This is a genomic window from Novosphingobium sp. BL-S-20 (assembly GCF_055521635.1).
Map to the genome: position 1 here is coordinate 3,045,131 of NZ_CM145494.1, position 57,671 is coordinate 3,102,801.

General features: G+C 63.7%; 45 protein-coding genes (2 of these 45 running past the window's edge). 28 read left to right on the plus strand and 17 right to left on the minus strand.

What is annotated here, in order from left to right; all coding sequences use genetic code 11:
- On the plus strand, positions 1 to 1,997 hold the 3' portion of the coding sequence (locus ACZ1II_RS22070) for a TonB-dependent receptor domain-containing protein (protein ID WP_465145693.1). Its footprint begins 937 nt before the window's first position; only the last 1,997 of its 2,934 coding nucleotides appear in the window; the start codon falls outside the window, past its left edge; its stop codon occupies positions 1,995 to 1,997.
- 90 nt (positions 1,998 to 2,087) lie between these two features.
- Here the strand turns inward: ACZ1II_RS22070 and ACZ1II_RS22075 are convergent, their stop codons facing one another.
- Positions 2,088 to 2,945: a LysR family transcriptional regulator gene (locus ACZ1II_RS22075; protein WP_465145694.1), complete on the minus strand. Its 858-nt coding sequence runs from the start codon at positions 2,943 to 2,945 to the stop codon at positions 2,088 to 2,090.
- A 125-nt stretch (positions 2,946 to 3,070) separates the two neighbouring features.
- On the opposite strand from ACZ1II_RS22075, the gene ACZ1II_RS22080 reads away from it, so the two are divergent.
- Genes ACZ1II_RS22080 through ACZ1II_RS22095 form a run of 4 tightly spaced genes read left to right on the plus strand, consistent with a single transcriptional unit; the run spans position 3,071 to position 7,461 of the window.
- Positions 3,071 to 4,672: a carboxyl transferase domain-containing protein gene (locus ACZ1II_RS22080; RefSeq protein WP_465145695.1), complete on the plus strand. Its 1,602-nt coding sequence runs from the start codon at positions 3,071 to 3,073 to the stop codon at positions 4,670 to 4,672.
- Between the two features lie 22 nt (positions 4,673 to 4,694).
- Positions 4,695 to 6,539, plus strand: coding sequence for an acetyl/propionyl/methylcrotonyl-CoA carboxylase subunit alpha (locus tag ACZ1II_RS22085; protein ID WP_465145696.1), 1,845 nt, complete (start codon positions 4,695 to 4,697; stop codon positions 6,537 to 6,539).
- Positions 6,536 to 7,006, plus strand: a complete 471-nt coding sequence (locus tag ACZ1II_RS22090) for an N-acetyltransferase family protein (protein ID WP_465145697.1) — start codon at positions 6,536 to 6,538, stop codon at positions 7,004 to 7,006. Before ACZ1II_RS22085 ends, ACZ1II_RS22090 begins: the two co-directional genes overlap by 4 nt.
- Before the next feature lie 2 nt (positions 7,007 to 7,008).
- Positions 7,009 to 7,461, plus strand: a complete 453-nt coding sequence (locus ACZ1II_RS22095) for a MaoC family dehydratase (RefSeq protein ID WP_465145698.1) — start codon at positions 7,009 to 7,011, stop codon at positions 7,459 to 7,461.
- Between the two features lie 68 nt (positions 7,462 to 7,529).
- On the opposite strand, the gene cydX is transcribed toward ACZ1II_RS22095, so the two are convergent.
- The 3 genes from cydX to ACZ1II_RS22110 are packed head-to-tail and all read right to left on the minus strand — an operon-like array spanning position 7,530 to position 10,402.
- Positions 7,530 to 7,646: a cytochrome bd-I oxidase subunit CydX gene (gene cydX, locus ACZ1II_RS22100; RefSeq protein WP_465145699.1), complete on the minus strand. Its 117-nt coding sequence runs from the start codon at positions 7,644 to 7,646 to the stop codon at positions 7,530 to 7,532.
- Between the two features lie 10 nt (positions 7,647 to 7,656).
- Positions 7,657 to 8,805 (minus strand): cytochrome d ubiquinol oxidase subunit II, encoded by a 1,149-nt coding sequence (gene cydB, locus ACZ1II_RS22105; RefSeq protein WP_465145700.1) that lies wholly within the window; start codon positions 8,803 to 8,805, stop codon positions 7,657 to 7,659.
- 13 nt (positions 8,806 to 8,818) lie between these two features.
- Positions 8,819 to 10,402, minus strand: coding sequence for a cytochrome ubiquinol oxidase subunit I (locus ACZ1II_RS22110; protein WP_465147364.1), 1,584 nt, complete (start codon positions 10,400 to 10,402; stop codon positions 8,819 to 8,821).
- Positions 10,403 to 10,564: 162 nt separating this feature from the next.
- Between ACZ1II_RS22110 and ACZ1II_RS22115 the strand changes: the two genes are divergently transcribed.
- Entirely contained in the window at positions 10,565 to 12,097 is a 1,533-nt protein-coding gene (locus ACZ1II_RS22115; protein WP_465145701.1) for an ABC transporter ATP-binding protein/permease, read from the plus strand.
- Positions 12,094 to 13,680, plus strand: a complete 1,587-nt coding sequence (locus ACZ1II_RS22120; protein ID WP_465145702.1) for an amino acid ABC transporter ATP-binding/permease protein — start codon at positions 12,094 to 12,096, stop codon at positions 13,678 to 13,680. The genes ACZ1II_RS22115 and ACZ1II_RS22120 overlap by 4 nt, the downstream gene beginning before the upstream one ends.
- Before the next feature lie 4 nt (positions 13,681 to 13,684).
- On the opposite strand, the gene ACZ1II_RS22125 is transcribed toward ACZ1II_RS22120, so the two are convergent.
- The 3 genes from ACZ1II_RS22125 to ACZ1II_RS22135 are packed head-to-tail and all read right to left on the minus strand — an operon-like array spanning position 13,685 to position 15,211.
- A complete protein-coding gene (locus ACZ1II_RS22125; protein WP_465145703.1) occupies positions 13,685 to 14,062 on the minus strand; it encodes an ArsR/SmtB family transcription factor in 378 nt (125 codons plus the stop codon).
- A 1-nt stretch (position 14,063) separates the two neighbouring features.
- Positions 14,064 to 14,735 (minus strand): peroxiredoxin, encoded by a 672-nt coding sequence (locus tag ACZ1II_RS22130; protein WP_465145704.1) that lies wholly within the window; start codon positions 14,733 to 14,735, stop codon positions 14,064 to 14,066.
- 47 nt (positions 14,736 to 14,782) lie between these two features.
- Positions 14,783 to 15,211 carry a thioredoxin domain-containing protein gene (locus ACZ1II_RS22135; RefSeq protein ID WP_465145705.1) on the minus strand — a complete coding sequence of 143 codons (429 nt, stop codon included), beginning with the start codon at positions 15,209 to 15,211 and terminating at the stop codon, positions 14,783 to 14,785.
- Between the two features lie 95 nt (positions 15,212 to 15,306).
- Here ACZ1II_RS22135 and ACZ1II_RS22140 point away from each other — a divergent pair, with 95 nt between their 5' ends.
- Positions 15,307 to 17,244 (plus strand): energy transducer TonB, encoded by a 1,938-nt coding sequence (locus ACZ1II_RS22140; protein WP_465145706.1) that lies wholly within the window; start codon positions 15,307 to 15,309, stop codon positions 17,242 to 17,244.
- Between the two features lie 66 nt (positions 17,245 to 17,310).
- Here the strand turns inward: ACZ1II_RS22140 and ACZ1II_RS22145 are convergent, their stop codons facing one another.
- Both ACZ1II_RS22145 and ACZ1II_RS22150 read right to left on the minus strand, forming a co-directional pair.
- A complete protein-coding gene (locus ACZ1II_RS22145; protein WP_465145707.1) occupies positions 17,311 to 18,096 on the minus strand; it encodes a hypothetical protein in 786 nt (261 codons plus the stop codon).
- A 109-nt stretch (positions 18,097 to 18,205) separates the two neighbouring features.
- Positions 18,206 to 19,465: a S8 family serine peptidase gene (locus tag ACZ1II_RS22150; RefSeq protein WP_465145708.1), complete on the minus strand. Its 1,260-nt coding sequence runs from the start codon at positions 19,463 to 19,465 to the stop codon at positions 18,206 to 18,208.
- An 83-nt stretch (positions 19,466 to 19,548) separates the two neighbouring features.
- Here ACZ1II_RS22150 and ACZ1II_RS22155 point away from each other — a divergent pair, with 83 nt between their 5' ends.
- The 3 genes from ACZ1II_RS22155 (at position 19,549) to ACZ1II_RS22165 (ending at position 22,435) form a co-directional block, all read left to right on the plus strand.
- Entirely contained in the window at positions 19,549 to 20,046 is a 498-nt protein-coding gene (locus ACZ1II_RS22155) for a sigma-70 family RNA polymerase sigma factor (RefSeq protein WP_465145709.1), read from the plus strand.
- Positions 20,043 to 20,840: an anti-sigma factor gene (locus tag ACZ1II_RS22160; protein ID WP_465145710.1), complete on the plus strand. Its 798-nt coding sequence runs from the start codon at positions 20,043 to 20,045 to the stop codon at positions 20,838 to 20,840. The genes ACZ1II_RS22155 and ACZ1II_RS22160 overlap by 4 nt, the downstream gene beginning before the upstream one ends.
- A 116-nt stretch (positions 20,841 to 20,956) precedes the next feature.
- Positions 20,957 to 22,435, plus strand: a complete 1,479-nt coding sequence (locus ACZ1II_RS22165; protein WP_465145711.1) for an LTA synthase family protein — start codon at positions 20,957 to 20,959, stop codon at positions 22,433 to 22,435.
- Positions 22,436 to 22,451: 16 nt separating this feature from the next.
- Here ACZ1II_RS22165 and ACZ1II_RS22170 read toward each other — a convergent pair whose 3' ends face one another.
- The gene (locus ACZ1II_RS22170) at positions 22,452 to 23,228 is read right to left on the minus strand and encodes an SDR family NAD(P)-dependent oxidoreductase (RefSeq protein WP_465145712.1); all 777 of its coding nucleotides are present in this window, start codon (positions 23,226 to 23,228) and stop codon (positions 22,452 to 22,454) included.
- Positions 23,229 to 23,311: 83 nt separating this feature from the next.
- On the opposite strand from ACZ1II_RS22170, the gene ACZ1II_RS22175 reads away from it, so the two are divergent.
- On the plus strand, positions 23,312 to 23,941 hold the full coding sequence (locus tag ACZ1II_RS22175) for a sterol desaturase family protein (RefSeq protein ID WP_465145713.1): 630 nt from the start codon (positions 23,312 to 23,314) through the stop codon (positions 23,939 to 23,941).
- Between the two features lie 97 nt (positions 23,942 to 24,038).
- A complete protein-coding gene (locus tag ACZ1II_RS22180) occupies positions 24,039 to 24,821 on the plus strand; it encodes an aspartyl/asparaginyl beta-hydroxylase domain-containing protein (protein WP_465145714.1) in 783 nt (260 codons plus the stop codon).
- A 90-nt stretch (positions 24,822 to 24,911) separates the two neighbouring features.
- Here the strand turns inward: ACZ1II_RS22180 and ACZ1II_RS22185 are convergent, their stop codons facing one another.
- The 4 genes from ACZ1II_RS22185 to ACZ1II_RS22200 are packed head-to-tail and all read right to left on the minus strand — an operon-like array spanning position 24,912 to position 28,046.
- Entirely contained in the window at positions 24,912 to 25,565 is a 654-nt protein-coding gene (locus ACZ1II_RS22185) for an NrsF family protein (RefSeq protein WP_465145715.1), read from the minus strand.
- Positions 25,558 to 26,124 carry a sigma-70 family RNA polymerase sigma factor gene (locus ACZ1II_RS22190; RefSeq protein ID WP_465145716.1) on the minus strand — a complete coding sequence of 189 codons (567 nt, stop codon included), beginning with the start codon at positions 26,122 to 26,124 and terminating at the stop codon, positions 25,558 to 25,560. The genes ACZ1II_RS22185 and ACZ1II_RS22190 overlap by 8 nt, the downstream gene beginning before the upstream one ends.
- Positions 26,125 to 26,175: 51 nt before the next feature.
- Positions 26,176 to 27,435, minus strand: a complete 1,260-nt coding sequence (locus ACZ1II_RS22195; RefSeq protein WP_465145717.1) for a protein-disulfide reductase DsbD family protein — start codon at positions 27,433 to 27,435, stop codon at positions 26,176 to 26,178.
- A 53-nt stretch (positions 27,436 to 27,488) separates the two neighbouring features.
- Entirely contained in the window at positions 27,489 to 28,046 is a 558-nt protein-coding gene (locus tag ACZ1II_RS22200) for a peroxiredoxin (RefSeq protein ID WP_465145718.1), read from the minus strand.
- Between the two features lie 384 nt (positions 28,047 to 28,430).
- Here ACZ1II_RS22200 and ACZ1II_RS22205 point away from each other — a divergent pair, with 384 nt between their 5' ends.
- From ACZ1II_RS22205 to ACZ1II_RS22270, 14 genes are all read left to right on the plus strand, one after another.
- Positions 28,431 to 30,155 carry a ShlB/FhaC/HecB family hemolysin secretion/activation protein gene (locus tag ACZ1II_RS22205; protein WP_465145719.1) on the plus strand — a complete coding sequence of 575 codons (1,725 nt, stop codon included), beginning with the start codon at positions 28,431 to 28,433 and terminating at the stop codon, positions 30,153 to 30,155.
- A 13-nt stretch (positions 30,156 to 30,168) separates the two neighbouring features.
- Positions 30,169 to 36,747, plus strand: coding sequence for an MBG domain-containing protein (locus ACZ1II_RS22210; protein WP_465145720.1), 6,579 nt, complete (start codon positions 30,169 to 30,171; stop codon positions 36,745 to 36,747).
- Between the two features lie 240 nt (positions 36,748 to 36,987).
- Complete coding sequence (locus tag ACZ1II_RS22215) at positions 36,988 to 37,989, plus strand: phytanoyl-CoA dioxygenase family protein (protein ID WP_465145721.1); 1,002 nt, start codon at positions 36,988 to 36,990, stop codon at positions 37,987 to 37,989.
- Between the two features lie 207 nt (positions 37,990 to 38,196).
- Positions 38,197 to 39,981: a diguanylate cyclase gene (locus ACZ1II_RS22220; RefSeq protein WP_465147365.1), complete on the plus strand. Its 1,785-nt coding sequence runs from the start codon at positions 38,197 to 38,199 to the stop codon at positions 39,979 to 39,981.
- Between the two features lie 95 nt (positions 39,982 to 40,076).
- Entirely contained in the window at positions 40,077 to 40,892 is an 816-nt protein-coding gene (locus ACZ1II_RS22225) for a helix-turn-helix domain-containing protein (protein ID WP_465145722.1), read from the plus strand.
- Positions 40,893 to 40,965: 73 nt separating this feature from the next.
- Positions 40,966 to 41,310 (plus strand): DUF2322 family protein, encoded by a 345-nt coding sequence (locus tag ACZ1II_RS22230; protein ID WP_465145723.1) that lies wholly within the window; start codon positions 40,966 to 40,968, stop codon positions 41,308 to 41,310.
- A gap of 246 nt (positions 41,311 to 41,556) precedes the next feature.
- The gene (locus ACZ1II_RS22235; RefSeq protein WP_465145724.1) at positions 41,557 to 43,317 is read left to right on the plus strand and encodes a DUF885 domain-containing protein; all 1,761 of its coding nucleotides are present in this window, start codon (positions 41,557 to 41,559) and stop codon (positions 43,315 to 43,317) included.
- A gap of 50 nt (positions 43,318 to 43,367) precedes the next feature.
- The gene (locus tag ACZ1II_RS22240) at positions 43,368 to 44,942 is read left to right on the plus strand and encodes a S10 family peptidase (RefSeq protein WP_465147366.1); all 1,575 of its coding nucleotides are present in this window, start codon (positions 43,368 to 43,370) and stop codon (positions 44,940 to 44,942) included.
- A 650-nt stretch (positions 44,943 to 45,592) separates the two neighbouring features.
- Positions 45,593 to 46,672: a GSCFA domain-containing protein gene (locus ACZ1II_RS22245; RefSeq protein WP_465145725.1), complete on the plus strand. Its 1,080-nt coding sequence runs from the start codon at positions 45,593 to 45,595 to the stop codon at positions 46,670 to 46,672.
- Between the two features lie 5 nt (positions 46,673 to 46,677).
- Entirely contained in the window at positions 46,678 to 47,526 is an 849-nt protein-coding gene (locus ACZ1II_RS22250; RefSeq protein WP_465145726.1) for a WcbI family polysaccharide biosynthesis putative acetyltransferase, read from the plus strand.
- 828 nt (positions 47,527 to 48,354) lie between these two features.
- Positions 48,355 to 49,554, plus strand: a complete 1,200-nt coding sequence (locus ACZ1II_RS22255) for a capsule biosynthesis protein (RefSeq protein WP_465145727.1) — start codon at positions 48,355 to 48,357, stop codon at positions 49,552 to 49,554.
- 375 nt (positions 49,555 to 49,929) lie between these two features.
- Complete coding sequence (locus ACZ1II_RS22260; protein WP_465145728.1) at positions 49,930 to 51,123, plus strand: KpsE/RkpR family capsule polysaccharide export protein; 1,194 nt, start codon at positions 49,930 to 49,932, stop codon at positions 51,121 to 51,123.
- A gap of 2 nt (positions 51,124 to 51,125) precedes the next feature.
- Positions 51,126 to 51,923 (plus strand): ABC transporter permease, encoded by a 798-nt coding sequence (locus ACZ1II_RS22265; RefSeq protein ID WP_465145729.1) that lies wholly within the window; start codon positions 51,126 to 51,128, stop codon positions 51,921 to 51,923.
- Positions 51,920 to 52,567: an ABC transporter ATP-binding protein gene (locus ACZ1II_RS22270; protein ID WP_465145730.1), complete on the plus strand. Its 648-nt coding sequence runs from the start codon at positions 51,920 to 51,922 to the stop codon at positions 52,565 to 52,567. The genes ACZ1II_RS22265 and ACZ1II_RS22270 overlap by 4 nt, the downstream gene beginning before the upstream one ends.
- A gap of 61 nt (positions 52,568 to 52,628) precedes the next feature.
- On the opposite strand, the gene ACZ1II_RS22275 is transcribed toward ACZ1II_RS22270, so the two are convergent.
- From ACZ1II_RS22275 to ACZ1II_RS22285, 3 genes are all read right to left on the minus strand, one after another.
- Positions 52,629 to 54,494, minus strand: a complete 1,866-nt coding sequence (locus ACZ1II_RS22275) for a class I SAM-dependent methyltransferase (protein WP_465145731.1) — start codon at positions 54,492 to 54,494, stop codon at positions 52,629 to 52,631.
- A 185-nt stretch (positions 54,495 to 54,679) separates the two neighbouring features.
- Positions 54,680 to 55,633: an NAD-dependent epimerase/dehydratase family protein gene (locus ACZ1II_RS22280; RefSeq protein ID WP_465145732.1), complete on the minus strand. Its 954-nt coding sequence runs from the start codon at positions 55,631 to 55,633 to the stop codon at positions 54,680 to 54,682.
- 31 nt (positions 55,634 to 55,664) lie between these two features.
- Complete coding sequence (locus ACZ1II_RS22285; protein ID WP_465145733.1) at positions 55,665 to 56,942, minus strand: hypothetical protein; 1,278 nt, start codon at positions 56,940 to 56,942, stop codon at positions 55,665 to 55,667.
- Positions 56,943 to 57,187: 245 nt separating this feature from the next.
- On the opposite strand from ACZ1II_RS22285, the gene ACZ1II_RS22290 reads away from it, so the two are divergent.
- On the plus strand, positions 57,188 to 57,671 hold the 5' end (the start) of the coding sequence (locus tag ACZ1II_RS22290; protein ID WP_465145734.1) for a glycosyltransferase. The gene runs 2,123 nt beyond the window's last position; 484 of the gene's 2,607 nt are visible here — the first part of the coding sequence; its start codon is at positions 57,188 to 57,190; its stop codon lies beyond the right edge, outside the window.

Sequence of the window (57,671 nt, forward strand, 5' to 3'; positions counted from 1 at the left end):
CGCCCGACAACTACTTCCAGCGTTCTGACGAGCGCATCACGGCGGGCGGTTTCGCGCACTACGAATTCAGCAAGGCGGCCGAACTCTACGGCAGCTTCATGTACATGCACGACCAGACCTTCTCTCAGGTCGCGCCGTCGGGCATCTGGTTCGGCACCGCCTTCGCGGTCTCGTGCAACAACCCGCTGGCCAGCGCCGCCCAGCTTCAGGCGATCTGCGGCTCGGCAGCAGGCACCGACACCACCGCGGACACCAATGTCGGCTACCGAACCGCCGTGGCCCCGCGCCGCGACAACCTGCGCTTCAACGACTACCGCTATTCGGCAGGTCTGCGCGGCGATCTCGGCAGCGGCTTCAGCTACGACGTCAACTACATGTACTCCCTGGTCAAGTTCAAGGAGACCTACCTCAACGACGTGAACCAGGTGAAGGCCGGCCGCGCGCTCAACGTCGTCGACGTCAACGGCGTGCCGACCTGCCGCTCGGTCATCGACGGCACCGATCCGAACTGCATCCCGATCAACGTCTTCCAGCCCAACGGCGTCACCGCCGAACAGGCCGCCTATCTGTTCCAGGACAGCAACACCGCCTCGCGCAACTCGCTGGGCGTGCTCTCCGGCTCGCTGACCGGCGACCTCGGCCAGCTCGGCGTGACCGTGCCCTGGGCCGACTCCGGCGTCGGCATCGCGCTGGGCCTCGAACGCCGCCGCGAGACGCTGAAGTTCACTGCCGACGAAGTCGCGCAGCAGAACGGCACCCTGCCTTCCGACGGCATCATCGCCGTGACCGAGGCCTTCGGCGAAATCGAGATTCCGCTGATCGAGAACAAGCCGTTCTTCCGCTCGCTGACGATCAACGGCGGCCTGCGCTATTCGTCCTACGACAACAAGCAGAATTCGACCGGCATCAAGTCGGGCTACAACGTGTGGACCTACAAGGGCGAAATCTCGTGGGCACCGGTCGACGACCTGCGTATCCGCGCCAGCTACAACCGCGCCATCCGCGCACCCAACGTGGCCGAACTCTTCGCCTCGCAGTCGGTCGGCAATGTCAACGGCACCGATCCCTGCGCCGGAGAAAACCCCAGCGCCTCGCTCGAAGTCTGCCAGCTCACCGGCGTGACCGCGGCCCAGTACGGCAGCATCCCGGAATGCCCGTCCGACCAGTGCTCCGGCCTTGGCGGCGGCAATATCGCGCTGAAGCCCGAAACCGCCGACACCTACACGATCGGTGCCGTCCTGACGCCGAAGGCGCTGCGCCGCTTCTCGCTGTCGGTCGATTACTACAACATCAAGGTGAAGGACTACATCGGCTCGATCGCGCCTTCGCTGATCATGGGCCAGTGCGCGACCACGGGTGATCCGTACTTCTGCAACCTGTTCGTCCGCGATCCGCGTTCGGGCCAGATCTTCGGCCAGACCTCGGGCTACATCATCTCGACGACGATGAACACGGGCTACCTCAAGACCTCGGGCATCGACGTCAACGCCGACTACACCTTCGATGTGGCCAACCTGGGCAGCATCAATCTGGGCCTCGTGGGCACCTACCTGATCGAACAGGTTTCCCAGCCGGTCCCCGGCGGCGGCTCGTATGACTGCAAGGGCCTCTACGGCTACACCTGCGGCCAGCCGACCCCCGAATGGCGCCATGTCGCGCGCCTTTCGTGGATGACGCCGACCGACACGACCGTCTCGCTGTCCTGGCGCCACATCGGCGGCACCAAGCTGTCGAGCCTGACCGACAACCCGCTGCTGGCGGCGGACAAGACGATCGTGAACCGCAAGATCGGTGCCTACAACTACTTCGACCTGTCGCTGACCCAGGCTATCGACAAGCGCTTCACCCTGCGCGCAGGCGTGAACAACATGTTCGACAAGGACCCGCCGGTTCTCGACTCGGGCCTGCTGCAGTCGTTCGGCAACGGCAACACCTATCCGGGCGTCTACGACGCGCTGGGCCGCACGATCTTCGTCGGCTTCACCGCCAACTTCTGATCCAGGAGGAACGGCGGCCTCTCTCACCCACCCTGGAGGTCGCAGTTCAGGAAAGCCCGTCCGGTCGCAAGACCGGGCGGGCTTTTCCATTCACGCGGGGGGATAGTGGCGCCGCAGGATGTCAAGGAAGGCGCTTTGCCGCGGGCCTGCGCCGTGAAGGAAGCCCACCTCGCGCACGAGTTCGAAATCGCGCACCGGAACGAAGCGCACCGAACCGTCCGCGAAGCCCTCCGGCATCATGCCGATGCCCGCGCCGCTGCGGATCACCGAGAGCACCCGCTCGTCGCTCGTCGTCTTGAGCACGAAACGCGGGCGGACGCCGCGCTGGGTGAAGAAGCGGTTGATCTCCGGCAGGGCCTCGCAGTGACGGCGTAGCACCATGCGGTCCTGCGCGAGTTGTTCGGCGAGAATCTCGCGTTCTGCGGCCAGCGGGTGATCGAGCGGCAGGACCATCATGTAGCGCTCGCGGGCGAGGACTTCGGGCTGGTAGCGCACGTGGTGGGGGCGAACGACGGTAAGGGCCACATCGATCCGCCCGCGCTCCAGCCGCTCGACCAGATCGCGCTCGCTGCCGTCGAGCAGTTCGAGCGCCTCGCCGGAACCCTCGGCGCCATGCTCGGCCAGAGCCCGGCCGATCAGCGTCGTCGGAATTGTATTCAGCACCCCCACGCGCAGCAGGCTCGGCTCGGCCGGTTCCGCCAGTTCGACCAGCGCGTGTTCGTATTCGGCGGCGATGCGGCGGGCGCGGACGAGGAAGCGGCTGCCAGCCGGGGTCAGGGCGACGCGCTGGCGATCCCTGTCGAACAACCGCGCGCCCAGTTCGCGTTCCAGCTTGGCGATTCCCGCCGAAAGCGTCGGCTGGGTGACGGCCACGCTGCGCGCCGCCCGGCTGAAATTGCCGGTTTCAGCCACGGCCAGGAAATAGCGCAAGAGATATTGATCGATCATAGATGATATCTATTACGAAGGGCGGAAACTTTCAATTTCCGCTGCGGCTTGGGCTTGTCTACATAGGCAGGACAAATCATCCGAACTTGGGAAGAGGCCGAAACGGCCGGACCGGAGAAACAAGCATGAGCGCACCAGTGCTCCAGACCAGCCTCAATCTCGACAGCCCCGAAGCGCAGGCGCGGGACCGGCACAACCGTGCGCTGGTTGCGGAATTGCACGCCAAGGTCGCCGCGGCGGCGCTCGGCGGGAATGCAAAATCGCGCGAACGCCATGTCGCGCGGGGCAAGCTCCTGCCGCGGGAACGTGTGGAACGGCTGCTCGATCCCGGCTCGCCCCTACTGGAACTGGGCCAGCTTGCCGCGAAAGGCCTCTACGAGGACGACATTCCCGGCGCGGGCCTGATTACCGCCATCGGCACCGTCTCCGGCCGCCAGTGCATGATCGTCTGCAACGATGCCACCGTGAAAGGCGGCACCTATTACCCGATCACCGTGAAGAAGCACGTCCGCGCCCAGGAGATCGCCCAGGAAAACAACCTGCCGTGCATCTACCTCGTCGACAGCGGCGGCGCCAACCTGCCGCATCAGGCCGAAGTCTTCCCGGACCGCGACCACTTCGGCCGCATCTTCTTCAACCAGGCGCAGATGTCGGCTAAGGGCATTCCGCAGGTCGCCTGCGTGATGGGAAGCTGCACCGCGGGCGGCGCCTATGTTCCGGCGATGAGCGACGAATCGGTGATCGTGAAGGAGCAGGGCACGATCTTCCTCGCCGGACCGCCGCTGGTGCAGGCGGCGACGGGTGAGGTGATCTCTGCCGAAGATCTGGGCGGCGGCGACCTCCACAGCCGCAAGTCGGGCGTGACCGATCACCTTGCCGACAACGACGAGCACGCGCTGACCATCGTGCGCGACATCGTCAGCCATCTCGGACCGCTGCATCGTCACGACCAGCCGCTGCGCGCGCCCCGTCCGCCCAAGTACGATCCCGAGGAACTCTACGCGATCGTGCCGGAGGACGTGCGTGCGCCCTACGACGTGCACGAAGTGATCGCCCGCATCGTCGACGGCAGCGAATTCCACGAGTTCAAGGCGCTCTACGGCAGCACTCTGGTCTGCGGTTTTGCGCATATCCACGGGCAGCCGGTGGCGATCCTCGCCAACAACGGCGTGCTGTTCTCCGAGAGTGCCCAGAAGGGCGCGCACTTCATCGAACTGGCCTGCCAGCGCCGCATTCCGCTGCTGTTCCTCCAGAACATCTCGGGCTTCATGGTCGGCGGCAAGTACGAGGCGGAGGGCATCGCCAAGCACGGCGCCAAGCTCGTCACCGCCGTCGCCACCGCCACGGTGCCGAAGATCACCGTGCTGATCGGCGGCTCGTTCGGCGCGGGCAACTACGGCATGTGCGGGCGCGCCTACGATCCGCGCTTCCTGTTCACCTGGCCCAATGCCCGCATCTCGGTGATGGGCGGCGAACAGGCCGCCTCGGTGCTGGCGACCGTCCACCGCGATGCCGCGAAGTGGTTGCCCGAGGAAGCCGAAGCCTTCAAGGCCCCGATCCGCCAGAAATACGAGGACGAGGGCAACCCCTACTACGCCACCGCGCACCTGTGGGACGACGGCGTGATCGACCCGGCGCAGACCCGCGACGTGCTGGGCCTTGCCCTCGCCGCCTGCCTCGAAGCGCCGATTCCGGAGGCGCCCCGCTTCGGGGTGTTCCGGATGTGAGCGGCGGCACGGGAGACAAGACATGATTCAATCGCTTCTGATCGCCAATCGCGGCGAGATCGCCTGCCGCGTCATCCGCACCGCCCGCCAGATGGGCATCCGTACCGTCGCGGTCTATTCCGACGCGGACGCCAATGCCCTGCATGTGCGCGAGGCGGACGAAGCGGTGCATATCGGCCCCTCGGCCGTGCGCGAGAGCTACCTCGTCGGCGAGAAGATCATCGCCGCCGCGAAGCAGACCGGCGCCGAGGCGATCCACCCCGGCTATGGCTTCCTGTCCGAGAACGCCGAGTTCGCGCAGGCGGTCATGGACGCGGGGCTGGTCTGGGTCGGGCCGAACCCGTCCTCGATCACCGCGATGGGCCTCAAGGACGCGGCCAAGACGCTGATGGCGGAAGCCGGGGTTCCGGTGACGCCCGGCTACATGGGCGCGAACCAGGAACCCGCTTTCCTCGCCGAAGAGGCCGCGAAGATCGGCTATCCGGTGCTCATCAAGGCTGTCGCCGGCGGCGGCGGCAAGGGCATGCGGCTGGTCGAGGCGCCGGAGGCTTTCGTCGATGCACTGGCATCGTGCAAGCGCGAGGCGGCGTCCTCGTTCGGCAACGACCATGTGCTGATCGAGAAGTACATCGCCAGCCCGCGCCACATCGAGGTGCAGGTCTTCGGCGACAGCCACGGCAACGTCGTCCATTTGTTCGAACGCGACTGCTCGCTCCAGCGCCGCCACCAGAAGGTGATCGAGGAAGCCCCCGCGCCCGGCATGGACGCCGCGACGCGCGAAGCGCTCTGCGCGGCGGCGGTGCGTGCGGCCAAGGCGGTCGATTACGTCGGCGCGGGTACCATCGAATTCATCGCCGATGGCTCGGGTCCGCTTTCGGCCGACCGCATCTGGTTCATGGAAATGAACACGCGCCTGCAGGTAGAGCATCCGGTGACCGAGGAGATCACCGGCGTCGATCTCGTCGAATGGCAGCTCCTCGTGGCGAGCGGTCGGCCATTGCCGAAGGCTCAGGAAGACCTCTCCATCGACGGCTGGGCGATGGAAGCGCGCCTCTATGCAGAGGACCCGGCCAAGGGCTTCCTGCCGAGCATCGGCAAGCTCGAACTGCTGGAATTTGGCGATACGGAAGGCGGCCGCATCGACACCGGCGTCTACGAAGGCGCGGAAGTCTCGCCGTTCTACGACCCGATGATCGCCAAGGTCATCGCCTGGGGTGAGGACCGCGACGAAGCGCGCGAGCGGCTGGGCGAGATGCTGGAGGACACCGCCGTCTGGCCGGTGCGCACCAATGCCTCGTTCCTCGTGAAGGCCCTGCAACATCCCGATTTCGCGGCGGGCAAGGTCGATACCGGCCTGATCGGCCGCGACGGCGAGGCGATGGCCGAAGCACCCAAGCCCTCGGACGAAGTGCTGGAGGCTGCCGCCAACTCGCTCGTGCCCATGACTCCGCTCGCCGGTTTCCGCCTCAATGCTGCACCGGCGCGGGCGGCATGGTTCTCGCTCGATGGCGAGAAGGTGGAGATCGCGCTGACGGGTGAAGGCAGCGAGGAACCCGATGAGGCCGTGCTCGTCACCGAGCAGGGACAGGCCTGGCTGCTCACCCCCTGGCGCCGCGACGGCGTGCATGGCGGCGCGGATGCCTCGGGTGCGATCCTTGCCCCGATGCCCGGCAAGGTGATCGCGGTGGAAGTCACCAAGGGACAGACCGTGACGAAAGGGCAGAAGCTGCTAACGCTCGAAGCCATGAAGATGGAACACACCCTCACCGCCCCGTTCGACGGCGTGGTGGTCGAACTCGAAGCCGTGGCCGGAGCGCAAGTCCAGGTCGAAGCGCTGCTCGCCCGAATCGAGGAAACTGCGGAATGAGCGGCGAACTGGTCATGCGTGACGCGCGCGAGGACGATCTTCCCGCCATCGTCGTCATGCTCGTGCAGGACCAGATCGGCGGTGCCGACGATGCCGGCCTGCCGCTCGATCCGGCCTATCTCGAAGCCTTTCGCGCGATCGACGCTTCACCGGATCAGTTGCTGATGGTCGCTGAGTTCGAGGGACGGATCGTCGGCACGATGCAACTTACTTTCATCCCCGGCCTGCTTATGCGCGGCGCCTGGCGCGGCCAGATCGAGGCGGTGCGGATCGACAGTTCGGTCCGCGGTCAGGGTCTCGGCTCGCGGATGATCGACTGGGCCGTCGAGCGCTGCCGCGAGCGGGGATGCAGGCTCGTGCAGCTGACCTCCAACCTCGCACGCACCGATGCGCACCGCTTCTACGAACGGCTGGGCTGGAGCAAGAGCCACGCCGGTTTCAAGCTCATGCTCGACAAGGGGAACTGACAATGCCGGGCCGCTTTTTCGAAGAATGGACGGTGGGCGACCGAATCACCCACCAGCCCAGCCGCACCGTCACCGAGACCGACAACCTGATGTTCTCGGCCATGACCCACAACATGCAGCCTCTGCACCTCGACGCGGAATTCGCGAAGAAGAGCGAGTTCGGGCAGATTCTGGTCAACTCCACTTTCACCTTCAGTCTCGCCGTGGGGCTGTCGATCGCGGATACGACGGTGGGCACACTCGTTGCCAACCTCGGCTTCGACAAAGTGGTGACACCCAAGCCGACCTTCATCGGCGACACGCTCACCTGCACGAGCGAAGTGGTCGAGATGCGCGAGAGCAAGTCGCGGCCCTCGCAGGGGATCGTGGTGTTCCGCCACGAACTGACCAACCAACGGGGCGAAGTGGCGCTTTCGTGCCTGCGCAGTGTGCTGCTGAAGAAGAACGCGGCCTGACCGCTCTACGACGCAAAAAGGGCAGGAGGCCGTGGCCCTCTGCCCTTTTTCATGCGCCGACCGTTCGGTCAGTCCAGCACAGTCTTTTCATCCGCCGGATCGGTGTGAAACTCGACCCACACGCCGTTGATGATGCCGAAGCCGACGGCCAGGCCGACGCCGAGAATCCATGAGAAGTACCACATTGTCGTTTCCTCAGTAGAAATCGGGGTTGAGGTTCACTTCGCGCGTCGTGATCCGCCCGAACATCACCTTGTAGGCCCAGGCCGTGTAGGCCAGCACGATCGGCAGCAGCAGCACCGTCACCAGCAGCATGATGAACAGCGTCGTATGGCTGGACGAGGCATTCCACACGAGCAGGCTGGAGCGCGCGTCGATCGAACTGGGCAGGATGAAGGGGAACATCGACAGGCCGACCGAGGCAATGATGCCGAGGTTCGCCATCGAGGACCCCGCGAAGACCAGCACGTCCTTGCGTCCGCGAATGCCGATCAGTGCCACCAGCGGTCCGGCAAGGCCGAGCAGCGGGGCGAGGATCATCCAGGGATGCGCGCCGTAGTTGGCCAGCCATGCCCCGGCCGCGTGAACCGTCTCGGTCATGCGCGGGTTGGACGGACCTGCCGCCTCCGCGACGCCGATCACCCGGTAGCCGATATCGCCCATCGCCAGCCAGACACCGCCCAGTGCATAGAGCACGAAAGCAACGAGTGCGGCGATCTGGCCGTAGCGCTGGGCACGGTCGCGCACCGGGCCGTCCTCCAGCTTGAGCGTCAGCCAGCCCGCGCCGTGCAGCACCAGCATCGCCACCGAGACGAGGCCGCCGAGCAGGGCGAAGGGGCTGAACAGGCCGAGCAGCGTGCCTTCGTAGAAGCTGCGCATATCGCTATCGAGCCGGAAGGGCACGCCCTGGAGGACATTGCCGACCGCCACGCCGAAGACCAGCGCCGGCACGAAGCCGCCGACGAACAGCGCCCAGTCCCAGCGCGAGCGCCAGGCGGGATCGGGCTTCTTTGAGCGGTACTTGAAGCCGACCGGACGCAGGATGAAGGCCGAGAGCACCAGGAACATCGCGAGGTAGAAGCCCGAGAAGCTCACGGCATAGACGAAAGGCCAGGCCGCGAAGATCGCGCCGCCGCCGAGGATGAACCAGACCTGGTTGCCTTCCCAGGTCGGGCCGATGGCGTTGATGACCATGCGGCGCTCGGCATCGGTGCGGCCCACGAAGGGCAGGAGCGAGGCCGAGCCGAGGTCGAAACCGTCGGTCAGGGCGAAGCCGATGAGCAGGACGCCCATCAGCGTCCACCAGATCAGCCGCATCGTTTCGTAGTCGAAGGGTATGGACATTGTGGCCTCCGTCTTACTCGGCCGGAATGGCGGTGAAGGTCGTGGCGGGCGCGCGCTCGGGCGTGGGTTCGCCGTCGCTGCCTTCGTAGACCTCGGGTCCGTGGCGGATGGTCGAGAGCATCAGCTTCACCTCGATCACCGCCATCACGCCGTAGAGCGCGGTGAAGCCGAAGATCGTCGCCCAGATCTGGGTCGTCGTCAGGCTCGATGCGCCGAGGAAGGTTGGCAGCACCCCGTCCACCGCCCAGGGCTGACGGCCCAGTTCGGCGACGAGCCAGCCGATCTCGATCGCCAGCCACGGCAGCGGCATGGCCAGAACGGCGGCGCGCAGGAACCACTTGCGGTCGAACCGGCGGCGGACCGAGAAGGCGAATGCGGTCGCGAAGAACAGGATGAAGAAGAAGCCCAGCCCCGCCATGATGCGGAACATGAAGAACAGCGCCGGTACGTTGGGCACGGTGCTCCAGGCCGCCTTGGCGATCGTCGCATCGTCGGCTTGGCGCGGGTCGGCGACGAAGCGCTTGAGCAGCAGGGCATAGCCGAGGTCGCTCTTGTGACGTTCCCAGGCCTCGCGCGCGGTCAGGTCGTTGCGGTTGACCTTGAGCTTTTCCACCGCGTCATAGGCGATCACGCCCTGACGGATGCGGTAGTCGGCACGCTCCACCAGCGGCACGATACCGGCCACTTCGCCCGAGAGGCTGCGCGTCGCGATCAGGCCCAGCACATAGGGCACCTTGATCTCGTAGGCGGTCTCATGCGCGGAGTTGGAGGGAATACCGAAGAGCGTCAGCCCGGCGGGCGCCTTTTCGGTTTCCCACATGCCTTCCATCGCCGCCAGCTTCATCTGCTGGTTGTCGGTGAGGGCATAGCCGCTCTCGTCCCCCAGCACGACGACCGAGAGCGAGGAAGCAAGGCCGAAAGCCGCCGCCACGGTGAAGCTGCGCTTGGCCAGCTCGATGTGGCGGCCGCGCAGCAGGTAGTAGCAGGACACGCCCAGCACGAAGACGCTGGCGCAGACATAGCCCGCGCTGACGGTGTGGACGAACTTGGCCTGGGCCACCGGGTTGAAGAGCACGTCCTTGAAGTTCGAGACTTCCATGCGCATCGTCTCGGGATTGAAGACAGCCCCAGTAGGATGCTGCATCCAGCCGTTGGCGATGAGAATCCACAGCGCCGAGAGGTTAGAGCCGACCGCGACCATGATCGTCGTCAGCAAGTGGCCGCGCTTGGAAAGGCGGTCCCAGCCGAAGAACATCAGGCCGACGAACGTGGCCTCGAGGAAGAAGGCCATGAGGCCCTCGATCGCCAGCGGAGCACCGAAGATGTCTCCCACGTAGTGCGAGTAATAGGCCCAATTCGTGCCGAACTCGAACTCCATGGTGAGGCCGGTGGCCACGCCGAGCACGAAATTGATTCCAAAGAGCTTGCCCCAGAACCGGGTCACGTCCCGCCAGATGGGACGGTCGGTTATGACATAAACACTTTCCGTAATTACTAGAATGAAGGAAAGGCCCAATGTCAGGGGAACGAAGAGAAAATGGTACAGTGCCGTCAAGGCGAACTGTAGCCGTGATAGTTCCACCACTGCCATGTCGATCATGTCGAATCCCGCTGTTTTTAGCGGCTTGAGGCAGTAAGAAAGCGATTGCCCCAAGCTGGTTGGTTTCGTAGGGTCGCGTTAGGCTTCGTTCGGAAAGCTGTCAAACTTTACTTACATGGTTTACTTAATTTGATCTATGTCAAATTTGCCCGCGTCCTGATGCCCGGCGCCTGGCTTGTCGATATTGCCGGTGCGGCACTCTTCTCGTGGGGGGTGGCGACGGGTGTCGGCGCGGTTGCGGAGGGCGGATCGTCTGCGCTTCCTGCGGCGTGGATTCTCTGCGGCGTGGTGCTGCGCGCACTTGCGACCTGCACGGTCGACCGGATCGCCGTGACGGCGGCGCAGGCAGCAAGTGCCGCGCGGCGGGCCGACTTGTGGCAGAGACTTCTGGGCGGACGGCTGGCGAGACTGATCTCCTCAGGCGAAAGCGCAAATCTGGCGCTGGACCATAACACGGCGATCGAGAATCGCGACGTCCGGTTTTCTCCCATCCGAATCAACGCCGTGGTCGGCCCGCTGGTGGTGGCCGCGATCGTCGTTCCGGCGAGCTGGGTGGCGGCGGCAATCATGCTGGGGACGCTGATACCCTTCACGCTCGGGATGATCCTGGCCGGAACCGCATCCCGCCGCGCTGCCGAGCGGCAACTCGCCGCGCTGGGTGCCCTGTCCGGCCTCTTCGTGGACCGCGTAACCCATCTGCCGCTGATCCGCCATTTCGGCGCCGAAGCGCGCATCGGGCGCCAGGTCCGCACCGCCACCGGGGAAGTGGCCCGCCGCACGGTTTCGGTGCTGCGCACGGCCTTCCTGTCCAACGCCGTGCTGGAATTCTTCTCGGCGCTCTCGATCGCGCTGGTGGCGGTCTACTGCGGCTTCTCGCTGCTCGGCTTGCTGCCGTTTCCGGCGCCCGAGAAGCTCACTCTGGTCCCGGCCTTCTTCGTGCTCGCCATGGCCCCGGAATTCTACCTGCCGATGCGCCGCCTCGCCGCCGCCTATCACGAGAAGCAGCTCGGTGAGGCAGCAGAGAAGGCGCTCGCCCCCTTCGAAGACGCGCCGACGCCGCCCAAGGCCCGGAAGGCCGCCGCCTTCGACGGTCTCCATGTCGAGAACCTCGCCCTCGCCTTCCCCGGCCTTTCGGTAGGCCCGCTCCATTTCGAACTCGAACCGGCGGACCTCGTGGCCCTGTCCGGCCCGACCGGCAGCGGCAAGACGAGCACGCTGGCCGCCATTGCCGGGCAACTCGTGCCGACGCTCGGCCACATCGCCATGCGCTCCGGCCTGCCGCTCGCGCCCGAGGCCGTGGCCTGGGCCGCGCAGCGTCCGCTGCTGGTGACGGGCACGCTCGGCCACAACCTCGCGCTCGCAGCACCGCAGGCCACCGAGGCCGAAGTACTCGCCGTCGCGGAGAAAGTGGGCCTCGGTGACGTGCTGGCGCGGCGCGGCGGCCTTGCCATGCCGGTCGACCACGCCGGTTCCGGCCTTTCGGGGGGCGAGCGGCGCCGCATCGGCCTTGCCCGTGCGATCCTTTCCGCCCGCCCGCTGATCCTCTGCGACGAGCCTACCGCCGACCTCGACGCGGCTTCTGCCGCCATGATCGTCGCCCTCCTCCGCGAACTCTCTGCCGAGCGCTGCATTCTCGTCGCCACCCACCACGCTGCCCTGATCCGCGCCGCCCGCCGGGAGATCGCGCTATGAATTCCGCCAAGCGCCCCCACCTTCTCGCCACCGCCGGTCTCGCCCGCCGCCGCCTGTTCTTCGCCAGCCTTTGCGCGGGCCTCGCCGCCGTAGCCGCAATGGGGCTGCTGGCCGTCTCCGGCTGGTTCCTGACCGCCGCCGCACTTGCCGGTTCCGCGGGTGTCGCCACTGCCATGGCCTTCAACTACCTGATCCCCAGCGCAGCAATCCGCCTGCTGGCGATCGTCCGCACCCTCTCGCGCTACGGCGAGCGCCTGCTCTCCCACAAAGTCGCGCTGGAGGGCATGGCCGACCTGCGCGGCACGCTGTTCGACAAGCTCGCCGCGCAGGACAGCCGCCATGCCCCCGACACTTCCCCCGGCGAAGCCAGCACCCGGCTGATCGACGACGTGGAAGCGCTGGAGGACCTGGTGATCCGCCAACCCGCGCGCCACGCGGCCATCGTCTCCGCACTGGTCAGCCTCGCGCTCGTCGCTTTCGGCGGCTGGGCGGCGCTGCTGTTCCTCGCGGCGATGATGGCGGGCCTGCCGATGCTGTTCCGCCGCCTCTCGGAGTGCCTGACCCGCGCGCCCGCCGAAGCCGCTGCCACGGCGCTGGGAGACCTGCGCATCCGCTACGTCGAACTCGCCGCTTCGCGCGCGGAGATCGCCGCCTATGGCCTCGCCGACCGCGCGCTCGCCGAACTCGAACCGATCGCCGCGCGCCTCGACAAGGCCCGCGCCGGGCTGTTCCGCGCCGAGGCGCTGCAAGGCGCGCTGCTTTCGGTCTACGGCGGCGTGGCAGTGGCAGGCGTCCTGCTGCTGGCGCGCGAATCGGCACCGATGGTGGCGCTGGCCATGCTGGCGACCGCCTCGGCGGTGGAGGCGATGGGCGGCCTGTCGCGCAGCCTGCTGCGCCGCGCTTCGCTCGAAGCAGGACTGCGGCGGATCGCCACGCTCAATGCGCTCTCTGCCGAACTTCAGGAACCCGTAACCGCGGCGGGTGCTCCGCTCACGCTCGGCGCGCGGCAGTTCCGGCCCGGTGCGCGCCTCGCGATCACCGGGGCGTCAGGCTCGGGCAAGACCCGCGTGCTGCTGGCGCTCGTAGGAATGCAGCTGCCGGTCGCCGAGATCGGCATCGACAACGAACCGCTCGAAGCGATCCCCGGCTGGCGCCTGAACAGCCAGTTCGCGCTCTCGCCGCAGGAGGCGCCGATGCTGATCGGCACCGTGGCCGACAACTTGCGCCTCGCGCGCCCCGGCGTGACCGAAGCGGAAATGTGGGACGCACTGGAAGTCGCCCAACTCAACCGGCGCATTCGCCGCAGCGAACAGGGCCTCGATACCCCGGTCAGCGAAGGCGGCGGCATTCTCTCGGGCGGCGAGCGCAAGCGGCTGTCGCTGGCCCGCGCCTTGCTGAGCGGGCGCCCCTGGCTGCTACTGGACGAACCCAGCGAAGGTCTGGATGCCGCCACCGAAGCCGCGCTCGTCGAAAGCCTCAAGCGCTGGCTCGACGACACCGGGAGCGGCCTCGTGCTGGTCTCGCACCGCAAGGCGCCCCTGGCGCTCTGCTCGGAAACGCTGGAAGTCTCCGAACTGCTCTGAGACGTCAGCGAAACACACGGGCGAAGCGCGCCGCGCCGCCCTGCGGTGTGGCCGCCTGACACGGCGCGGGAGCCTTGGCACCGCCCTCCGCCTCGCCGCCGAGCACGGTCAGGGCCTGCGCAATCTCCGCCATCCGCGCGCCGTCGACCTGATAGAACACCTGCTTGCCGTTACGCTGCGAGAGCACGAGTTCCGCCTTGCGCAGGATCGAAAGCTGCTGCGACAGCCCCGGCTGGCCGATGCCGGTCGCTTCCTCGATCTCCCCGACCGCCAGCGGACGCGCGCGGACCGCGTGGAGGATTTGCAGGCGCACCGGATGGCCCAGCGCCCTCAACAGCTCCGCCGTGGCTTCGAATTCGGCGGCGAGGTGGGATTGCGGCATGTCAGCCCTGCTCCTCGTCCGCCGCGCCAAGCGGGGCATGGAACCACCCCAGCGGATCATCGCAGGCCAGCGCCGCCTCGGCGGTCTCGTCCGGCTGGCGCAGCAGCGGCGCGCCGGGCTGCCAGTCCGCCGGAGCCAGCCCCGAGCCGCCGCGCACCGCGCGCAGGGCCGTCAGGATGCGCAGCAGTTCCGGGATCGAGCGGCCCACGGTCAGGGGATAGCTGTTGGTCGCCTGGATCACCCCGTCAGGATCGATGAAATAGGTCATCCGCACGGTCGCGCTGTCATGCGCGTCGCTGCCGACCATGCCGTAGGCCCGCGCGATCTCCATCGTCGGGTCCTCGATGATAGGGAACGGCACGGTGACGCCGATGCTGTCGCGGATCAGGCGTATCCACGCGAGGTGGGAATAGAGACTGTCCACCGAAAGCCCCACGAGCCGGCATCCCAGCGCCGCGAAATCATCGGCGGCGCGCGCGAGCGCCACGACCTCGCTGGTGCAGACCGGGGTGAAGTCCGCCGGATGGGAGAACAGGATCAGCCACTGCCCGCGATAATCGTCGAGATCGAACGCCCCCTGCGTGCTGCGGGCCACGAAGCGCGGCACCACGTCGCCAATCCGCAAGGGCTGCAAGGCCGCCACGCTTCCATACTCACCCTGATCGGTCGTCATCGCGCGACAGTTACAAGATTATTCGGATGCGTAAACTCTCGCTGCCTTCATTGTCCGCATGCAGAGGCCATCGCGCGCAGTTCCGCCTCGACGAGGCCCCGATTGCGCACGGCACATACCGCGCCGGTGCGATCGGTCATCACGGCATAGGGCAATCCGGTTCCCTTTCCAGCCGATGTCCGGCGCAGCAGATCCCATCCCTCCCGCTCGGACAGGGCCAGCTTCTGCCGGGCCGAAAAGCGACGTGTGAGTTCCAGGCCGCGTGCGCTCTCATCCAGCGAGACGACCAGCAGGCGACGAGGCCGGGCCGCCCGCTCCAGTTCCTCGAAACGCGCAAGTTCCGCGAGACAGGGCGCGCACCAGGCGGCAACGAAAAGCAGGACCGAATCCGCCGGTGCATCGAGCCGTGCCGGTGCCTGCACTTGTGCCCGCAAGGTTCCGGAAAAAACGAGCGACAGTAACGCGAAAGCTATCAAGGCTTTAATTTGCGACATAATGCTCTTTGGTAGAGTGCGCGGATCGACGCGTTTCGGGGGCCATCATGTTCGGTATTATTGCGCAATCCATCCTCTTGGCAACGGCACCGGCTGCTTCGGCAGAAGCCGCCCCGGCGGCGAAACCGGCCACGCTTCAGCAGCAGTTCGACGCCGCCAGCGAGTCCGCATCGTCCGGCCAGTGCAGCGAAGCCGTTACGGCTTTCGAAGCACTGGAACGCAACCCTGCCGCCATGAAGTCCCCGATCGTCCAGGGTGCGATCGGCGTTCGCAAGGGCGGCTGCCTCATCAAGCTGCACCGCAGCGATGAAGGTGAAGCGGCGATCCTCGCAGGTCTGCCCATCGTCGCCGCAGCGGGAGAAGGTTTCGCGGGCGATGTGCTCAATGCTCACCTCAACCTCGGGAACGCGGCCCGCTCTCAACTGGACTACGAGCGCGCCGCCAACGAGTTTCGTCTGGCCCTGGCCTCGGCCGGCAAGGAAGGACGATTCCTGCCGCTGCTCGGCCTCTCCCAGGTGACCGTGTTCGACCGCGGACCGGAACCTCTCGCCTATATCGACGAGGCCACGCGCATCGCCGACGATACGCCTTCTCTCGACAAGGACTTTCGGGCGCAGCTGCTCACGCTCAAATCCCGCATTCTCCTGAACCGGGGGGACAAGGAAGCGGCCTATGCGCTGCTCAAGAATGCGCTGAAGCTTCAGGGCGGCCTCACGTTGAAAGTATCGCTCAACGACGTCGCCACGCGTTCCGACCTGGCGATCGCGGCGATGCTCCTGAAGCTTCGGGAAGATGCCCGCAAATACCTTGCCTATACCGGGGCGGGCCGGATGGACCAAGCGCCGTTCTCCCGGGCGGAGAATATGGACGTGCCGCTTTGCGGATCGACCAGTGGCCTCACGCCGACCGACTTTGCCGTCGTGGAACTCAGCATCGACGACGACGGCTCGGCTTTCGCGGTTCAGCCGATCTATTCCACCGGCGGGCGCGACGTGGCCCTGGCCTTTGCCCGCGCTGCCTCACGCTGGTCCTGGGAACCCGCCAAGGTCAAGGAGATCAAACCGTTCCTGCGCTACGCCATGCGCGTCGAGATGCGATGCACCGTGGCTGCGGACCGGGCCCAGATTTCCGGCCCCCTGACCGCACGTTTCCAGGCCTGGGCCGCGCCGCTGGTCGGAGGCGATTTGCGCGGACGCACCGATGGCGAAGTCGCGGCACGAGCAGCCGCCTTGCTGGAATCCTCGCGCAAGGACCGGAAAGACGAACAGACCGTCGCCCTGCTGGGCACTCTGGCGATGAACCCGGTCGTTGGCAGCGTTCAGGGGGATGCCTACCTGACGGAAGCCCTGGCCCTGGCCGAAAGCCGCAAGATGCCGGTCGAGGCGACGAACTGGCTGCGCTTCAAATCCGCGACCAGTAGCAACGACCGGCGCCCGGCGCAGGCCCGCACCGCGCTTCGCGAACTGCTGCCCGTGGTCACGGCTTCCGGAGACGCGCTGGCGATCGATACCGTACGCCTCCAGATCGCATCGCCCGGCTACCGGCTCGGTGTGCCGGTGGACGGACCGCCCCTGCGCGAGGCGGTGATTGCCGATCCGGCTCTTCCCGCCGATCATCCGCTGAAGATCAACGCCCTCCTGCAAAGCGCAACCTGGGCCGCGCAGAATCGGGACTTCGTGCGGGCGCAGGAGATATTCGAGCAGACCGGGCTCAGCAGCGAGCAATGCGCCATCATCGGCGCAGCACCCGCCATGCGGCGCACCGGGGTGAGTGCGGGCGACTATCCGATGGAAGCGGCGCGCATGGGCTTCGAAGGATGGGCGCGAGTCGAATTCGACGTGGACCCCGCAGGACATACCCGCCAGCAGCGGGCGCTGATCGCCTATCCGCCCTTCGTATTCTCCGATGCGGCTTCGACCATGGCGAAGGATTTCCTTTATGAAAGCAGCTATCGCCCCGGCGGCGACACTGCCTGCTCAGCCGCGTCCCAGAACATCGCCTTCCGCATGAACTGACGCGGGATAAGGCACTGCCACGGCGAAGACTTTTCTTCGCCGTGGCAGTGCTTCAGCGCGGCAGGCTTATTCGCTGCCGCTGCCACCGAGGCTCACTCCAACGGAAGCCGAGCCGCTCGCCCCGTTCCGCGAAGCCGAGCCGCTGCCCGATCCTGTCGCACCGGCGCTGTGGCCGCCTGCGCTTGCGGCGCCCGCGCCATTGCCCGCAGCATCCGCCGAACCGGTGGAGAGGCCGGTCGCGGTCTCGCGCGCCTTGTCGCCGAGGCCTTGCGTCTGCTGTGTGACGGCGTTGCGGGCCGACTGGGCACCGTCGGTCACGCGGCTGGTCAGCCCGGAAGCCGCACCCGTCGCGCCGGAAAGATCGGCCGCGCCGGCCAGGTTGCCCGCGCCTGCTGCCGAGCCGCCATTGCCCGAGCCTGAGACGGCGCCCGTTCCCGATCCCGCCGCCGAAGCGCTGCCTGCCGCACTCGACAGGGCCGAGCGGGTGGAATCGACCAGACCACTCGCCCGCGACCCGGCGCCGCTGCCCACATTGCTAGCCGCCGCCGTCGCGCCCGAGGTATCCGGTGCTTGCACCTGCGGCGCCTTCACCGACTTGCTGGCATGCCCGCTGCCATTGGCCCGCGAGGAAACGCTCCGGCTGGCCCGCGAAGCGCTGATATCGCCTGCACCGCTGCCCGCACCGTCGATCGAGCTGCCGATGCCTCCGAGCGTGCCGCCCAAGGAACCGCCAAGCGAGCCGCCCAGCGAACCACCAAGGCCGCCCCCGCCAAGAAGCTGGGCATTGGCCCCATGCGGTGCAGCAACGAGAGCGAGCGTGGCGATTGCGGTCCCGAGAGTGAGCTTGTTCATGATTCTGCTCCTTCCTTTTTCTCCACACCCGTTCGGTGTGTCTGCTGGAAGGAACGGATGGCGCCCCGCCTTTCATCCGCGAAAGGCGCGAATTTTTTCCACTCCCCGTTCAGAGACCACTGCGACAGGCGCTGCAAAGCACCCCGCGCCCGGTCCTGCGGGTGCCCTTTATCGCTTCGGAATCCACGGCTTTCAGCGCTTTCGCCCCGCTCCCCAGCCGGGCCTGCCACGCGGCGATCCGCGCGGCGGCGAGCGGGGCTGCATAGGAAGTCCCCCGCAGCGAAACCCGCCCGCGTCCGGGAACGAGCGCCGAGATATCCGCCCCCGGCGCCGCATAGTCGAGATGCGCCGCCTGCCCTGCCTCGATCAGCACCCGCCCGGCGCGATCGACCCCGGTCACCGCCACGACACCCGGATAGGATGCCGGAAAGGCAGGCGGTGCCGCCGCCCCGTTGTTGCCAACCGCCGCGACGATCACCATGCCCTTTCCCTGCGCCCCCGCCACCGCGCGCGCCAACAGGGGATTGGGCGGTCCGACCAGACTGATCGAGACCACCGGCACCCCCTGCCCCTGCATCCAGCCGAGCGCCCTCGCGATCGCCAGCGCATTCCCCCCTGCCGGATCTGTGCCGTAGACGTCCGCGCCGTAGATCTTCGCCGTCCCGGCCCCCGCCAGCAGCGAGGCGATCGCGCCGGCATGGTCGCTGGCCTTCGGCGCGCCGGATGCAAAGCCGCGCTGCGCGGCCAGTCGAGAGGACCCCGCGATCCCGCCATCGATGACGCCGACGGTGCCGCCCCGAGGAAGAGGTGCTGGCAGAGCCGCCGCCTTGCCTGCTCCGCCCGGCTGCGACGCCGCACCGGACGGGAAATGAAGCTGATCGGCGGAAATCTCGCGGCCGGGAAGCGCCTTTCGCAAGTCCCGCACCGCTTTGGCGAGTGGTATGCCCTCCGGTGTGCCGAGCCGCGCATAGGCAAGACCCAGCACCTCGATCTCGGCCTGCTCCAGAACGGCATAGCCCTTGCCCCGCGCGATCTCCAGCGCGGCAGGATCGGGGTCCAGCAGGAGCACTTCGCCGCGCACCGCCGCTTGATGGTCGTCATCCCATTCGACCCGGTCGCCATGACCGGAGACGTAACCGCCGATCCGCTGGAGGCGCTCGCGCGCCATGGAACGAACGTCGCGCACCGCCTCGCCCAGTGACTCACTCAGCGGCTCGGTCACTGGCGACGCTGTATCCCGCACCGTTTCGCCGAGCGTCCTGCCCGCACGGCCGACCGTGCCCAGCGGATCGCCCGGCAGAAGCTGCGCCCGCAAAGGCGCCGCCACCAGCACTGCCGCCATAGTAGCCAGGATCGCGACTGTTCTCATCAGCTTGTCCATCGTGAAAAATCGTAGCACTCAGGGATGAAACGCCAAGGCTCATGCGTTTCATCCCATAGGCAAGATATTCGATGAGCACAGACCGCTTCTTCCAAGAGCTGACCGCCCTGCTGCCGCGCCTGCGGCGGTTCGCGCGCGGCCTCGCTCGCGATGCGGCCGATGCCGACGACTTGTGTCAGCAGACGGTTGAACGCGCGCTCAAGTCCCGCCAGCAGTGGCAGGAGGGGACGCGGCTCGACGCATGGGTTTACAGGATCATGAGAAACCAGTGGATCGACGAGACAAGGGCGAGAACGCGGCGTTCGCAGACTTTCGTTCATGAAGAAGAAGGCCTCGGCGTGGGCGCGCCGGGCGACCGCGATGCCGAAAACCTGGTCGAACTCGGCAATGTCGGCCGCGCGCTGGCACGGCTGCCCGAGGAACAGCGCGAAGCGGTGATGCTCGTGCTTGTCGAGGGCTTTGCCTACAAGGAAGCCGCCGAGATCATCGGCATTCCGCAGGGCACTCTGACCTCGCGCCTTGGCCGGGGCCGCGAGGCCCTCCTGCGCGAACTGGGAGAAACGGCGTGACCGTGACCGACGAGGAACTGACGGCCTATGCCGACGGCGAGCTTTCCGAAGCCGATGCCGCGCGCGTCGCCGCGGCGGTTGCGGCCGACCCCACCCTTGCGGGCAAGCTGGCGGCGCAGCGCCGCCTGCGCGCCCTGCTGGGCGGTACTTTCGATCCGGTAGCGGCCGAGCAAGTACCCGAAGAACTGACGCTGCTGATCGCAGCCGCCGCGGCGCAAGAGGCGGAAGAGGAGATGACCGATGCCGATCAGCCCTCCGCGCAAGTTCCCGTTCCGCCGCCGATCATAGATTTGGGCGCGGTCCGCCGCCAGCGCGAGACCGGAACGGTAGCGCGCGGGAACCGCCCGCGACTGGCCCGAAGCTGGGGCATCGGCCTCGCCGTGGCCGCCTCGCTGGTTCTGGGCCTCATGATCGGTACCCGGCTCCACCACGGCAACGTCACCGAACGGAGCGGAATGCTGCTGGCCTCCGGCGATCTCTCCCGGCGGTTGGACAGCCAACTCGCATCGCAACCAACCGGAGATTTGCGCATTCTGGCGAGCTTCCAGCGCAAGGACGGGAACTATTGCCGGGTCTATGCCGCTGCGACCTCCTCCGGCATCGCCTGCAAGGACACCGGCGAATGGGTGCTCGAACGGGTGATCGGCAATACCGGCGGCGAAAAGGGAGCAGACTATCGCCAGGCCGGGTCCAGCCAGACCGATCTGATGGCGGCGGCGCAGGACATGGCCGCGGGCGATCCGCTGGATGCCGCGCAGGAACGCGAAGCCGCGGCCGGGGGCTGGCGGAAATAGGCCGGAGGCAGACGCCGGATGACAGCCTTGGTCGTCCCCGCTATGAGCGCGCTTCCGCCCGCTGAACGATGGTCGAACGGTGCTGGGCTCATGAATCCGGGTTGCACGGCAGTACAGTGACTATCGAAGGACTGACATTCGCGGCGCTGCCGCTCGGCGCCATCCTGCTTGACGGACTGGTGCGTCCAAGGCGTGACGGCTTCCCGCTCTCGATCGGACGCAGCCTCTCCGGCACCTTGCTCCTGCTCTGGATGATGACGGCCCTTGCGGGTCTCTTCCTCCTGGTCAGCGGCAATATCCCGGTCTCGGTCAGCCTCGCACTCGGCGTGCTGGCCCTGCTGGCGGTGGCCTCCAATGCCAAGCATGCGATGCTCGGCGAGCCGCTGCTCTTTTCCGATCTCGCCCTTATCGGGGCGATATTTCGCCATCCGCAGTTCTATCTTTCCGCAGTCGCGATCTGGCAGCGGACCGTGGCCGGTATCATCGCGCTCCTCCTCCTGGCACTGCTCGCCTGGTTGTTCGTCCCGGCGCCTCAGCCGCACCTGATCGGATTGGGGACACTGGCTGCGAGCCTCGCGATTCTCGTGCTTTCCCTGAAGACCGCGCCCATCCGCCGTCTGGCAGCGACACCGGCTGCACACGCCGACGTACAACGCCATGGCCTGCTGCCGACGCTGCTGCTGTACTGGCTGCGCTGGCGCGAAAGCCAGGACCCGGCACCATGCGACGCCCCCCTTCGCCAGCCGGTCGCAGAAGCCCCCGAACTCGTCGTCATCATCCAGTGCGAGAGCTTCGCCGATCCTGTCGAGCTGTTCTCGGACCCAGGCCTGGCCCTGCCCGGACTTGCAGCCGCACGGGCGAGTGCCTGGCAATCCGGTCCGCTCCAGGTGAGCGGTTTCGGCGCCTATACGATGCGCTCGGAATACGGGGTTCTTTTCGGTCTCGACGAGGAAGAACTGGGCTTTCGGCGCTACGACCCGTTTCTCACCGCCCTGGGCGATGCATCCCATGCTCTTCCGAATCGCCTGAGCGTCGCAGGCTGGCGCAGCCTTTTCGCCCATCCCCATGACATGCGCTTCTATGGCCGGGACCGGATCATGCCCGCGGCCGGTTTTGCGCAGCTCGTCGGAGAGGATCGCTTTGCACCTCCTGCCGATGGCGAGGGCCGTTATGTCACGGATGCGGCCATGACCGAGGAAATCGTCTCGCTCGCTGCCGATGCGACCGGGCCGACCATGATCTACGCCGTCACGATCGAGAACCACGGCCCCTGGGCGCCGGACGGAGAAGCCAGCGGCGATCTCAAGCAAAGCTACATGCGCCTCGTGCGCAAAAGCGATACGATGCTGTCCGTCCTCGCCGGGCGCCTTGGCACGCTCGGCCGCCCTGCCCTTCTCGTGTTCTTCGGCGATCATCGCCCCAGCATTCCCGGCGCGACGGCCCCCGGCGGAGACCGGCACACGCCCTATGTGATGATTCGCCTGGATCACGCCGGTAACCCCGTGCCCGGCGAGCATCGTCAGGCCGACCTGACGCCTGCCGGCCTGCACCACGCCATCCTCGGCGCGATCCTGGGTGACCTCCTGCCCGAGTAGCGCGCATCCTGCCGGTTTATGACGGAGGAGAGAGCGACAGGAGCAGGCGATCGCGCAGGAAGCGCGGCAAGAGCCGGTCGAACAGCCGCAGCGCCGCGAAAGGCCAGGGAATGATGGCATGCGCCTTGCCGCTCGCCGCCGCCCTGGCGATCCGGGCGGCGACCTCATCCGGTTTCAGCATCAGCGGCTTTGGCCCCGGCACCTGACGCCCGGCGGCGGTGTCGATGAAACCGGGAGAAACCAGCGTCACTTTGACCCCGTGCTCGCGCATGCCCAGTCGCAGCGCATCGGCGAATCGGGCCAGTCCCGCCTTCGAGCCGGAATAGGCAGCGGCAAAAGGCAGGGCATGGAAGGCGGCGGCCGATCCGATCAGGACGATCGAACCCGATCGGCGCTCGGCCATCCGCCCCGCCAGAGCTGCGGCCATGGCGGCAGGTGCCGCGAAATTGACGATCCCCAGCTTCCCGACGAGTGCCGGGTCCTCCACTTTGTCCCCTTCGGCCCGAACATCGCCCAGACCGGACGCCAGAAGCGCCAGGTCGATGGGCCACGCACTATCCTCCGTAAAGATCGCCTGGGCTGCGGCGGCAACGTCCGAAATATCCAGCGACCTCACCTCGACCACGGCCCCGCGGCTCCGGCAGGCCTCTGCCAGCACGGAAAGGCGCGTCAGATCCCGGCCCCAGAGAGCCAGCCGAACGCCCGGAGCCGCGTAAAACCGGGCCAATGCCCCGCCGAGTCCGCCCGAGGCGCCGGTAATGAGAATGTTTTTTTGTGGGGTGCCGGAATTCATGCCGCTGCATCCGAGCAATGGGCCTGCATTGTCAACATCTCAGCGTATTAGGGTAGTATTGGCTTGACACTTACCGGCGCCTGATGTTCGAGATCGACGCAATGCCCGTGCTGAATCCTAGTCCGCAACGTATACGTTTGTTCAAGAGCGAGAAGCTCGAACGGCTCACGTTGATCTCACCCCGTTTCTTTGCGGTCGCTTGGGCTGTGCTGCTTCCGGCCATCGCCTGGGCAGGCTGGGGAGCGGTCGGCCCGCTTGCAGGCGCGGGCCTGGTCCTGGCCGGGCTGGGGGTGTGGAGCCTCTTCGAATATGTGATGCACCGCTACATGTTCCACCTGGAATCAGAGGTTCCGGTGCTGAAATGGTTCGTGTTCCTGATGCACGGCAACCACCACGATGCGCCCAACGACCCCTTGCGCAGCCTGATGCCGCTCGGCGCCAGCGTACCGATCGCCCTCGCGGTCTGGGGTGCCTTCGCGCTGCTGTTCGCAGGGGCCGGCACATGGCTGTTCCTGGGCTTCATGATCGGATACGTGATCTACGACGTGGTCCACTATGCCTGCCATCACTGGTCGATGAAAGGCCGGCTCGGCGCTGCTCTTAAGCGTCACCACATGCGTCACCACTATGTCGACGAGAGCGGGAACTACTCGATCTCGGCCATTTTCTGGGACAATGTGTTCGGCAGCAAAATCCGCTCGCTGAAGCGGTAAACGATCGAGAAATGACCGGCGGCTTCGCTCAGAGTGTGTACAAGCACACTTTGAGGCACGCTTTCGTTGTCCTGAAAGAAGTATAAGGAGCAGTTTCTTGAACTGGCAACAGACCCTCAACTCGCGCGGTTGGAAGGTTCCCTTCGTCAACAAGTCGCTGTTTCAGATCGGAAAGGAACTTCGCCCCAAGATCGACGGCATTATCATGCGGAATTCGAAGATTCCCGATGCCGCGGTTCAGGACAAGAGCTATTTTCCCTGGATGGCAGAACTTGAGAGTCAATGGGAAACCATTCGCGACGAGGCCGTGCGCATCCGGACCGAAGACATTCCTTCGCTCGGCGACATCTCCTTCGATCATGGCCGGATCGCGGCGGATCGCCGCTGGCGCGCCTTCTTCCTGAAGGGCTACGGCTATCGCCTTCAGAAGAACGCCTCGCGCGCACCGTTCACGGCTGCCGCCATCGAGAAAGTCCCAGGGCTGGTAACGGCCAACTTCTCCGTCCTCGAGGCTGGCGGCCACATTCCGCGCCATTGGGGCATGACCAAGGGCATGCTCACCTATCACCTCGCCTTGAAAGCGCCCAAGGAGCGGGAAAAGTGCCGCATGCACGTCGAGGGTGACGACAAGCTGCATGTCCTGACCTGGGAACCCGGCCAGTCCTTCCTGTTCGACGACATGTTCAACCACGAAGTCTGGAACGAGACGGACGAGGACCGTTACATCCTGCTCATCCAGATCAAGCGCCCCTGCCGCTGGCTGGGCAGCCTGATCCAGAACACGTTCCTGTTCGGCGTGCGCCATTCACGCTTCGTGAAGGACATAACCAAGGCCATCGAGCGCGCAGGCAACAATCCCGCCCCTCAGGAACAGCCCTGACCCGTTCCATGATCTGACGGACTCTCCGCCTAGTCGCTCCTCGCACACCGCCTGGAGCGATCCAGCGCACCGAAATGGCAGCTTCGCGTCCTAGGCGTGCCGCATCCGCTCCCGCGACAGCGCGATACCCCTGCGGCCCAGCAGCACGGTGATCCCACCCAGCAGCAGCCCGGCCACGAGGTGCGCGGCGAAATCCATCGCCGAGAGTTCTACCGGATGGCAGAACGCCAGCAGGCCGAACGAGAAGAACGTCGCCCCCAAGCCAGCCAGGCCCAACGACCGGACCGGCTTCAGCGAACGTGTCCGCCTGAGAGCAAGGATTCCGACGAGGACCATCGGGAGGCCGGCGGTCACGATGAACGTGAAGCAATAGCTGCCCTCGCCCAGCGCGCCGCGCGGATCGTCCGAGATCGCGATGCTGAAGGCCGCCAGCGCAAGCCATGCCGCCACGCCGCCGCCAATCCAGACCTTCCCCCGAACCGCGCCTCCGGGAATGCTGACGGAGAGTGCCGCCATGAACGCAGCAACGCCGAGCATCAGCGAAACCACGATATTGGCAGCGGCGACGATCGCGAGCGGGTCCGACCAATTCGTGCTGCTACGGTGCACGAGATTGGTCGCCAGATAGCCCAGCCCCAGCGCCAGCGGCGCCCAGAGCAGCGTTCTCATCCATGCCGGGGAGACGCGGCGGACAGGACCGGCATCCGCGCTGAGCGCATCGATGAGCGTTGCATGATCAGCCATGTGTCTGCTTTCCATGTTCGCGCAGCTTCACGATCGCGCGGTGCAGCAGGGACTTCACCGCCGATACCGAAAGCCGGCTCTCCTGCGCCGCCGCATCCAGCGACATTTCGCGCAGCTTCACCATTTCCACCATCTCGCGTTGCCTTTCGGGCAACAGGCCAAGCATTCCGTCAAGCTCCGCCTCGGCACCGACCCGCTCGAAAGCGGCGGCGGCACGGGTATCGACAGCCAAGGCCAGCGCCGCCTCGTCACGTACTTCCCGGCTGCGGGAGCGGCCCTGCCGCCGCAGCGCATCGATCGTGCGCGCCGATGCAATAGCGGAAATCCACGGCAGCAGCGGCAACGCAGGGTCGTAAGTATGCCGCAGGCGATGCACGGCGATCAGCACGTCCTGCACGACATCCTCGATCAGGGTCTCGTCAAAGATCCGGCGGCGCACGCGAATGCGGATCGCCGGAACCACGGCGCGCAGGACGAGCCGATAGGCGCGCTGGTCACCATCCTGCGCACGGCGCATGAGGTGTGGCCATTCGTCTTCGAGGGGCAGGTCGTCCGGCACGTGCTGGCTACGAGGTGCCCGCTGCCGGCAATCGGGATTTCATCATCGCCGTCATCCCTTCCCGCCCGCAGCCGCTTCGAGCGCCGCCACGACTGTCCCGGTATCTAGGACCTGCGACAGGATCACCGGAGCGCCGCCCCCCGCCGGATAGACGAGGTAGAGCGGCAGCCCGGATCGTCCGAGGTCCATCATAGCCTTCTCGATGCGCGCGTCATAGCCCGTCGAATCCGCCACCATATAGGTCGTTCCGGTGCGCGCGAGGGCGGCCTTGAACGCAGCGGTGGAAAGGACGGCCTTTTCGTTGACCTTGCAGGTGAGGCACCACTCTGCCGAGAAATCCACGAAGACCGGGTGTCCTGCGCTGCGTTCGGCCGCGACCCGCTCGGGCGACCAGGGCACCGGACGGCTCTGCACCGGGGCTGCCGATGCCGATGCCGATGCCTTTGCGATTTCGGGCGGGGCAGAGGCAAGGAAGCCGTTGCCGGACCAGAGACCGAAAACGATCGCCAGCACTCCTGCGGCAGCCACGCCGTGGAGCGCGCCGGAAGGTCGTCCTGCCATTCGCTGCCTCTGGGCCATGCCGAATAGCCATCCGGCAAAAGCCAGTGCCAGCGCGCAGCCGAGCATCACCGCTAGGCCGGAACTGCCGGTCTGCTGCGCCAGCACCCAGAGCAGCCATGCGGCGGCGGCCAGCATGGGGAAAGCCAGCGCATGCTTGAGCGTCGTCATCCAGGCGCCCGGACGCGGCAGGCGCCGCGCCAGTGCCGGGCTGAAGGAGAGCAGCGTGAAAGGCGCCGCCACGCCCGCACCGAGCGCCGCAAAAATGGCAAGGGCAGCCAGCGGCGGCTGTACGAGCGCATAGCCGATCGCACCCGCCATGAACGGCCCGGCGCAAGGCGTGGCGACGATCACGGCAAGCGCTCCGGTCAAGGCCGCCCCCAGCAGCCCTTCCCTGCCGTCCAGCTGCTGGCCCATGCGCTGGAGGCCAAGACCGAACTCGAAGACGCCGAACAGGTTCAGCGCCGACCCCAGCAACACGAGGACCAGCACCGCCACGACCAGCGGCGACTGGAGCTGGAAGCCCCAGCCCACCGCCTGTCCGCCTGCCCGCAAGGCCACAAGCGTACCCGCCAGCGCCAGCATCGCCAACAGAGTGCCTGCGAAGAACGCAGCCCCTTCCTGCCGCATCCGGCGCGGATCGCCGCCCTGGCGCGCAAGACCGAAGGCCTTGAGCGAAATGATCGGAAATACGCATGGCATGAGATTGAGGATCACGCCGCCGAGGAAGGCGGAAAGGATGGCGACGAGCATGGTTGAGGCCTCGCGGACGGCAGGAGGAAGACGAAACGAAGAGTGCGGCGTAATCAGCCGTGCTTCGCCTTCCAGGCGCGGACGGCGGCCATCGTCTTCTGGATATGGGCCTGAGGATTGCCATCCGTATAGCTCAGGAGAATCGTGCCGTTCGGCGCGATCACGAACGAGGTCCGCTCGGAGATCGCCTGCTTCGCGCCTTTCATCACGTTATCGAATTTCGCCGCGACTTTGGCGCCGGGATCGGCGGCAACCGCAAACTTGTCCCGGCATTCCGACTTCGAGAATTCGGCGACGCGCTCGACGTTACCCGCCGTCACGCCGATGACCGTGGCGCCCATCCTGTCGAAATCGCCGGTCGCTTCGGCGAAGAGATGCGCTTCCACCGTGCAGCCTGAGGTGAAGGCAGCCGGGAAGAAGTAGAGAACGACCGGGCCTTTCTTCAGCGCCCTGGCCAGCGACAGGTCGAACGGCTTGCCGCCGCGCGCCGCGTGCAGGGTGAAGTCGGGTGCCCTGGCTCCTTTCGCAAGCGCCGCGAAGCTCTGCGTCGGCATGGCCGTGAGCAGGAGACCCATGGCAAGCGACAGGGCGGCTTTGATTCGGGTTTTCATCAGCGGTTCTCCAATGCGATTGCGGTGAAGGACGCGCCCTGCCGGGCGGCCTGACCTGCTGTTCGCTGGAACCGGGCGAAAAGTTGCGGCAGCAGCCTGCCGATCGCGAAATTTGTTTTTCAGCGGCAACAGGCCCCCTGCTCGGCCCGGCCTCTCGTCCAGACGAGTGCAGCAATACGGCGGGCAATCGGCGCCGATTTCCGGCCACTGCAAAAAACCGGCTTGTTACGCAAAATCAACGTTTTCCCGTCTATATAAACGTTAACGCTCCATTCGGCACGTCGAGATGATCGCCTGTGGTCGTGCATCAGAGACACTTTTTCCGTCTCGCCCGGCGCCGTTCTGGCTTCGGCGCGATTCCTTACATGACAGGACAGAATTTCGATGTTGAAGCGCCTTGCGGCCGGCGGGACGATCCTGATGATCGCGCTGGAAATCCCGTCGCCGTCCTATGCCCAGACCGCGTCGCAGATCACCCCGCCCAGCTTCGCGCCGCCGCCGCCGCAAGTCGATGCGCCCATCGTCATTCCCCAGGGACTCGGCGCGCAGGCGCCTGCCGGAGCCGAGGCGATCGAACTTCAACTCGGCGATGTCGTGGTGGAAGGTGCAGCAGTCGATCCGCGCGCGCTGGTTGAGCTTCGCGAGACTCTCCTCGAGCATCCGGTCAAGCTGACCGAGGTATTTGCCGCCGCGCGCGCGCTGGAAGCGGATTTCGCCCGTCACGGCCATCTGCTGACCCGCGTCACCGTACCGGCGCAGAGCCTCGACAAGGGCGCAACGCTCAAACTGGTGGTGGTCCAGGGCTTCATCGAACGGGTCGACGTGACCGGCCTGCCCCGGCAGGTGCAGCGCCGCATCGCCGCGACCCTGGCCTCGCTCCAGGGCAGCACGGACATGACCCAGGCCGACCTCGAACGCCGCCTGCTGATCGCCGCCGACGTGCCCGGCGTGGCCCTGCGCTCGACGCTCGCCGCTGGAGAAAAGCCGGGCGGCACCGTGCTGGTGGTGGAAGGAACATACCGCCCGATCGGCGTGCTGCTGTCGGTGGACAACAGCCTGCCGAGCGCACTCGACCGCGAGAACTACGGCATCGGCGTGACCTTCAACAACGTGCTCGGCGCGGGCGAGACGGTCTACCTGCGCGCCGCCGGTATTCCCAATGTCACCCATGACAACAGTTTCCTCGATCCGGCGCCGCGCAACCGCATGCTGGCTGCCGGGGCCATCGTCCCGATCGGCCATGACGGGCTGCGCCTCAATGTCGAAGGCACCGATGTCCGCACCGCGCCGCGCCATACCGACACGGCGCCCGGCTTCGGCACCCATTTCAAGCGGCTCTCCACGCGCCTGAGCTATCCGTTCATCCGCAGCCGCGCCGTCAATGTGATCGGCGAGGTGTCCTTCGACGTGCAGGACGAAAACGTCCGGATCATCGATCCGCTGACCCTGCCCATCTCGCTCGACCGCCTGCGCGTGCTGCGCAGCGCCGTGGACGGACGCGCGGCCCTGCCGGGCAACGGCTCGGTCCGCCTGCGGGCGGAGGTTTCGGCCGGTATCGACGCGCTGGGCGCCCGCTCGGCAGCGGATGCCACGCCGGTCCAGCCGCTGTCCCGCGCGGGCACGGATGCCGACTTCCAGAAGCTGACCGTCGATGCCGGGATAGAGCAGCCGCTGGCCCGCCATCTCGCGCTCTCCGCCAACGGCCATGCCCAGACCTCGTTCGGGCAGGTCATGGCCAATGCCGAGCAGATCGGCATCGCCAGCGCCGACGGCCTTTCCCCGCTCTATTCCGGCACCCTGCAAGGCGATAGCGGATACGTGGTGCGCGGCGAGGTACAGACGCCGTTCGACCTGCGCTCCGGCGGTCTGTTCGCGCGTATCGCCCCCTACGGCTTCGCCGCCCATGGCCAGGTCCACCTGGAGCAGCCGACCGTCGTCGAGCGCCGCAATACCGGCGCCACCGCCTACGGCCTCGGCCTGCGGCTCAACGGCCAGACTTCCGGCAGCGGCGCGGGCATTTCCGCTTCGCTCGAATATGGCCGCGCCAAAATCGAAGGAATCCGCCGCGAAACCGACCGCGTCTCCTTCAGCATCCTGACCCAGTTCTGAGGACACCGGAACCATGACCCGCACTTTCGCGCTCGCCCTCCTCGCCTCCACCGCCCTGCTGCCGGTCGCGGCGCAGGCCCAGCAGCTTCCGAGCGGCGGCCAGGTCGCCGCCGGCAGCGCCACGATCGGAGCCGCCTCGGGCGGCGCCATGACCATCACCCAGGGAAGCGACCGCGCCGTCATCAACTGGCACGACTTCTCGGTCGGCGCCGGTGGGAAGGTCGACATTCTCCAGCCCAGCGCGACCTCGGCCCTGCTCAACCGCGTGACCGGCACCGCCACCTCGACGATCGCCGGACAGGTCAATGCGAACGGGCAGGTCTTCCTGGTCAATCCCAACGGCATCCTCATCACGCCCACCGGATCGGTGAAGGCGGCGAGCTTCGTCGCCTCCACGCTGGACCTTGGCGACCGTGAATTCATGAACGGCGAGATCACCGTCTCCGGTCGGGGCGGATCGGTCGTCAACCAGGGCACGATCTCCATCGTCAAGGGCGGCTTCGCCGCGCTGATCGGCGGCAAGGTCGACAACAGCGGGCTGATCCTTGCGCCGCTGGGCAAAGTGGCACTGGGCGCGGGCACCCGCGCGACGCTCGACCTCGAGGGCGACGGCTTCCTCCAGGTGGCGCTGCCCGCCAGCGACAGCGGTATCGCCATGTCCGGACGTATCGTGGCCGACGGCGGCGCCGTGGTCATCAGCGCAGCCCAGGCCGTCGATGCCGCGCGCTCCACGGTGAACCTCTCGGGCGTGATCGAGGCCAAGGGCTTCGAAAGCAAGGGCGGCACCGTGGTGCTGACCGGCGACGCGATCCAGCTTACCGGCGCCACCATCGACGTATCCGGCACGAGCGGCGGCGGCACCGTCCTGATCGGCGGCGAGCAGCAGGGCAAGGGCACGCTGGTCCACGCGCAGGCGCTCAGCGCCGATGCGGCCAGCACCATCAAGGCCGATGCGACCGGCACCGGAAACGGCGGCGATATCGTGCTCTGGTCGGACCTGCGCACCGATTTCGCTGGCTCGATTTCCGCGCGCGGCGCAGGCACCGGAACCGGCGGCAATGCCGAAGTGTCCTCGGCGGGGCTGCTGAACTACACCGGCCTTGCCGACTTGCGCGGCAGCCGTTTCGGCACGCTGCTGCTCGATCCCTACAACATCCTGATTTCGAACGACGCGAATACCGGCGGCTTCACCGCCAGTGCCGATGACAGCGTCATCAACGCCGCGACCCTGCAAAGTGCGCTGGCGCTGGCGAACGTCGCGGTCTCGACCGGAAGCAGCGGCACGCAGGCGGGCAACATCACCGTGGCGGCACCGCTGACCTGGTCTTCGGGCAGCACGCTGACTTTGGATGCCGCGAACGCTATCGCCATCAATGCCCCGATCACCGTGAGCGGCGCGGGCGGGGTGGCGCTGAATGCCGGTTCGACCACGTCAAACGGCTTCAGCCTGCTGAACCTGACCTTCGGCAACGGCGCCGGCATCAGCTACACTGCTGCGCCCAACAGCGGGCAGAGCCTGTCGATCAACGGCCAGGCCTATACCTTGCTCTACTCGATGAGCGACCTGGCGGAACTGGACGGCAGTTCAGGGAGCTACGCGCTGGCCACGAATCTGACGGCGTCGGGCACGTACTCCACCGCGGCCATACCGTACTTCTACGGCACGCTGGAGGGACTGGGACACACGATTTCCAACCTTCGGATTGCCAATTCTTCCGATTTCATCGGTCTGATCGGCATAATGGATTACGGCGGTACAATCCGCGACATCAGTTTGTCCGGCCTCTCGGCAAACAGCGCATTCGGTTATGTAGGCGGACTTGTCGGCTACAATCTGGGCACCATTGCCAATGCAGTCGTCAGCGGCTCGATCAGCAGCACGTCGAACGTCGTGGGCGGCATCGCAGGCTATAACGACGGCGGCCTCATCACCAATGTCTATACGACAGGCTCTGTGCAAGGCCTCAACTATGTCGGCGGCATCGTCGGGTGGGCGCAGAGCGGCCTCGTCAGCAATGCCTACTCCACCGCGGCCCTGACCGGCAACGGCACGGTAGGCGGCATTGTCGGACAGAACAACGGCTCCATTGTAAGCACTTACGCGACGGGGGCGATCAACGGCACTTCCGGCATCGGCGGCGGCCTGGTCGGAAGCAACGGCGGCTCCGTCCAGTCGAGCTACTGGGACACCGGCACGACGGGCCGGACTACCAGTTCCGGCGGCGGCACCGGACTCACCACCGAGCAACTCCAGTCGGGCGTCGCAACGGGCCTCGGCTCCGCCTTCGCCGGCGGCGCGAACGGCCTCTACCCCTATCTCGCCAGCTTCTTCCCGGACGGCGTGCAGGTGATTTCCGGCACCGCCTATACGAGCAGCGGCGCGGGCGCCGCCAATGCCATCGTCAACCTCTACAGCGGCGGCTCGGTGCTGGCGGGCGGCACCATGGCCACTGCGGCCAACGGCTATTACTACACGATCCTGCCCGTGGGCACGATCGCGGCCGGTAGCAGCATCGGCCAGACCCTTACGCTGAGCGGCGCCTCCATCATAAGCGGGATCGACTACCGCGATTCGATCGCGCTGAGCGCCCAGGGCAACCTTGGCGGGCTATGGGTAAAGTCCGGCCTGAGCAGCACAACCACGAGCCAGACCAGTTCGACCGCACTGGGTACGGCGGTGCTGACGACGGTGGGCATCCTGCCCACATACGACATGAACATGGCTTCGCTCGTCACCATAAGCGGCGATTTCACCATCGACAGTGCCATGCTTGCCGGCTCGAGCCTCGGCGACGTAACGGTGAACGCGGGCGGCAATCTGACGATCGCGGCAAACGGCAGCGTGACGGCGCGCAACATCGCGCTGAGCGCAGCCGGCGACTTCATCAATCTGGCAGGAGCCTCGGCGCTTACTGCAAGCGGCCGCTGGCTGGTCTACCTGCCCGATGCGCTGAACAACATCTACGGCAACCTCGACAGCGACAATACCCCGATCTGGGCGACCTTGCTCGGCACGAACGTTTCGGCAGTCGGCAATCGTTACGTGTTTGCCGAAAGTGCGGGCACTCTGGTGCTCACGCCGGGCAGCAAGTTCAAGACTTATGGCGATAGCCTCTCTTTGAGCAGTGGCTTTAGCATCAGCGGCATACGCGAGGGCGTCGGCGGCGCCTACAAGAGCGGTGTCTATGACACCCTATGGACCGGCACAGCCGTTTCCACCTCCAGCGGAAGCGCTGCCACGGCCAATGTCGGCACCTACACGATCTCCCTCTCGGGCCTGACGGGCGCCAACGGCTATACCGTGGACAGCTCGGCCACCGGCACGCTGACCGTCACGCCGCGCAACCTCATCCTTGCCGCCAATGCAGCCTCCCGCACCTACGGCGATGCCAATCCGGCGCTGACTTACACGGTCGTCGGCGGCAGCCTCGTCAACGGCGATACGCTGACCGGCGCACTCGCCACCAGCGCAACCAGCACCAGCAATGTCGGCAACTACGCCATCGCCCAGGGTACGCTTTCGGCCGGCAGCAACTACGTCGTGAGCTTTGCCGGAGCAAATCTGGCGATTACCCCGCGCTCGATCTCGGTGGCGGCTGATGCGATTTCTCGGCTTTACGGTGATGCAAACCCGACGCTGACCTACTCGGTCGGCGGCGCCGGTCTCCTCGGCGGCGACACCCTCTCGGGCAGCCTCGCCACCAGCGCAACAAGCACCAGCGGCGTGGGAACCTATGTCATCACGCTGGGAACGCTGGGCAATCCCAACTACGACATCAATGTCTTCACCGGCAATTATCTCACCGTCACGCAGCGTAGTCTCACCGTCACGGCTGATGCAATTTCGCGCCTTTACGGCAATGCCAACCCGGCGCTGACCTACACCCTTGGCGGCGACGGGCTCGTCAATGGCGACGCCCTCTCCGGCGCGCTGGGTACCGATGCCACTGGCGCCAGCAATGTCGGCACCTATGCCATCGGTCAGGGCTCGCTCTCCGCTGGCGGAAACTACCTGCTCGCCTACACCGGCGCCGATCTTACGGTTACGCCGCGCAGCCTTACGGTAACCGCCGATGCCCTCTCCCGCCTCTACGGCAACGCCAACCCGGCGCTGACCTACACCCTCGGCGGCGATGGCCTCGTCAATGGCGACGCACTCTCCGGCGCGCTGGGTACCGATGCCACCGGCACCAGCAATGTCGGCGCTTATGCCATCGGTCAGGGCTCGCTCTCTGCTGGCGGCAACTACCTGCTCGCCTATACCGGCGCCGATCTTACGGTGACGCCGCGCAGCCTCACCGTCACGGCTGACGCCCTCTCGCGCCTCTACGGTAACGTCAACCCGACCCTGACCTACACCCTTAGGGGCGATGGTCTCGTCAATGGCGACGCCCTCTCCGGCGCGCTGGGTACCGATGCGACCGCCACCAGCAATGTCGGCGCTTATGCCATCGGCCAGGGCTCGCTCTCTGCTGGCGGTAACTACGTACTCGCTTACACCGGCGCCGATCTTACGGTGACGCCGCGCAGCCTCACCGTCACGGCTGACGCACTCTCGCGCCTCTACGGCAATGCCAACCCGGCGCTGACCTACTCCCTTGGCGGCGACGGACTCGTTAATGGCGACGCACTCTCCGGCGCACTCGGTACCGATGCCACCGGCACCAGCAATGTCGGCGCCTATGCCATCGGTCAGGGCTCGCTCTCTGCTGGCGGCAACTACCTGCTCGCCTATACCGGCGCCGACCTCACCGTCACGCCGCGCAGCCTCACGGTCACCGCCGATGCCCTCTCGCGCCTCTACGGCAATGCCAACCCGGCGCTGACCTACACCCTTGGCGGCGACGGGCTCGTCAATGGCGACGCCCTCTCCGGCGCGCTGGGTACCGATGCCACTGGCGCCAGCAATGTCGGCACCTATGCCATCGGTCAGGGCTCGCTCTCCGCTGGCGGAAACTACCTGCTCGCCTACACCGGCGCCGATCTTACGGTTACGCCACGCAGCCTTACGGTAACCGCCGATGCCCTCTCCCGCCTCTACGGCAACGCCAACCCGGCGCTGACCTACACCCTCGGCGGCGATGGCCTCGTCAATGGCGACGCCCTCTCCGGTGCGCTGGGCACCGATGCCACTGACGCCAGCAATGTCGGCGCCTATGCCATCGGTCAGGGCTCGCTCTCCGCTGGCGGAAACTACCTGCTCGCCTACACCGGCGCCGATCTTACGGTTACGCCGCGCAGCCTCACCGTCACCGCCGACGCACTCTCGCGCCTCTACGGCAATGCCAACCCGACCCTGACCTACTCCCTTGGCGGCGACGGCCTCGTCAATGGCGACGCCCTCTCCGGCGCGCTAGGCTCCGATGCAACCGTCACCAGCAATGTCGGCGCTTATGCCATCGGTCAGGGCTCGCTCTCCGCTGGCGGCAACTACCTGCTCGCCTATACCGGCGCCGATCTTACGGTGACGCCGCGCAGCCTCACGGTAACCGCCGATGCCCTCTCGCGGCTCTACGGCAATGCCAACCCGCCCCTGACCTACACCCTCGGCGGCGACGGCCTCGTCAATGGCGATGCCCTCTCCGGCGCGCTGGGCACCGATGCGACCGCCACCAGCAATGTCGGCGCCTATGCCATCGGTCAGGGCTCGCTCTCTGCTGGCGGCAACTACCTGCTCGCCTATACCGGCGCCGACCTCACCGTCACGCCGCGCAGCCTCACGGTCACCGCCGATGCCCTCTCGCGCCTCTACGGCAATGCCAACCCGGCGCTGACCTACACCCTTGGCGGCGACGGGCTCGTCAATGGCGACGCCCTCTCCGGCGCGCTGGGTACCGATGCGACCGCCACCAGCAATGTCGGCGCTTATGCCATCGGCCAGGGCTCGCTCTCTGCTGGCGGTAACTACGTACTCGCTTACACCGGCGCCGATCTTACGGTGACGCCGCGCAGCCTCACCGTCACGGCTGACGCACTCTCGCGCCTCTACGGCAATGCCAACCCGGCGCTGACCTACTCCCTTGGCGGCGACGGACTCGTTAATGGCGACGCACTCTCCGGCGCACTCGGTACCGATGCCACCGGCACCAGCAATGTCGGCACCTATGCCATCGGTCAGGGCTCGCTCTCCGCTGGCGGCAACTACCTGCTCGCCTATACCGGCGCCGACCTCACCGTCACGCCGCGTAGCCTCACCGTCACCGCCGACGCACTCTCGCGCCTCTACGGCAATGCCAACCCGGCGCTGACCTACACCCTTGGCGGCGACGGACTCGTCAATGGCAATGCCCTCGTCGGCGCGCTGGGTACCGATGCCACCACCACCAGCAACGCCGGCGCCTACGCCATCACCCAGGGTTCCCTGACGGCAGGCGGCAACTACACCATCACCTACACCGGCGCCGACCTCACCGTCACGCCGCGATCGCCGGTAACCACTGCAGGCAATCTCCTGCCCTACATCTTCACGGCCAACCTGCGCCCGACGGCCAATCAGGTCACTCTCAGCACCGCAACGGATAGCGGATCGGACTCATCGACGACGCTGGTTTCCTGCCAGACGCTGGGCGCAACGTCCTGCAGCGGCAACTGATGGATGAAGGAAAGGGAATGCAGATGCGTTCCCTTTCCACCGTCCTGACCCGATCGGCGCGCCCCTCAGGCAAGGACGCCCGTTCCTGATCGGAGCACATATTTTCAGGAATTTCACCTTCAAGCCGGTCGCCCAGAAAGCATCGCCATTGCGGCGCGCCGATCGGGCGATAGAACGGCGGACACCCCGTTCACAGGCGGATGGATCAAGACCCATGCCTGAGCGCACACCAGGTACCGCATGAATCGGCATCTGAGCGAGCCTTACGATCCCCCATTCCCCGACGTGCCGGGGCTCGACGCATTTCGTGCCCAGGTGCTGGGCGAAGTCGGTGGACGGGTAAGCCCTGGCCAGACCCGCGTGATGCTCAGCATGCTCGGGCTGGGTCTCGAACAGACGATGGCCTGGCTGGCACGGACCCGCCCCTCGCCCGAGGCATTCCGGCGCTGGATCATCGAGGTGGCAGGATTGCCACGCCCTGACACGCTTGGCCGTTATATAGCCTCGATCGAGGGGTTTCCCACCCCGGAGGCAACGCAGGATCGCTGCGATGCCGTCGACCTCATGCCGCCGGTGCTCGACGCGCTTGAACTCGCGCGCTGGGAGCGGGACGGCTATGCAGTCCTGCACAATGCCATCGCCCCTGCCGCTGTCACCGCGCTGGCCGAACTGGCGTGGCAACGCGCACAGGCCCTGCCCGGCGATCCCGCCACATGGTATGCCTCCCGGCCGCAGGGGATCATGCTCCAGCATTTCCAGAGCCCGGAGCAGGACGCCACCCGGCATGGCGAGCGCGTGCACAAGGCTTTCGCGCAGCTATGGGGCACCGCGGATCTCTGGCCCAGCATCGACCGGCTCGGCTTCAGCCCGCCCGTCACCCCGGAGGCGCCCTTTCGGGCTTCCCCACTGCACTGGGATTGCAGTCTGCACAGGCCGGTGCCTTTCGGCCTGTTCGGCCTACTCTATCTGACCGATACCGCGTCGGACCAGGGCGCCTTTCGCCTGGTACCGGGCTTCCATCGCCGTCTGGACACCTGGCTCGACGAACTGGGAGATCGCGATCCGCGCCAGGTCGATCTCGACGATCAGGCTGTGCCGATCGCCGGCCGGGCTGGCGATCTCATAATATGCCGCCACGAACTTCCGCACGGCGCCAGCCCCAATCGCGCCGATCGGCCGCGTGTGGTGCAATATCTTTCGATGTTCCCCGCCTGGCAGGAAGAACAGGAAATCTGGCGCTGAAGCATTTTCCAATCGAGCGAAATCACCCGACGATTCAGAAAAATGCGGGATCGGCTGGGAAAATCCAAGGTTTTCCATATATACAAACGATTAGGATTGCATCTCGCCGACGATTGACCAAAGGCGAACCCTGTGCGGAAAACGGAGCTTCCCTTGGTCGGATCATTGTCCAATCGCATCGTGGTGCTGTGCGGCATCCTGTGCCTGATGCTGGCGATACTGGCAGGGCTGCTGCTCGACGGTTCCGCGCAAATGCGCAGCAGCCTGACCTGGGTGACCCATTCCTCGCAAGTCCTCAAGACCGCCAACCGCGCGCTCGGCCGTCTACAGCAGGCGGAATCGGGCCAGCGCGGCTTTGTGCTGACCCGTGACGCCGAATTCGGCAAGACCGTCGCCGCCGACATCGCCGCGTCTCGGCAGGAGGCCGCCGAACTCGTCCGCCTGACCGCCGACAATCCCTCGCAATCGGAGCGCTCGCGCCAGATTCGCTCGCTGATCGAAGAGCGTGCGGCCAGCCTTGAAAAGTCCGCCGAACTCACCGGCGCAAACGATTTCGCCGCGGCCCAGGCGCTGACCGCCAATGGCCGCGGCCGTTACCTCATGCTGCTGGTAGAGGCCCGCGTGGGCGATCTGCTGAACGAGGAGCGCGCCCTTTCGGTCTCGCGGATGGACGCGGTGGAGCGCCGCCTGAACTACATCCGCTGGCTGGTGCTGATCGGTACGCCTCTCGCGGTGATCTTCATCGCCCTGATGGCCACGGCCCTGATCCGCCGCATCCGCCGCCCTGTCGACGCGATGATGACCGTGATGGGACAACTGGGCGCGGGAGACCGCAGCGCCCGTATCGATGCCCGGATGGAATCGAGCGAATTCGAACGGCTGGCGGGCGGCTACAACGCCATGGCGGATGAACTCCAGGCCGCCGTCGCCGACCAGGTGGACAGCGAGGAGCGCCTGCGCGTCGCCAACCTGGAACTCAGCGACAACGCCGATGTCCTGCGCGAACGCGGCGAAGTGATCGAACTTCTCGGCGGCATGGCCCACCGCATGCAGGCGGCCCGCACCGACGAGGAACTGGCCGCGATCATCCGCGTCTTCGTGCCGCGCGTGCTGCCCGAAATTCCCGGCGCACTCTATGCCCACAACAATTCGCGCAACCTCCTCGTGCCGATCGCCGCCTGGGCCGGGATCGAGGTCGAGACGGCGGGCTTCGCGCCGGACCAGTGCTGGGCGCTGCGCCGGGGCCAGAGCCACTTCGTGATCGAGGCGGGTTCCGATATCGTCTGCGCCCACGTCGGCGACGAGGCCGACCATTACCACTGCGAGCCGCTGCTGGCGGGCGGCGAGGTGATCGGCGTGCTCTATCTCCGGGGCGTCGTCGGCGCGGAAAGCCGCTTCCGCCTGACGGTTTTGACCGAGAATATCGCCTCCGCACTCGTCAACCACCGGCTCCAGCGGGGCCTGCGCGAACAGACCATTCGCGATCCGCTCACCAGCCTGTTCAACCGCCGCTACATGGAAGAGACGCTGGCCCTCGAAATCGCGCGGGCCTCGCGCACGGGCAGCCCGCTCAGCGTGGTCATGTGCGATGTCGACCACTTCAAGCGCTTCAACGACGAGTTCGGCCATGAGGCGGGCGACGCCGTACTGCAATCCGTCGCGGCGGAGATGCGCACCCGTTTCCGCGACGGCGATGTCGTCTGCCGGTTCGGCGGCGAGGAGTTCACGATCATCGCGCCCGGCACATCGGCGGCGGTTCTCGCGGACCGGGTGGAAGCCGTGCGCCAGGCGATCAGCGAGCTGATGGTCAGCCAGGGCGGACGCACGCTCGGCTCGACGACGATGTCCTTCGGTATCGCGACCTGGGATGAGAGCATGGAACGCGACGGCTCCACCCTCGTCAAGGCCGCCGACGCCGCGCTCTACCGTGCTAAACGCGACGGGCGGAACCGGGTGGTTCTCGACGGCCGCGCGGAAGCCCTGGCGGCCTAGGACGTGTGGGCGGAAGCCCTACCCCCCCCGAAACACGGGGTACAAATTTTTCGGGGTAGCCGCTCCCACTGAGGTTACCTTAGGTCGCGGAGGGTATGAAAATGCCGGCTCACGAAGACCTTTGGGGACTCACCGAAAAGGAAAAGCAGACCCTGCGCCTGATCGTGCGCGGCCACGATGCGAAGTCGATTGCATCCAGCCTCGGCCTGTCCGTCCATACGATCAACGAGCGGCTCCGCGATGTCCGGCGCAAGATGACCGTATCGAGCAGCCGCGAGGCCGCGCGGCTCCTGCTGGAACGGGAAAGCGCAGAGGCGGTTCCGACCTCCCCCCATTCTCTGGGGGACGCAAGAATAGGGGACGACGCGGCCCCGTCCGCAATGGATCAGAAGCAGGCGCCGATCGGCGGCGCGGCGCGCACAACCCGCGCTTTCCCGATCATTCTCGGAGTCCTGCTCATGGGCATCGCGCTCAGCCTTCTCGCCCTTGCCGCCCTGTCACAGGTCGACACGGCAGCCCCGCCCGCTCCCCTCGCAGCCTCATCTGCCGCAAACCCCGGCTCCGAAGCGGCCGATGCCGCCCGCCGATGGCTGGCCCTGGTCGATCAGGAACGCTGGGACGAAAGCTACAGGGCGACCGGCAAGGCCTTTCGCAAGCTGAACACCGCCGAGGTCTGGGCCGCAACCTCCCACAAGGTGCGCGCGCCGCTGGGCGCGGTGATCTCGCGAACGTTCGTCAGCGAGGAAAACCTGCCCGCCCCGCCTTACGGCTATCAGGTGGTAAAGTTCCGGACCGACTACGCCAAGGGCGCCGACATGCTGGAAACGGTCTCGCTCGAACGCGAGGACGGTGCCTGGCGCATCGTCGGCGTGACGATCGAACAGGCGCCCCCTCCCACCGCAATCAGGTGATCGCCGCGTCGATTGAAGGGGGCACAGGATCGTGTAACAGCGCCTGCAAACGATCACTTCAGGAGATTTCGAAATGCCAGCGCCGATCCAACCAAGCGCAACCTTCAAGGAAAACCTTTCGCAACTGCCCTCCATCGAAGGCCTGGAGCGGATCGACCTGGTCAACGGCAATGGCACCGTCGTTGCGATCATCGAAAACCAGCCGGGCAAGCAAGGCTCGCTGGCAGTCTATCAATACCTGAAGCAGCAGTTCGGCACCCTCGATGCCGATGCGGCCAAGGCAGGCATGGCCGTGTTCGCCGAGCATGTGGAAGATGCCCGCAACCGTCCCGGCGCCCATCCGAATGTCGACCGCCTGCTCGAAATCGCCTCGGGCGCCGATCCGCTCGCGATCGAGGTCATTTCCGCCGAAGGCTGATTTCCCGCATGATCCGCCCCGGCCGCTACCTTCCCAAGATGCTGGAAGCCCAGCGACCGGGGTTTATTCCGACACTGCCAGCCAGGCAGCCTCCCTTGCCAATACGTATATGTTATAATAGCAAAAGCAGATCGGGGTTTGGTGCCGTATCCGGCTGAGCCGGAACGATACCGACGCCTCAGGCGGGCAAACAAGACGGGCATTCGATCTCGGCCTTCCGCCGATCCTCATTGGCCAGGGAGTCCCATGTCTGCTTCTCGCACCGCTATCGCACTGCTTTCCGGATTGCTCATCCTGAATTCCACCTCGGGCAGCGCCGCTCGCGCCGAGACCGCCGACCAGCGCTTCCGGAACCTCTACGAAGCCGAATGGAAATGGCGGGGTGAGCAGTTCGCCCAGTCGGAGGACGACGAAGAACGGCCTGTCGATCATTTCCCCAAGGTCGATGCGGCCAGTCAGGAAGCGCGGATCGCTTATTGGCGCAAGGCGCTGGCAAGTCTCGATGCCATCCCCGCAGCGCAGCTCTCGCCCGAAGAGAAGATCAATGCCGCGGTATTCCGCACCAGCCTGGAAGCGTTCCTCGCCGAAGGCCGGTTCCGCGCCTGGGAGATGCCGCTCAACTCCGACAGCCAGTTTTGGTCTGGCGTGGCGATCGGCGGCCCGCTGCGGGATGCAGCCGCCTATCGCCGGTATCTAGACAAGTTACGCGACCTGCCGCGCTATTTCGACGAGCAGACCGCCAATATGCGCGCCGGCCTGAAGCGAGGCTTCAGCGTACCGCGCGTCACCCTGGCAGGGCGCGACAAGTCCATCGAAGCCTTCACCGGCACCGATCCCGAGAAAAGCCCCTTCTGGGCTTCATTCGCCAACCTGCCCGACACCATCGCCGCCGCCGATCGCGCCGCGATACAGGCCGATGCCCGTCAGGTCATCACGAACGAGGTCCGGCCCGCCTACGTCAGGCTGCTCAACTTCTATCGCGGTACCTATCTGCCGCAGACCCGCATCTCGCTTGCCGCCGAAGCGATGCCGGACGGCAAGGCATTCTATCAGGCGCAGATCCGCGAATATACGACCACCGATCTGACCGCCGAGGAAATCCACCGGATCGGGCTATCCGAAGTCGCGCGCATCACTGGCGACATGGAGAAGACCAAGGAGGCAGCGGGCTTCAAGGGCGACCTCAAGGCCTTCTTCCATTTCCTGAGAACCGATCCGCAATTCTACGCCCGCACACCCGACGAACTGATGGGCGTCTCGGCCTATACCGCAAAGCGCATGGACGGCCTGCTGAAGACCACCATCGGCTTCCTGCCCCGCTATCGCTTCTCCATCAAGCCCGTGCCCGATGCGATCGCCCCCTTCTACACGTCGGGGCGCGGCGGCCTCGATAGCTGCATGATGAACACCTACGATCTGCCGCAGCGGCCCCTGTATCAGATTCCCGCGCTTACCCTCCACGAATGCAACCCCGGCCACAGCCTTCAGGCCGCGATCGCGCGCGAAGCGCCGCTGCCGATGCGCCCCGAATTCCGCAAGCAGACCTATTTCTCGGGCTATGGCGAAGGCTGGGGTCTCTATACCGAATGGCTGGGCGGCAAGATCGGCATCTACCGCACGCCCTATGAGGAATTCGGCCGCGAATCCTACGAGATCTGGCGCGCATCCCGCCTGGTGATCGATACCGGCATTCACCATTACGGCTGGACCCGCGAGCAGGCGATCGCCTACCTCACCGACCATTCGGCGATGTCGCCCCATGAGATCAAGACGGAAGTCGATCGTTACATCAGTTGGCCCGGCCAGGCGCTCGCCTACAAGTTGGGCGAGCTGATGATCCGCAAGGAACGGGCCAAGGCCGAAGCGGCTCTGGGTGCCAATTTCGATCAGCGCTGGTTCCACGACAAGTACCTGAGCCTGGGCTCGGTTCCCCTCCCCGTCGTCGAACAGCAGATGGATCAGTGGATCGCCGAGGGCGGCAAGAATCCGTTCCCGGACCTCCATTGACCTCCGGAATTCCTCCTTTCCACTCTTCCCGCAAAGGCCATGCCGTGCTTCTGAAACCCCTTCTTCTTGCCGCCTCCGCGGCGATCTTCCTCAGCCCGGTCGGTGCCCTTGCCGTCTCCCCCAATGATGCGAAACAGGACATCGGCAAAAAGCACGAAGAAGAGAAACAGGACCCGGATACGGCAACCGCCCCCCTCGCCGAGCAGGCCCAGCCCCAGCGCGGCAGCGTCACGGTGCACGGCAAGACGATCGGCTACACGGCGACCCCCGGCACGCTCACCATCCGCAACGACAACGGCGAGCCGGTCGCGAGCATGTTCTACGTCGCCTATATCGCCGATCGGGCGAAAGGCGCCGCAGAACGTCCGATCACCTTTGCCTATAACGGCGGGCCTGGTTCCTCCTCGATGTGGCTGCACATGGGATCGGTCGCGCCCGTCCATGTCGAGACGCCCTTGCCGAGCGCGCAGCCCAATGCGCCGTTCCATGTCGTGCCAAACCCCAACACCATTCTCGACCATAGCGACGTGGTGTTCCTCGACGCGATAGGCACCGGCCTCTCGCGCCCGATCGGCAAGGCGAAGGGACCGGAATTCTGGGGTGTAGACCAGGACATCGATGCCTTCGCGCGCGGCATCACCCGCTTCCTGACCCGATACGACCGCTGGAACAGCCCCAAGTTCCTGTTCGGCGAAAGCTACGGCACCCTGCGCTCCGCCGGTCTCGTCTATCAGCTCCAGGATCGCGGCGTGCAGATGAACGGTGTCATCCTGCTTTCCTCGATCCTGAACTACGGCGTGCGTCAGCCGGGCTACGACATGATCCACCTGACGTACCTGCCCAGCTACGCAGCGGATGCCTGGTATCACGGCCGCATCCAGAATCGCCCGGCGACGCTCGAACCCTGGCTCAGCGAGGTGCGGCAATGGACGTTCGGTCCTTACGCCTCGGCCCTGCTGAAAGGCTCGGACATCACCCCCGAGGAAAAGGCAGCCATCGCCCGCCAGATGAGCGCCTATACGGGCCTTTCCGAGCAGTTCATCCTGCGCAACGATCTGCGCGTCGATCTCTCGCGATTCCGTAAGGAATTGCTGCGCGATCAGGGCAAGACGATCGGCCGTCTCGATGCCCGCTTCACCGGGACGGACGTAGATGATGCCGGCGACGCGCCGGAATACGACGCCGCCGACCGCTCGCTCAGCGGCTCCTATATCGGCGCGCTGAATTCCTACCTCTTCGGCACTCTGCGCTACAAGACTCCACTGGTCTATCGCCCGAACTACTACGCCGAGATCGGCGGCGGCAAATGGGATCAGAAGCACCGTGCGCCGGGTGGACGCGGCCAGATGGCGCTGGCGGATACGGCGCTCGATCTCTCGCAGGCGATGCGTGAAAACCCCAATCTCAAGGTGCTCTCACTCAACGGCTATTACGACATGGCGACCCCGTTCACCGGCGCGGAGTACGACCTGAAGCACATGTCTCTCCCCCCTGAAGCGCGAGGGAATCTGACGTTCAAATATTATGAATCCGGCCACATGGTCTATGTGGAGCCTCAGTCTCACGCCCAAATGACGCGCGACATCGATGCCTTCATCGATATGGCAAGCGGCACCGGAAACTGATCCGGCGGGCAGTTCCGAACACAAGACGCGGTCACGCCGAAGCATGCGCACCCGGCGCGACCGCGCCTCTTGAAACCGGAGGCGGGCGCTCCACGTTCAAGTTTCCATCCAACACGTGGCCTCGTTGCGTAAAAACGCTTGTTGCGGAAATGCCAGCCGCGGGATCGAAGGAAAGTCGGAAAAATCGAGGTTAGCCGAAACCCCAGGCTCCGCATTCAAGCTGAAGGCGGTCATCGATAGGGTTATAGTGAAAGACGCTGTGGAGGTAGCGTGAGTCACATTCCCTAAGCATGCATCTGCTTTATTGAGATATTCACAGACATTTCGCCAAATCGATCCATTGAATATACCTTTGTCAAGAAAGAAATACTTGGTTCGATTCTGATTTGTCGCTTCGAATCACTCTGATTCGCCTGACGGAACGGTGACACGGCAAAGGATGCCAGCAGGCCGGACTGGAAAGCTGAACTCCGGGCCACTGGCACTATCAAACTGAGAAAACCGCAAATCTATTTGGATTGATGCAATCGATCTCAGCACTGGAAATGAGTGAAAACCAGATGCGTCAATGGCTTGTAGAGCATCATGGATTTCGTCTAGCGTGACGCTGCATCATTCCGGTGCGTTCTTGACGCGCGTAAATTTCCGCCATGTCCGACTTTGAAAAGCCGCCCCATCCCTACGCCGGGCTGCCGAATTATCAATTCTGGAACCGCTCCGTTTCTGCGATCGAGCCGCATCTGGTCGATCCGGTGACGCATCCGCGCTTTACGATCGGCCGCGATGCACGGGTGGCAACGGCAGGCAGTTGCTTTGCCCAGCACATCTCGCGCGCGATCTCGAAAGCCGGATTCAATTATCTCGTGGTCGAAAGCGCATCCGGTCCGCAAGACGAGAGCGGCGGCTATGGTGTGTTCTCTGCCCGCTACGGCAATGTCTATACCACCGTCCAGCTGCTCCAACTGTTCGAGGAAGCATTCGGGAAGCGTGCGGTAGACCTCGCGCCCTGGCAGCGCCCGGACGGTCGTTACATCGACCCGCTGCGCCAGCAAGCTGAGCCGCGCGGCTTCGCCAGCGCCGATGCCGCCAGGGAGGATCGTCAGAAGCATATAGCCGCCGTGCGCCGCATGTTTCTAGAAGCGGACGTTTTCGTCTTCACGCTGGGACTGACCGAGGCGTGGCGTCTGCGTGAAGATGGTACGGTGCTCTCGGCAGCGCCGGGAGTCGTCGGCGGGCGGTTCGATCCCGAACTGCACGAATTCGTGAACTTCAGCGTGGACGATACGAGCGGCGCGCTCATCGCATTCCTAGAGCAACTTCATGGGGTGAACCCCGCCTGCAAGGTGCTGCTGACTGTCTCGCCGGTGCCGCTAATCGCAACGTATGAGGATAAGTCGGTCTTATTGTCGACCACCTACAGCAAATCGGTGCTGCGCGTTGCAGCAGAAATGGCGACGCGCAATTTTGACTGGGTGGATTATTTCCCGTCTTACGAGATCATCACCGGCAGTTTTTCGGGCGGCCTTTATTATGAGGAGGACCGCCGGAACGTGAACGCGTTGGGCGTTGCCCATGCGATTCGCTGTTTCATGCGTCATTATGCCGAGGGCGACGGCCAAAGCGCCGCTCAGCCCATTCTCGCCTCGCCCTTCGACCATTCAATGGGGAGCCATCAGCGGGCGCGAGATATTGTGTGCGACGAGGAAATCCTCGAACGAGCAAGGACATAGTACACGTGGAGCAGTGGCTCGTCATGTCGAACTGCCAGACCATGGGACTGGCGAACTGCATTCAAGCGCAGACCCCTGAAGTTGTCGTCACCGCGCTCGACCCTGGGATGTTCAAGGCGCGGCCGATGCGCCTGAATGCGCTGATGGGAAAGTTCGACAAGCTGCTAATTTATCCGGGCATCCGACCGGAAGTTCGCAAGGCCAAGCTGGAAAGAATCGCAGCACATGTCGAGTTGCCAATCGTCACTTTCCGCGCCTATCACCCGGATCTTATCTACATCTTTGATCGCGGTCGGCCGCTGTCAGGGCCGCTGAGCCATTACCACTCTGCTATCGCTTTCGCCTGTCACCGCAAGGGTCTCGCCGTCGCCGATGCGCAAGAATACTTTAACGGCGCATTCTATGAAACATGCGGCTATCTGGACTTATGGGTTCGCGAGCGGGACCGTCTGCTAGCCGAGTTCAACGCCTGCGGCCTCGACATCCGGACGCGCTTTCGCGACTGGGGCCGCGAGCGCGCGTTCATGTATTCGTACAATCACCCGCGCATCGGCCCGCTGTACGACATGGCCTCAGCGCTCCTTTCCTCGGCGGGGCTGGAGCCGCGCCGCTCAGACCTGATCCCTCAAGACAATCTTGCAAGCAGCGCAATCTTCGCGGTCTACCCCGAGATCGGCGAGGCACTGGGGGTGCCGGGTAGCTATGAATTTCGCGCAGTGGGCGATTACCGGCCGATGGGGCTACGCGAGTATCTTATCCGTTGCTATACTCTTTATGACGGCCTCCCGGCTGGAAACCTGAGGCCATTCCCCGAATTCAGCGACCAAGTAGACCGGATTTCCAACCTTTTGTGAAAGGGCTTGCGTGCGCGGGGCATTTAAGTGACATCTATAAAAAGCCGTCAGGCGCTCGATGGGTAGGTGAACAGTCAATGGCTCGCGTGATGGACTTCACGAAGCACGATTAGCGCAAGCCCTTGAAGAATAAGTCCTTGATCAGGTCGACCCGCTCAGCGGCACGCATGATCGCACTCACCGACGAGGATCACGATGCTAAAGATAATAGCCGCTACCTTTTCGGCGGATATCCGCTGTCAAATTCGGGCAGCGGAAAGATTAATCTGTGGATGACGGAGTTTCGCTCGGGTGGAGGGAGTTCCAGAAGGAGCGGAGGTTCACCGAGTATGACAGGTTTGCATTCGACGAACTGCGAGCTAGACAAGAGGTGAAGGGCAAATTCTGTTAGTACTGCGACATTGCCTCAAGCAGCCGTAAAACCGCGAGTAAATAGGGCATTATTTTTCAAGAAACCGTGATTCTGCTATCATTTTCGCCAAACCAGCCCGCGCAGCATAAGCGCTCCGAGGAGGCACATCTGCGAAACAGCAGCCAGTCGATCGTCGTTAGCCTGGCGCATTTAGACCTTGCTCGTGCTCTGTTCGACCGCGTTTCTGCGGATGACGCCAAGGTTGTCATCAAACGTCTACGTCTAAAGGATGTGAAAGAGCCGAGAGCGAAGGCGGCACTTGCCGCGATTCGTACGGCGGACTAACGGCTTAAATCTTAGCCCCGTCTCTTCGTGTCGGTGACTAGGTCGAGGAGCACTGCGTCTCCCGAATGTGATGATGGAGCGATTTTCTGAGGATGTCTGACCTCCCCCCCAGAACCGGAAAACGTACCGTTATGATGCTCCAGGGCCTGATGGGGCCGTTGTTCCGCCGCCTCGGTCAAGGGCTGATGGAAGCTGGGCACACGGTGCACAAGGTCAACTTCAATGGCGGCGATCGCTTGTTCTGGCGCCTTCCCAACGGGATCGACTACCGCGGATCGCTCGATGAATGGCCACAGGACTTCGAAGCGCTGGTGTGCGAGCGCGGCATTACGGATGTGACGCTGTTCGGTGATTGCCGGGACTACCATCGGCCCGCAATCGAGGTTTGCCGCCGGCTCGGCATCCCGGTTCATGTGTTCGAGGAAGGCTATATTCGTCCGGACTGGGTTACGCTGGAGCTCGGCGGCGTCAACGGCCATTCCTCACTGCCGCGCGACCCGGCTTGGTACCGCGAGACGGCTGCCGCCCTGCCCCCGGTGCCGCCGCATGCGCAAGTCCCCGCCTCGTTCCGCCGCCGCGCGACCGAAGGCTTACTTTACAATGCGACCGACGTGTTGACCCGCTGGCACTATCCACACTGGAACAACCACCGGCCCTGGCATCCGGCCGTCGAGGGCGTGGGTTGGTTCCGCAAGCTGCGCCGGCGCAAGGAGCGCGAAGCTTACAGCGGACAACTAATCGCAGACCTCGAGGCATCGGGCGCGCCTTACTTCCTGTTCCCGCTGCAACTTGATTCTGACGCACAAATCCGCTTGCACTCGCCCTTCACCGGCATCGGCCCGGCCTTGCAGATGATCGTTAAATCCTTCGCTCGACATGCGCCGGCAGATACTCGCTTGGTAGTAAAGGAACACCCGCTTGATAACGGTGTGCGAGACTGGCAGCAGGAGACCGCCGACATGGCTGCGCGCTTCGGCGTGGGGGACCGTGTGGATTACCTGCCCTGGGGCGACATCGTCCCCGTCGCCCAGCGGGCACGCGGAATGGTCACGGTGAACAGCACCAGCGGCACGCTCGGCCTCGCTATGGGGGTGCCGGTAGTGGCTCTTGGCCACGCAGTTTACGACATTCCGGACATTACCAACCAAGACGGCCTTGATGCCTTCTGGCAAAATCCAGTTGCGCCCGATGAAGAGACTTTCGCCGCCTTCCGCCGCGTTTTAGTAGAGCGCTGCCTGATCCCCGGGGGGTTCTTTTCGGAAGAGGCGATCGCCAAGGTCGTGCGTCACGCCGTGGCCCGCTTCGAGGGCAAGGCTCTGCTGCCGGAATGAGATGCTCATGTGCGAAGGTTTTTCCAGTGCAGGCAACGGCGGTCGCCCGCACATCAGGAATTGTAAGGGCTGAGGATGTGTCTGCACTACCACGAGCCTTACCGGCGAGATTGGCAGACCCGCGGATGATTCCCAATTGCGCTGTTTACTCTGCTCCGACGGTTCGTCGCGACCAGGCAGCTAGAGGACGGCGGTAAAGGATTAAGCCGTCGATTAACTAAACATATTTGTGGTGAGATGCGTTGGCCTTCGATCCTAACCTACTGCAAACCAAGCTCTGGGCGGTCAAACGGCCTAATGGATCAGTTCAGCTGCTCTTGCACCTTCGTGCATGATGGCCTAGCGCAAACGGCAAAGGCCTAAATGGTCTTTGGAATGATTTTCCAGTTTCCCGCCCGTGAAGGTATTATGAACGTCGAGCAATCGTTCCCAATTGAGACCAACAGGACAGTTCCCCTTTCCTCGCTCTCCACATGGTTGAAAAAACGGCGATGGTTTGCCATCTTCGTGATCGTTCCGACGATTATTGCGGCAATCTACTATGGTCTGATTGCTTCGGACATATATGTCTCGGAAGCTCGCTTTGTCATTAAAAGCCCGGACCAAAAGCGCCCGCAGCTGTCAAGCCTTGCAAACTTGATCCAAACAACTGGATTATCAAGTGGCCAGGAACAAGCCAACGAGATATTGGAATATGTTCGTTCGCGTGATGCTTTACGCGAACTAGAAAAGAATAGTCATATCCGCACTCGCTTTGGCGAAAATGGCGACTTCCTTTCACGCTACCCCGCATTTTTTCATGATAGTAGTTTTGAGGATTTGTTCAAGTACTATGGAAAAATGGTCGGAGCACGACTCGATACGGAGAGCGGAACGGCAATCCTGACAGTTAAAGCTTTTACCTCCGATGACGCTTATACGATTAATAGCCAACTGCTTGCGCTTAGTGAGGCTATGGTCAACAAGCTGAACGAACGGGCCCAACAAAAGGCTGTTTCCGAGGCGCAGATCCAGGTTGATTTGGCCGTGGAAAGAGCAAAGAAGGCGCGCATGGCCCTTGCCGGCTATCGCAATTCCCAAGAACTCATCGATCCGTCCAAACAGGCAGTCGGCGTGCTTGAGATATCCAATGGTATGATTGCCACTCGCGCAGCTCTCCAAGCTCAGCTTGATTTGATGCAACGAGAGGCGCCTGCGAATCCTTCCATTCCAGCTCTCCGGAACCAGATTCAAGCGATCTCGAAGCAGATTGCCTCTCAGGACAGTCGCGTCGTTGGCAACAACCAAGGCATAGCTTCAAAGATGGGGGGATATGAAAATCTCCTTGTCGAACAAGAGTTCGCAACCCAAAATCTCAATGTTGCAAATGCTGCACTTGTGCAAGCCCGCAACGAAGCACAGCGACAGCAATTCTATCTGGTACGCATCGTCGATGCCAATAAGCCCGATATGCCACTTCTGCCCTATCGCTTGCTGAGCGTGATCGTCGTAGCAGCGGTTCTCACCTGCCTTTACTTCGTTGGGTGGATGCTAATCGTCGGCATTCTTGAACACGCACCGGAAGACTGACCATGGGAAACGTCACCTTGCGCAAACTGCAAGCAGGTTGGCGCATCCAGATTCGGGTTATTCATGCCCTGATGATCCGCGAACTGCACACGCGATTCGGGCGGGAAAACATCGGTTTCCTGTGGATGATGGTCGAGCCACTGCTATTCGCCGGTCTGGTAGCTCTTATTTGGCGTTTCATGAAAGGCCCCCAGGAACACGGAATCAGCGTCATCGCTTTCGTGGTGACGGGGTACATTCCTATCACGCTTTTTCGTCATGGTGTCTCGCGCAGCGTCAGCATTTTCATCGCAAATGGTAGTCTGATGTACCATCGCCAGGTGAAAATCTTGGACTTCATCCTCGTGCGGTTCATGATCGAATTGCTTGGCGGCATGATGGCCTATGTCTTCATCGGCAGCATTCTGATCTTATTCGGAGAGTTTCCAGTTCCCGCACAACCGGGCCTGTTGGTGGCAGGCTGGATGATCTATGCTCTCTTCGTATTGTCTTTGTGTTTTATGATAGCCCCGCTCTCGGAAATGTCGGAAGTGTTGGAAAAATTCATGCCGGTAGTGACTTACGTGATGATCCCATTCTCTGGGATGTTCACGCTATCAGCTTGGCTGACCCCTACTATGCGGGATTATTTCCAGTGGTCCCCGTTCGTGAACGCAATGGAAATGATGCGAAAAGGAATCTGGGGTGACCAGATTACAGCATATTACACCATCTGGAATCCGTTGGGCTGCTCGCTGGTTGCAACGGTAATCGGCCTTGCCCTATGTCGGAAGGTACGTCGGACATTGACCGTCGAATGATAGTCTGCAGGAACATCAACAAATCGTATAAGCACGGTAGTTCGCGCAAACATGTTTTGCGCAACGTTAACCTCGTCGTTGAACGAGGAGAGCGAGTGGCCCTTCTGGGCCGCAATGGTGCTGGCAAAAGTACACTTATCAAGCTTATCGGCGGTGTGGAGATGCCTACATCCGGCAGGATAATCCGCGGCATGTCGTTATCTTGGCCGTTGGGTTTTGCTGGCGGGTTTCAGGGAAGTTTGACCGGGTATGACAATGCCCGCTTTATCTCGCGTATCTACAACCGCGACTACAAGGACATGAAAGCCTTCGTCGAGGATTTCACCGAGATGGGTCGCCAACTCACTATGCCGGTGAAAACTTATTCATCAGGGATGCGTGCGCGTCTGGCCTTCGCGCTGTCGCTGGCGATCGAATTTGATTGCTACCTCGTCGACGAGATCATCATGGTGGGGGACCAGAATTTCCAGCGCAAGTGCCATGAAGAACTATTTGAGAAGCGGCAGGATCGCACTATGATCCTAGCCTCGCACAGTACCGAACTGGTCCGGCATTTTTGCAACAAGGCGATGATTATCGACCAGGGCCAAGCAACTGTCTACGACGATGTAGAACGGGCCGTAGACATTTATAGCGCACTTTGATGCGCGTGAAGCCCGACTATTTCCTTTACGGTAAGAGAGGAAAATAGTCGGGCATTCAAGCTTAACTATTGGTTTGACGGCCCTCGGGCATTCCGTGTAGGATATAATGCCGCAGCGGATCCATCCTGGATTCCGCAACGTCGGCGTAGCGGCTCAGATAAGCGTCTGCATCGAAGTGCCCTTTGCGTTGCAAAGCACGGGTCATGCGTTCGCGGTGACCCGGCAGAAGGGATTTCCAGCCCATCTCATTAGCTTCGATGAATTCGTAGAGGCATCTTAGCCAAGACAGTTGGCGATCCTTCTGATCCACGCGCATTTCCAAGGAATGCAGCATCCTGCTCATTTCCGTCGCGCGATCTTCCAATGCGAAACGCGTTAGATCCTTCTCGGTCAGCTGTTCCTCAAGTATGGAAAGTGCGCGGTCCTTCTCTGTTAGCTGTTCCTCCAGCGCGGAAAGTGCGCAGTCCTTCTCGGTTAGCTGATCCTCCAGCGCGGAAAGTGCACGCCCCTTCTCTTGGCTTTCCGCGTAGTGGGCCTCAAGGCTCTTTGCAGTGTCCACACGCAGTGCGTTCAGCGTTTCAGTCAGCGTAGAGACATGCTCCTGCGCCTCGCGCAGAGCAAACTCGCGATCTTCCAAACGCTCGATTAGCCGTTCCACATTCTGGTGAAGGCCAGCTTTCTGTTGCAGGACCGACGCCAGGCTTTCGGCAAGAGCCTGCTTCTCTTCGATTTCCTGCTGTGTTTCCTTTTGAGCAGCCAAATCATGCATCGACTGTCCAACTTTATGGAGCAGTCCGGCCAAGTCCTTGAGCGGATGGTTTTCCGCTCGCCATTCGCGTTGCAAACGCTCGGTCTGCACGTGGAGAACATTGGGTGCCGTTTCCAGTCCTTTTAACCGACCAACGCCAGTAAGAACGTGACGGTTGAGTTCGGCTTGCTCTTCGAACTGTTGCTGCCTGAAATCAGCAGCCGCTTCCATTTTCGAGAGCTCATTTTGGACCTGCTCGAATTCCGATTGGGTCGTTTCGAGGATTTCAATTCGGTAGCGTAGTTTATCGCGCTCTGCAGTAATCTCACTGACTTGGGACCAAGCCTGCTCGATCTCTTCCTTGCGCTGGCGCAAGTTGCTTTCAAGCGTGGCGATCTGGCCGACCATGTAGGTGTTGTCTGCTTCGGTGTGCTCGCTCACCCTTTCCTTTTCAGAGAGTTTCGCGGTCAGCCGATCTAACTCCTCCTGTCGCTGGCCCAAGGTGCGCTCAAGCGTGGAAATTTGGGTTAGTTGTGTTTGGGATTGCTCGGTCAAATTGTCACACCTGCTACGCAGGTTGGTAATGAGCGACATGTCCTCGGTAGCATCACTCTCGTTGTAAACGGCGCGTGATTGCCATGTCCGAGCATTGATCGAAGGGTAGCGGTGATAAATGAAGGCGGTATTCAGCGGCTCTGCACTGGGACCTTTGCGGAAGACCGCAACGAAGTCATTCCATACGTCGCTGTGCCGATTGCCGACGAAGCTTTCGCAGAGGTCGATCTCAAGCCCTTCAGAGCGAGCATGTTCGGCCAATGCCAAGCCAGCGTCAGGATAGAAGCGCCAGCAATCCCGTGGATAGCGGTGAACGGTGCCGTTCGACGGAGCGTTGACGTAAATATGTCCACCGGGGCGTGCTGCGCGGCACATACGCACGAAGGTGTCCCAGAAGCGGGAGTCGTGTTCGAACACTGAAGAGGCCATGACTAGGTCAAAGCTGTCATCTTCGACTGGAAAATCGATTCCCGGGGTAATTACGAAATCAACCCCGGGCCCTTCTTCGAGATCAAGGCCGATGTAATGTGTGGTCGGTTCTGCAGCGTCGCGCAGACATCCGTTGACGTTGAGTGAACCCACTTCCAGGATCTTCGCATTTGGAAGATCGCTGTACGTGCGCATAACTAGTTCTCCGATCCGATATGCGGAATCGTGCATGTACGTTCACTCTCCATAAACTATGTCCGATCCGCTGCACTTCGCGTCCCGGAAACTTGATGGGCTTTGCTCAATCGCACTGATCATGCAAGGTTGTGTTACATTTCTAGAGTGCATCAGCGGATAATATTTGCGGTATGTGTAAAAGTTCACACGCTGGGGGAAAAGGCTTGCCTGCCATCATAGCGTAAATTCCATTCGACAGTTTGGGCCACGCCGTCCTGGAAGGAAGTGCACGCTTTCCATCCGAGCAGGTGTGCCGCCTTTGAAGGGTCTAGGATGTTGGAGGGGGTATCCGTTGTTCGGTTGGCAACGTGCGTACGTGGAATCGGCGTGCCCAGAACTTCTTCAACGGCTGACAGCACCTCCAGGATCGAACGCCCAACACCGCTGCCGATATTCACCACGTCGTTCAGCGGCTCTTGTTCGATTGCTCGTACAATCGCGTCGACCGTATCGTCGATGTAGAGATAGTCACGCTCGCTGAGCCCATCGCCGAAGATGGTAAGGGGCTGTTCAATTTTGAATTTCTGCAAGATCGTGCCGATCAGACCTTGTCCTCCGATGCCCAATTGGCCGGGACCGAAGGGATTGGCCACGCGCAGAATATTATAACCCATTGGCGAACCCCGGCAGAGCATCTGCAGGTATTGCTCTGCGATCAGTTTGGTAAGACCGTAGGAGTTAAGCGGAAGAGTGGGATGGTCTTCCGGGATGGGGATGACCTGTGGGCGGCCGTAGATCGTGCCTCCCGAAGACAAGAAGGTGAAGGACCGGACATCGGTCATGATGCAGGAGTTGATGAAACTCACGTGAGGGATCACATTGCTGTGAATGTCGGCCACGACCTTGTCGTTACCGACTGCCGCATTGGACGAGTTTATTAGTTGAACGACATTCGTGATGCCGAAAAGTTTTTTGTGAGTTTCAATGTCGTTGTTCAGGTCGATCAACCGCATTTCAACCTGATTGCCGAATTTCTCTTGGAAATCGATCGGAAAGTGGCGACCGAAGCAGACGACCCGATGCTCACGGGCTAGCAGCGCGCGAGTCAAGTGGCGCCCAATGAAGCCGTTTGCGCCGAAAACTCCTGTGACGATCATCTTATCCTCAAACTCGTCGCTTATGGAAACCTCAAAAGCCAGTGCAGGAAAACACGATGGAGTCCAGACGCTGAGCACCCGAAACGGCAAGAGTGGCGCTTGTCCCGTTATAGGCAGTTTCGCGTAGGCCACCACTTTCCCGGCCCAAGTTTGAGGCGAAGCACGACCATCCATTAGGGGCAGTAGCTGAAAAGCCAAGGACGATTGTGCCTTGGGTGCAATCCCTTGAAAGCGTGAAGGCGCCAGCGGTGTTGCCGCCCTCCTGTGCTTGTACCGGGCAACTTCCGCTGATGTGGGGAGGTTGTCCGGACGCGATTACAGCCGGTGCAGAGATCGCATTATTACCGACTTTCAATGCCGGCGTGGCCTTGCCTTGCCCCACGGTGATTGACATGCTGTCATTTGTCATGACGAGTGACCCGGCTTCGGCACTGCGGGCAGTCGAATAAATCCGCCATGCCGGTTTTCCCGGCGCCCCGTACCAGGACAGGGCATAGTCGCTCGGGAAAGCGACGGCATTCGCGGCCCCGTCCACGACGTCGATGGATTTGTCTCCGAACAGGATGCCGACCCGGTAGCTTGCACCGTTGTTGAGGACGGAAATCGGGTTTGTACAAGCCTGCGGCTTGCCCATCCCGATCCCACAGTCGACCCTGAGGTTATTCAGCAGATGCTGCGGATTGAAATCGTAGGGGTCGGCCGAAGGAGCCGGATTTCCCTCGTTCTGAATGGAATTCTCATCGTTGATCAGGAGGCGAAAGGCGGTCTTGCCGCTCGGCACATAGCCTTCCGAATAGTTTGCCCAGTGCAAGTGCGGTCGATCGCTGTCGGCCACGACCAGATTGATACTGCCGATAACGTTCTGCGGCCGAGCATTTTGGTTATCGCTCGACCGGACGCCAAAGAAGGCACCGTAGTTGCCCGAGGTGGAAAGGGCATAGAGTTGCACCATCCCCGTTTGATCCGTTCCCGGCACATAGCGATTGGCCCAAGTCAGTCCTTCACGCGCTGCGGCGCCGAAAAGACCGTTGCGGGCCGCCAAAGTGTTGACGAGCAGACTGCTGAAACGATCGAACCGCGGCTGATCGGTCAGCACCGAGAATGACGGATAGACATCCTTGCCGACGACCAGTGCCCTTTCAGAGTCCAAAGGTGGGAGGGGAGCGGGAGCTGAAACCGGGGCCTGCGCCGCTGCAGTCTGGGAAGGCTGCGCTTGTGCCGACATTTCGCTTAGAGCAATCGCCATGCAGGCGATCCCCGTTCCTAACCTTGCTCCATGGGTGCGGACCTGCTTCGGCAGCATAATCATGCGACAAACGCTCCTGAATGGACGAATTTGGTACCTGTTCGAAGCAGCATCACGACGCGGTTTTTCGCTGATAGCCTGCAATGCCCGGACAGCCCAATCACCGGATCGCCGTCGGCGCCTCGGTTTGATCAATCACCGAAAATATCTGCCGAAAAACGGCCAGAGTTTTGATTGAAAATTTCTTAAGCCGCCGCCATACGGTGAAAGTTAGCGACATTTGTTGAACTTAGGGGCGTGAGCGCGTAATGCAATCGAAAATTGATCGGAAGAATGTGGAGTGGGATCATCTTACTTCAGATCAGCAGGAAATTGCATATGGTTACTTTGATGAAGAATATTACAAATCATGTAATCCAGATGTTAAAGCAGACTCTTGGGGGCTTTTTCAACACTATCTCAGGGATGGTTGGCGTCAGGGACGAAACCCTAATTCTGCATTCATTACGGTTGATTATTTCCTGAATCATCCGGATATCGTCGGGACTGGACTAAATCCGCTCTTCCACAACCTGTTCAGCGACCATAACGGAGCGTTTGACGGCCTTTCCGCGCAAGACATTGTTCGGCTGCGTGCCGAATTCGATCCGGCCTACTACTTAGATGAGAACCCGGATGTGCGGATGGCGAACGTCGATCCCTTCCTGCACTATATGCGATATGGCTGGAGCGAAAAGCGTGATCCCAGTCCGGATTTCTCTACCCATTTCTATCTCACCCTTCACAGGGACA

What these genes read in the sequence shown, in the direction of transcription:
- ACZ1II_RS22075 (WP_465145694.1), bottom strand. Translation starts at nt 2,945, where the DNA reads ATGATCGATCAATATCTCTTGCGCTATTTCCTGGCCGTGGCTGAAACC.
- ACZ1II_RS22080 (WP_465145695.1), top strand. Translation starts at nt 3,071, where the DNA reads ATGAGCGCACCAGTGCTCCAGACCAGCCTCAATCTCGACAGCCCCGAA.
- ACZ1II_RS22085 (WP_465145696.1), top strand. Translation starts at nt 4,695, where the DNA reads ATGATTCAATCGCTTCTGATCGCCAATCGCGGCGAGATCGCCTGCCGC.
- ACZ1II_RS22090 (WP_465145697.1), top strand. Translation starts at nt 6,536, where the DNA reads ATGAGCGGCGAACTGGTCATGCGTGACGCGCGCGAGGACGATCTTCCC.
- ACZ1II_RS22095 (WP_465145698.1), top strand. Translation starts at nt 7,009, where the DNA reads ATGCCGGGCCGCTTTTTCGAAGAATGGACGGTGGGCGACCGAATCACC.
- cydX (WP_465145699.1), bottom strand. Translation starts at nt 7,646, where the DNA reads ATGTGGTACTTCTCATGGATTCTCGGCGTCGGCCTGGCCGTCGGCTTC.
- cydB (WP_465145700.1), bottom strand. Translation starts at nt 8,805, where the DNA reads ATGTCCATACCCTTCGACTACGAAACGATGCGGCTGATCTGGTGGACG.
- ACZ1II_RS22115 (WP_465145701.1), top strand. Translation starts at nt 10,565, where the DNA reads ATGCCCGGCGCCTGGCTTGTCGATATTGCCGGTGCGGCACTCTTCTCG.
- ACZ1II_RS22120 (WP_465145702.1), top strand. Translation starts at nt 12,094, where the DNA reads ATGAATTCCGCCAAGCGCCCCCACCTTCTCGCCACCGCCGGTCTCGCC.
- ACZ1II_RS22125 (WP_465145703.1), bottom strand. Translation starts at nt 14,062, where the DNA reads ATGCCGCAATCCCACCTCGCCGCCGAATTCGAAGCCACGGCGGAGCTG.
- ACZ1II_RS22130 (WP_465145704.1), bottom strand. Translation starts at nt 14,735, where the DNA reads ATGACGACCGATCAGGGTGAGTATGGAAGCGTGGCGGCCTTGCAGCCC.
- ACZ1II_RS22145 (WP_465145707.1), bottom strand. Translation starts at nt 18,096, where the DNA reads ATGAACAAGCTCACTCTCGGGACCGCAATCGCCACGCTCGCTCTCGTT.
- ACZ1II_RS22150 (WP_465145708.1), bottom strand. Translation starts at nt 19,465, where the DNA reads ATGAGAACAGTCGCGATCCTGGCTACTATGGCGGCAGTGCTGGTGGCG.
- ACZ1II_RS22155 (WP_465145709.1), top strand. Translation starts at nt 19,549, where the DNA reads ATGAGCACAGACCGCTTCTTCCAAGAGCTGACCGCCCTGCTGCCGCGC.
- ACZ1II_RS22170 (WP_465145712.1), bottom strand. Translation starts at nt 23,228, where the DNA reads ATGAATTCCGGCACCCCACAAAAAAACATTCTCATTACCGGCGCCTCG.
- ACZ1II_RS22175 (WP_465145713.1), top strand. Translation starts at nt 23,312, where the DNA reads ATGTTCGAGATCGACGCAATGCCCGTGCTGAATCCTAGTCCGCAACGT.
- ACZ1II_RS22185 (WP_465145715.1), bottom strand. Translation starts at nt 25,565, where the DNA reads ATGGCTGATCATGCAACGCTCATCGATGCGCTCAGCGCGGATGCCGGT.
- ACZ1II_RS22195 (WP_465145717.1), bottom strand. Translation starts at nt 27,435, where the DNA reads ATGCTCGTCGCCATCCTTTCCGCCTTCCTCGGCGGCGTGATCCTCAAT.
- ACZ1II_RS22200 (WP_465145718.1), bottom strand. Translation starts at nt 28,046, where the DNA reads ATGAAAACCCGAATCAAAGCCGCCCTGTCGCTTGCCATGGGTCTCCTG.
- ACZ1II_RS22205 (WP_465145719.1), top strand. Translation starts at nt 28,431, where the DNA reads ATGTTGAAGCGCCTTGCGGCCGGCGGGACGATCCTGATGATCGCGCTG.
- ACZ1II_RS22210 (WP_465145720.1), top strand. Translation starts at nt 30,169, where the DNA reads ATGACCCGCACTTTCGCGCTCGCCCTCCTCGCCTCCACCGCCCTGCTG.
- ACZ1II_RS22215 (WP_465145721.1), top strand. Translation starts at nt 36,988, where the DNA reads ATGAATCGGCATCTGAGCGAGCCTTACGATCCCCCATTCCCCGACGTG.
- ACZ1II_RS22220 (WP_465147365.1), top strand. Translation starts at nt 38,197, where the DNA reads ATGCTGGCGATACTGGCAGGGCTGCTGCTCGACGGTTCCGCGCAAATG.
- ACZ1II_RS22225 (WP_465145722.1), top strand. Translation starts at nt 40,077, where the DNA reads ATGAAAATGCCGGCTCACGAAGACCTTTGGGGACTCACCGAAAAGGAA.
- ACZ1II_RS22230 (WP_465145723.1), top strand. Translation starts at nt 40,966, where the DNA reads ATGCCAGCGCCGATCCAACCAAGCGCAACCTTCAAGGAAAACCTTTCG.
- ACZ1II_RS22235 (WP_465145724.1), top strand. Translation starts at nt 41,557, where the DNA reads ATGTCTGCTTCTCGCACCGCTATCGCACTGCTTTCCGGATTGCTCATC.
- ACZ1II_RS22245 (WP_465145725.1), top strand. Translation starts at nt 45,593, where the DNA reads ATGTCCGACTTTGAAAAGCCGCCCCATCCCTACGCCGGGCTGCCGAAT.
- ACZ1II_RS22255 (WP_465145727.1), top strand. Translation starts at nt 48,355, where the DNA reads ATGATGCTCCAGGGCCTGATGGGGCCGTTGTTCCGCCGCCTCGGTCAA.
- ACZ1II_RS22260 (WP_465145728.1), top strand. Translation starts at nt 49,930, where the DNA reads ATGATTTTCCAGTTTCCCGCCCGTGAAGGTATTATGAACGTCGAGCAA.
- ACZ1II_RS22265 (WP_465145729.1), top strand. Translation starts at nt 51,126, where the DNA reads ATGGGAAACGTCACCTTGCGCAAACTGCAAGCAGGTTGGCGCATCCAG.
- ACZ1II_RS22270 (WP_465145730.1), top strand. Translation starts at nt 51,920, where the DNA reads ATGATAGTCTGCAGGAACATCAACAAATCGTATAAGCACGGTAGTTCG.
- ACZ1II_RS22275 (WP_465145731.1), bottom strand. Translation starts at nt 54,494, where the DNA reads ATGCGCACGTACAGCGATCTTCCAAATGCGAAGATCCTGGAAGTGGGT.
- ACZ1II_RS22280 (WP_465145732.1), bottom strand. Translation starts at nt 55,633, where the DNA reads ATGATCGTCACAGGAGTTTTCGGCGCAAACGGCTTCATTGGGCGCCAC.
- ACZ1II_RS22285 (WP_465145733.1), bottom strand. Translation starts at nt 56,942, where the DNA reads ATGATTATGCTGCCGAAGCAGGTCCGCACCCATGGAGCAAGGTTAGGA.